This is a genomic window from Halolamina pelagica (assembly GCF_900115675.1).
Classification (GTDB): domain Archaea; phylum Halobacteriota; class Halobacteria; order Halobacteriales; family Haloferacaceae; genus Halolamina; species Halolamina pelagica.
Genome location: NZ_FOXI01000015.1, coordinates 1 through 47,852, shown reverse-complemented (window position 1 = coordinate 47,852; position 47,852 = coordinate 1). Strand labels below are relative to the sequence as shown.

At 59.6% G+C, this 47,852-nt stretch carries 53 protein-coding genes and 1 pseudogene; 24 read left to right on the top strand and 30 right to left on the bottom strand.

The window, feature by feature from the left end:
* A pseudogene (locus tag BMZ83_RS17125) lies at positions 1 to 261 on the bottom strand (IS5/IS1182 family transposase); the annotation flags it as partial.
* A gap of 84 nt (positions 262 to 345) precedes the next feature.
* On the opposite strand from BMZ83_RS17125, the gene BMZ83_RS13930 reads away from it, so the two are divergent.
* Together BMZ83_RS13930 and BMZ83_RS13925 are read left to right on the top strand one after the other, a co-directional pair.
* A complete protein-coding gene (locus tag BMZ83_RS13930) occupies positions 346 to 1,179 on the top strand; it encodes a hypothetical protein (RefSeq protein ID WP_074879907.1) in 834 nt (277 codons plus the stop codon).
* Between the two features lie 197 nt (positions 1,180 to 1,376).
* A complete protein-coding gene (locus BMZ83_RS13925) occupies positions 1,377 to 2,360 on the top strand; it encodes a glycosyltransferase (RefSeq protein ID WP_074879891.1) in 984 nt (327 codons plus the stop codon).
* A gap of 10 nt (positions 2,361 to 2,370) precedes the next feature.
* Here the strand turns inward: BMZ83_RS13925 and BMZ83_RS13920 are convergent, their stop codons facing one another.
* Together BMZ83_RS13920 and BMZ83_RS13915 are read right to left on the bottom strand one after the other, a co-directional pair.
* A complete protein-coding gene (locus BMZ83_RS13920; protein WP_074879888.1) occupies positions 2,371 to 3,138 on the bottom strand; it encodes a class I SAM-dependent methyltransferase in 768 nt (255 codons plus the stop codon).
* 114 nt (positions 3,139 to 3,252) lie between these two features.
* Positions 3,253 to 4,359 carry a glycosyltransferase family 4 protein gene (locus tag BMZ83_RS13915; RefSeq protein WP_074879885.1) on the bottom strand — a complete coding sequence of 369 codons (1,107 nt, stop codon included), beginning with the start codon at positions 4,357 to 4,359 and terminating at the stop codon, positions 3,253 to 3,255.
* 400 nt (positions 4,360 to 4,759) lie between these two features.
* Here BMZ83_RS13915 and BMZ83_RS13910 point away from each other — a divergent pair, with 400 nt between their 5' ends.
* Both BMZ83_RS13910 and BMZ83_RS13905 read left to right on the top strand, forming a co-directional pair.
* Positions 4,760 to 6,538, top strand: a complete 1,779-nt coding sequence (locus BMZ83_RS13910) for an ABC transporter ATP-binding protein (RefSeq protein WP_174955788.1) — start codon at positions 4,760 to 4,762, stop codon at positions 6,536 to 6,538.
* Positions 6,539 to 6,589: 51 nt separating this feature from the next.
* Positions 6,590 to 7,804, top strand: coding sequence for a glycosyltransferase family 4 protein (locus tag BMZ83_RS13905; RefSeq protein ID WP_074879879.1), 1,215 nt, complete (start codon positions 6,590 to 6,592; stop codon positions 7,802 to 7,804).
* Here BMZ83_RS13905 and BMZ83_RS16530 read toward each other — a convergent pair.
* Complete coding sequence (locus tag BMZ83_RS16530) at positions 7,769 to 8,623, bottom strand: hypothetical protein (protein WP_143076983.1); 855 nt, start codon at positions 8,621 to 8,623, stop codon at positions 7,769 to 7,771. The two genes, BMZ83_RS13905 and BMZ83_RS16530, sit on opposite strands and share 36 nt — an antisense overlap.
* Positions 8,624 to 9,188: 565 nt before the next feature.
* Between BMZ83_RS16530 and BMZ83_RS16115 the strand changes: the two genes are divergently transcribed.
* On the top strand, positions 9,189 to 10,352 hold the full coding sequence (locus BMZ83_RS16115) for a glycosyltransferase (protein ID WP_166623260.1): 1,164 nt from the start codon (positions 9,189 to 9,191) through the stop codon (positions 10,350 to 10,352).
* Positions 10,353 to 10,387: 35 nt separating this feature from the next.
* Positions 10,388 to 11,578 carry a glycosyltransferase gene (locus BMZ83_RS13895; RefSeq protein ID WP_074879874.1) on the top strand — a complete coding sequence of 397 codons (1,191 nt, stop codon included), beginning with the start codon at positions 10,388 to 10,390 and terminating at the stop codon, positions 11,576 to 11,578.
* Position 11,579: 1 nt separating this feature from the next.
* On the opposite strand, the gene BMZ83_RS17390 is transcribed toward BMZ83_RS13895, so the two are convergent.
* The 9 genes from BMZ83_RS17390 to BMZ83_RS13850 all read right to left on the bottom strand — a co-directional run bounded on the left by BMZ83_RS17390 (position 11,580) and on the right by BMZ83_RS13850 (position 19,305).
* Positions 11,580 to 11,963, bottom strand: coding sequence for a UDP-N-acetylglucosamine 2-epimerase (locus BMZ83_RS17390; RefSeq protein WP_074879871.1), 384 nt, complete (start codon positions 11,961 to 11,963; stop codon positions 11,580 to 11,582).
* The gene (wecB, locus tag BMZ83_RS13885; protein WP_074879904.1) at positions 11,872 to 12,939 is read right to left on the bottom strand and encodes a non-hydrolyzing UDP-N-acetylglucosamine 2-epimerase; all 1,068 of its coding nucleotides are present in this window, start codon (positions 12,937 to 12,939) and stop codon (positions 11,872 to 11,874) included. The genes BMZ83_RS17390 and wecB overlap by 92 nt, the downstream gene beginning before the upstream one ends.
* A gap of 41 nt (positions 12,940 to 12,980) precedes the next feature.
* A complete protein-coding gene (locus BMZ83_RS13880; RefSeq protein ID WP_079990204.1) occupies positions 12,981 to 13,985 on the bottom strand; it encodes a methionyl-tRNA formyltransferase in 1,005 nt (334 codons plus the stop codon).
* Positions 13,986 to 14,031: 46 nt separating this feature from the next.
* The gene (locus tag BMZ83_RS16525) at positions 14,032 to 14,778 is read right to left on the bottom strand and encodes a polysaccharide deacetylase family protein (RefSeq protein ID WP_074879863.1); all 747 of its coding nucleotides are present in this window, start codon (positions 14,776 to 14,778) and stop codon (positions 14,032 to 14,034) included.
* Complete coding sequence (locus BMZ83_RS13870; protein ID WP_074879859.1) at positions 14,775 to 16,142, bottom strand: nucleotide sugar dehydrogenase; 1,368 nt, start codon at positions 16,140 to 16,142, stop codon at positions 14,775 to 14,777. Before BMZ83_RS13870 ends, BMZ83_RS16525 begins: the two co-directional genes overlap by 4 nt.
* Entirely contained in the window at positions 16,139 to 17,101 is a 963-nt protein-coding gene (locus BMZ83_RS13865; protein ID WP_074879856.1) for a Gfo/Idh/MocA family protein, read from the bottom strand. The genes BMZ83_RS13870 and BMZ83_RS13865 overlap by 4 nt, the downstream gene beginning before the upstream one ends.
* A 1-nt stretch (position 17,102) precedes the next feature.
* Positions 17,103 to 18,176, bottom strand: coding sequence for a DegT/DnrJ/EryC1/StrS family aminotransferase (locus BMZ83_RS13860; protein WP_074879853.1), 1,074 nt, complete (start codon positions 18,174 to 18,176; stop codon positions 17,103 to 17,105).
* Positions 18,173 to 18,751, bottom strand: coding sequence for an acyltransferase (locus BMZ83_RS13855; protein ID WP_074879851.1), 579 nt, complete (start codon positions 18,749 to 18,751; stop codon positions 18,173 to 18,175). Before BMZ83_RS13855 ends, BMZ83_RS13860 begins: the two co-directional genes overlap by 4 nt.
* 230 nt (positions 18,752 to 18,981) lie before the next feature.
* Entirely contained in the window at positions 18,982 to 19,305 is a 324-nt protein-coding gene (locus tag BMZ83_RS13850) for a hypothetical protein (protein WP_074879849.1), read from the bottom strand.
* A gap of 125 nt (positions 19,306 to 19,430) precedes the next feature.
* On the opposite strand from BMZ83_RS13850, the gene BMZ83_RS13845 reads away from it, so the two are divergent.
* The 4 genes from BMZ83_RS13845 (at position 19,431) to BMZ83_RS13830 (ending at position 22,575) form a co-directional block, all read left to right on the top strand.
* Positions 19,431 to 20,363 (top strand): SDR family oxidoreductase, encoded by a 933-nt coding sequence (locus BMZ83_RS13845; RefSeq protein ID WP_074879846.1) that lies wholly within the window; start codon positions 19,431 to 19,433, stop codon positions 20,361 to 20,363.
* Positions 20,364 to 20,435: 72 nt separating this feature from the next.
* Positions 20,436 to 21,842, top strand: a complete 1,407-nt coding sequence (locus BMZ83_RS13840) for a DUF4330 domain-containing protein (protein WP_074879844.1) — start codon at positions 20,436 to 20,438, stop codon at positions 21,840 to 21,842.
* Between the two features lie 57 nt (positions 21,843 to 21,899).
* On the top strand, positions 21,900 to 22,337 hold the full coding sequence (locus BMZ83_RS13835; protein WP_074879841.1) for a hypothetical protein: 438 nt from the start codon (positions 21,900 to 21,902) through the stop codon (positions 22,335 to 22,337).
* A 40-nt stretch (positions 22,338 to 22,377) separates the two neighbouring features.
* The gene (locus BMZ83_RS13830) at positions 22,378 to 22,575 is read left to right on the top strand and encodes a DUF7557 family protein (protein WP_074879838.1); all 198 of its coding nucleotides are present in this window, start codon (positions 22,378 to 22,380) and stop codon (positions 22,573 to 22,575) included.
* Between the two features lie 25 nt (positions 22,576 to 22,600).
* On the opposite strand, the gene glmS is transcribed toward BMZ83_RS13830, so the two are convergent.
* Both glmS and BMZ83_RS13820 read right to left on the bottom strand, forming a co-directional pair.
* A complete protein-coding gene (glmS, locus tag BMZ83_RS13825; RefSeq protein ID WP_074879835.1) occupies positions 22,601 to 24,400 on the bottom strand; it encodes a glutamine--fructose-6-phosphate transaminase (isomerizing) in 1,800 nt (599 codons plus the stop codon).
* A complete protein-coding gene (locus tag BMZ83_RS13820) occupies positions 24,401 to 25,594 on the bottom strand; it encodes a sugar phosphate nucleotidyltransferase (protein WP_074879831.1) in 1,194 nt (397 codons plus the stop codon).
* A gap of 102 nt (positions 25,595 to 25,696) precedes the next feature.
* Here BMZ83_RS13820 and BMZ83_RS13815 point away from each other — a divergent pair, with 102 nt between their 5' ends.
* The 4 genes from BMZ83_RS13815 to BMZ83_RS13800 all read left to right on the top strand — a co-directional run bounded on the left by BMZ83_RS13815 (position 25,697) and on the right by BMZ83_RS13800 (position 29,046).
* Complete coding sequence (locus BMZ83_RS13815; RefSeq protein WP_074879825.1) at positions 25,697 to 26,503, top strand: undecaprenyl-diphosphate phosphatase; 807 nt, start codon at positions 25,697 to 25,699, stop codon at positions 26,501 to 26,503.
* A gap of 188 nt (positions 26,504 to 26,691) precedes the next feature.
* Positions 26,692 to 27,141: an HVO_A0114 family putative DNA-binding protein gene (locus tag BMZ83_RS13810; RefSeq protein WP_174955790.1), complete on the top strand. Its 450-nt coding sequence runs from the start codon at positions 26,692 to 26,694 to the stop codon at positions 27,139 to 27,141.
* Positions 27,142 to 27,424: 283 nt separating this feature from the next.
* Entirely contained in the window at positions 27,425 to 27,814 is a 390-nt protein-coding gene (gene tnpA / locus BMZ83_RS13805; protein ID WP_074879822.1) for an IS200/IS605 family transposase, read from the top strand.
* Positions 27,811 to 29,046 (top strand): RNA-guided endonuclease InsQ/TnpB family protein, encoded by a 1,236-nt coding sequence (locus BMZ83_RS13800; protein ID WP_074879819.1) that lies wholly within the window; start codon positions 27,811 to 27,813, stop codon positions 29,044 to 29,046. The genes tnpA and BMZ83_RS13800 overlap by 4 nt, the downstream gene beginning before the upstream one ends.
* Here the strand turns inward: BMZ83_RS13800 and BMZ83_RS13795 are convergent.
* Both BMZ83_RS13795 and BMZ83_RS13790 read right to left on the bottom strand, forming a co-directional pair.
* Entirely contained in the window at positions 29,009 to 29,494 is a 486-nt protein-coding gene (locus tag BMZ83_RS13795; RefSeq protein ID WP_074879816.1) for a hypothetical protein, read from the bottom strand. The genes BMZ83_RS13800 and BMZ83_RS13795 overlap by 38 nt on opposite strands.
* The gene (locus tag BMZ83_RS13790) at positions 29,487 to 30,167 is read right to left on the bottom strand and encodes a nucleotidyltransferase domain-containing protein (protein ID WP_074879813.1); all 681 of its coding nucleotides are present in this window, start codon (positions 30,165 to 30,167) and stop codon (positions 29,487 to 29,489) included. Before BMZ83_RS13790 ends, BMZ83_RS13795 begins: the two co-directional genes overlap by 8 nt.
* 189 nt (positions 30,168 to 30,356) lie before the next feature.
* On the opposite strand from BMZ83_RS13790, the gene BMZ83_RS13785 reads away from it, so the two are divergent.
* Positions 30,357 to 30,728, top strand: coding sequence for a MarR family transcriptional regulator (locus BMZ83_RS13785; protein ID WP_074879810.1), 372 nt, complete (start codon positions 30,357 to 30,359; stop codon positions 30,726 to 30,728).
* Between the two features lie 158 nt (positions 30,729 to 30,886).
* Here BMZ83_RS13785 and glmU read toward each other — a convergent pair whose 3' ends face one another.
* Entirely contained in the window at positions 30,887 to 32,089 is a 1,203-nt protein-coding gene (gene glmU, locus BMZ83_RS13780) for a bifunctional sugar-1-phosphate nucleotidylyltransferase/acetyltransferase (protein WP_074879807.1), read from the bottom strand.
* Between the two features lie 163 nt (positions 32,090 to 32,252).
* On the opposite strand from glmU, the gene BMZ83_RS13775 reads away from it, so the two are divergent.
* A complete protein-coding gene (locus tag BMZ83_RS13775) occupies positions 32,253 to 32,507 on the top strand; it encodes a ribbon-helix-helix domain-containing protein (RefSeq protein WP_074879804.1) in 255 nt (84 codons plus the stop codon).
* Between the two features lie 7 nt (positions 32,508 to 32,514).
* Here the strand turns inward: BMZ83_RS13775 and BMZ83_RS16520 are convergent, their stop codons facing one another.
* The 4 genes from BMZ83_RS16520 to BMZ83_RS13755 form a co-directional block, all read right to left on the bottom strand.
* Positions 32,515 to 33,768 carry an RNA-guided endonuclease InsQ/TnpB family protein gene (locus BMZ83_RS16520; RefSeq protein ID WP_143076982.1) on the bottom strand — a complete coding sequence of 418 codons (1,254 nt, stop codon included), beginning with the start codon at positions 33,766 to 33,768 and terminating at the stop codon, positions 32,515 to 32,517.
* Between the two features lie 270 nt (positions 33,769 to 34,038).
* Positions 34,039 to 35,421, bottom strand: coding sequence for an ATP-binding protein (locus BMZ83_RS13765; RefSeq protein ID WP_074879898.1), 1,383 nt, complete (start codon positions 35,419 to 35,421; stop codon positions 34,039 to 34,041).
* Positions 35,422 to 35,668: 247 nt separating this feature from the next.
* Complete coding sequence (locus BMZ83_RS13760; RefSeq protein WP_074879801.1) at positions 35,669 to 35,935, bottom strand: elongation factor 1-beta; 267 nt, start codon at positions 35,933 to 35,935, stop codon at positions 35,669 to 35,671.
* Positions 35,936 to 35,937: 2 nt separating this feature from the next.
* Positions 35,938 to 36,117 (bottom strand): HVO_2753 family zinc finger protein, encoded by a 180-nt coding sequence (locus BMZ83_RS13755; protein WP_074879798.1) that lies wholly within the window; start codon positions 36,115 to 36,117, stop codon positions 35,938 to 35,940.
* 185 nt (positions 36,118 to 36,302) lie between these two features.
* On the opposite strand from BMZ83_RS13755, the gene BMZ83_RS13750 reads away from it, so the two are divergent.
* The 4 genes from BMZ83_RS13750 to BMZ83_RS13735 all read left to right on the top strand — a co-directional run bounded on the left by BMZ83_RS13750 (position 36,303) and on the right by BMZ83_RS13735 (position 38,823).
* Entirely contained in the window at positions 36,303 to 37,145 is an 843-nt protein-coding gene (locus tag BMZ83_RS13750) for a hypothetical protein (RefSeq protein WP_074879796.1), read from the top strand.
* 42 nt (positions 37,146 to 37,187) lie between these two features.
* Positions 37,188 to 37,832: a hypothetical protein gene (locus BMZ83_RS13745; protein ID WP_074879793.1), complete on the top strand. Its 645-nt coding sequence runs from the start codon at positions 37,188 to 37,190 to the stop codon at positions 37,830 to 37,832.
* Positions 37,829 to 38,494 carry a hypothetical protein gene (locus BMZ83_RS13740; RefSeq protein ID WP_074879790.1) on the top strand — a complete coding sequence of 222 codons (666 nt, stop codon included), beginning with the start codon at positions 37,829 to 37,831 and terminating at the stop codon, positions 38,492 to 38,494. Before BMZ83_RS13745 ends, BMZ83_RS13740 begins: the two co-directional genes overlap by 4 nt.
* 68 nt (positions 38,495 to 38,562) lie before the next feature.
* Entirely contained in the window at positions 38,563 to 38,823 is a 261-nt protein-coding gene (locus tag BMZ83_RS13735) for a hypothetical protein (protein WP_074879787.1), read from the top strand.
* 44 nt (positions 38,824 to 38,867) lie between these two features.
* Here BMZ83_RS13735 and BMZ83_RS13730 read toward each other — a convergent pair whose 3' ends face one another.
* Positions 38,868 to 39,347, bottom strand: coding sequence for a 50S ribosomal protein L11 (locus BMZ83_RS13730; RefSeq protein WP_074879784.1), 480 nt, complete (start codon positions 39,345 to 39,347; stop codon positions 38,868 to 38,870).
* A 95-nt stretch (positions 39,348 to 39,442) separates the two neighbouring features.
* Here BMZ83_RS13730 and BMZ83_RS13725 point away from each other — a divergent pair, with 95 nt between their 5' ends.
* Positions 39,443 to 39,841: a fluoride efflux transporter FluC gene (locus BMZ83_RS13725; protein ID WP_074879780.1), complete on the top strand. Its 399-nt coding sequence runs from the start codon at positions 39,443 to 39,445 to the stop codon at positions 39,839 to 39,841.
* Positions 39,838 to 40,194 carry a fluoride efflux transporter CrcB gene (gene crcB, locus BMZ83_RS13720; RefSeq protein WP_074879777.1) on the top strand — a complete coding sequence of 119 codons (357 nt, stop codon included), beginning with the start codon at positions 39,838 to 39,840 and terminating at the stop codon, positions 40,192 to 40,194. Before BMZ83_RS13725 ends, crcB begins: the two co-directional genes overlap by 4 nt.
* A gap of 40 nt (positions 40,195 to 40,234) precedes the next feature.
* Here the strand turns inward: crcB and BMZ83_RS13715 are convergent, their stop codons facing one another.
* The 5 genes from BMZ83_RS13715 to BMZ83_RS13695 form a co-directional block, all read right to left on the bottom strand.
* Entirely contained in the window at positions 40,235 to 41,020 is a 786-nt protein-coding gene (locus tag BMZ83_RS13715) for an ABC transporter permease subunit (RefSeq protein WP_074879774.1), read from the bottom strand.
* Entirely contained in the window at positions 41,013 to 41,936 is a 924-nt protein-coding gene (locus BMZ83_RS13710; protein ID WP_074879771.1) for an ABC transporter ATP-binding protein, read from the bottom strand. The genes BMZ83_RS13715 and BMZ83_RS13710 overlap by 8 nt, the downstream gene beginning before the upstream one ends.
* Before the next feature lie 176 nt (positions 41,937 to 42,112).
* Complete coding sequence (locus BMZ83_RS13705) at positions 42,113 to 43,177, bottom strand: M20/M25/M40 family metallo-hydrolase (protein WP_074879766.1); 1,065 nt, start codon at positions 43,175 to 43,177, stop codon at positions 42,113 to 42,115.
* Between the two features lie 76 nt (positions 43,178 to 43,253).
* Positions 43,254 to 43,661, bottom strand: a complete 408-nt coding sequence (locus BMZ83_RS13700; protein WP_074879763.1) for a hypothetical protein — start codon at positions 43,659 to 43,661, stop codon at positions 43,254 to 43,256.
* A gap of 1 nt (position 43,662) precedes the next feature.
* Positions 43,663 to 43,923 (bottom strand): AbrB/MazE/SpoVT family DNA-binding domain-containing protein, encoded by a 261-nt coding sequence (locus BMZ83_RS13695; RefSeq protein ID WP_074879760.1) that lies wholly within the window; start codon positions 43,921 to 43,923, stop codon positions 43,663 to 43,665.
* A 284-nt stretch (positions 43,924 to 44,207) separates the two neighbouring features.
* On the opposite strand from BMZ83_RS13695, the gene BMZ83_RS13685 reads away from it, so the two are divergent.
* Positions 44,208 to 44,693 carry a hypothetical protein gene (locus BMZ83_RS13685; protein WP_074879752.1) on the top strand — a complete coding sequence of 162 codons (486 nt, stop codon included), beginning with the start codon at positions 44,208 to 44,210 and terminating at the stop codon, positions 44,691 to 44,693.
* A gap of 17 nt (positions 44,694 to 44,710) precedes the next feature.
* Here BMZ83_RS13685 and BMZ83_RS13680 read toward each other — a convergent pair whose 3' ends face one another.
* Entirely contained in the window at positions 44,711 to 46,060 is a 1,350-nt protein-coding gene (locus BMZ83_RS13680) for an MFS transporter (protein WP_079990203.1), read from the bottom strand.
* Positions 46,061 to 46,439: 379 nt separating this feature from the next.
* On the opposite strand from BMZ83_RS13680, the gene BMZ83_RS13675 reads away from it, so the two are divergent.
* Positions 46,440 to 47,402, top strand: coding sequence for a zinc-dependent metalloprotease (locus BMZ83_RS13675; RefSeq protein WP_074879749.1), 963 nt, complete (start codon positions 46,440 to 46,442; stop codon positions 47,400 to 47,402).
* Between the two features lie 25 nt (positions 47,403 to 47,427).
* Here BMZ83_RS13675 and BMZ83_RS13670 read toward each other — a convergent pair whose 3' ends face one another.
* Positions 47,428 to 47,652 (bottom strand): hypothetical protein, encoded by a 225-nt coding sequence (locus BMZ83_RS13670; RefSeq protein ID WP_074879746.1) that lies wholly within the window; start codon positions 47,650 to 47,652, stop codon positions 47,428 to 47,430.
* Between the last annotated feature and the right edge of the window lie 200 nt (positions 47,653 to 47,852).

Below are 47,852 nucleotides of genomic sequence, written 5' to 3'. Positions count from 1 at the left end.
CGACCGATACAGCGTTGAGGGTGCGGGAAATGCCGTCCGCGCCAGCTGTAACAGACCACGAACGCGATCCATCTCACTCGCCCAATCCACAATCTCGCGGTACGTCGCATCCATGTGAACCCGCAAAAAGTGGAGCGTCACATGCTTCCAGCCGGGAAATCCGTGGCCAGTCGGATCACTCACCGCCGTTGGACTGGCGGCACAGCGCTTTTGAGCCAGCGACGCGGCTTGCTTAACGAAGCGGAAGAGGAGTTTGGACACATTCGGCTCTTCCGCTTCGCTTCCGCCTTCAGAGCGACGCAATCACGCCGCCATCTGCGGATTCAACAGAGCAGGCCGTTCGAAATGCAACAACTCCTCACCGAGACCGCTGCCGTCCAGACGCTACTCAACACCTTCCTGGGCGGGATTATCCTGCTGGTCTCGATCGTCGTCTCGATCAACTCGATCGTCCTCTCGTACGATATCATCTCTATCGGTGCACAGGAAGATCGTCTTCGGGGCACCCTCGAGTTCCGCACCGAATTAAGTCATCTGACAGACACCGAGTATACCACCATCGACCCGGCTACATTCCTCTCGATGATGGTCGGAGAGATCAACCAGCGAGCACACGAGTTGGAGACGGTTACAGAGGAACTTGAAGGGGACGATGCCGAGGAACTCAGAAACCACATCGAGACCATACTCCAGACCATCGAATACGTTGAGAAATCCGTCGAGGAAACGGGCGGGGGCGAGTTCAGTTCCCTGTGGCTTGGGCTCGATTTGAATCTTGGCCCATTGATGCAACGCTCGCGTGTATTACAGAGGGCGTATGCCGATGCCCTCTCTGAGAGTGGTGATGAACGGTTCGAGAGGCTTATCCGCGCGTTCGAACTGATCATAACCGGACGCCATTTTTTCAAGACGTTGTATTATAAACGAGAGTTCTCGATGTTATCACGAACACTCTTAATCGTCTCACTCCCGGCCATCTTGGCAACCGCAACCATGATTCTGGCTATAAACGCGAACATCCTCCCACAGATATTGATATTTGGCCTCTCACCGCTCCTGACGTTTGTGGCCGCCGCATTCACGATTGCTCTGACACCGTTCATCATCCTCACCGCCTATATGCTCAGGGTAGCGACCGTCACTCTGCATGGCACCGATACCGAGCCGTTTGTCCTCTAGTCCTGACCGATGCCATCGAGCAGTACGCAAAGTCATTCTAACGGCTAATTCACCCACTTTCAGGTGCAAATAACCCCTTGTGAATCGTTCTATGACACCCTCCACATAGAGTAGATGCTTACCCATCCGCATACCCGGGGGGCGGCGACACAAACGAGGATAAGAACCATCATATATGCCATAACGAAATAACGTGTATGACCAGTGTGGATTCCAGTGGTTTCTCTGTCGTTTTACCAGTTTTAAATGAGGCAGAGAACATTGAAGGGTGTCTTGATTCTCTTCTCCGTGCCTCGTTATCTGACGTGGATCTTGAAATTCTCGTAGTTGACGGGATGAGTGATGACGGTACGCGTGAAATCATCGACCAGTATTCCCGAAAGGATTCATCTATTCAGCTCGTCGATAACGAGCAACAGACGACACCAACTGGATTCAACAAAGGATTTGAGACTGCTTCAAATGGTGTTATCATCCTGATGAGTGGGCATGCTCAGGTAACTCCTAATTTCTTCGATCACATCCGGGAGCTGTTTGAGGAACGAGCACCAGACGCGGACATTGTCGGGTCCAGGGTTGATCCAGTCGCTGACGGATACGTTCAAACATCCATTGCAGGTGCGTTGATGTCTCGATTTGGTGCCGGCAGTAAACGGTTCCAAGCGTACGAGGGATATGTGGATACTGTGAGCTATGGGGCGTACAAACGGTATGTGATCGAGTCAGTCGGCAAGATGGATCCTGATCTTCCGCGTGGCCAAGATTACGAGTACAACAAGCGAGCACGTGAACATGGGTTCACAATTTACCAATCTGCGCAGAGTACTGTTCAATACGAACCCCGTTCGACATTTATCGGACTCTTCAAGCAAAAATTTGGGAATGGGCGAGGAAAAACTCGAATTCACCAACAGAGTAAGTCACAGTCATATCGTGGATTAGGATTGCATACTGCTGCACTTGTGTTGTTTTCACTCATTTTTATTCTTCCAGGAGCCACTTTGGCTCTTTCAATTCTTCCTCCTCTCTACGTTCTTGGAATAGTATTCACCGCCACAAAAGTCATTCAAAGAAATAATGAGTTTTCAAGAAAACATATATTCGGTATTGTGATTGCACTTACTATAATACATTCAGGATTCGTATCCGGATTCGTTACTGGACTATTAACCCCCCGCTAATTCACTGACATTAGACTTCCGCATAGCCAGTAAAGATCCAGGCTAATCGGGAGTCAATTCGGTCAAATAGAATTCGTTCAGCGCTATAGATTCGTTTCGTAACCCTATAGGGAATACTAAAAGGTGTGTAATTATCGATAACCGGGAGTGTATGGGAGATTAAACAGTGCCCCTCCATTTCGACGGTCGAAAATTTCTGTTCCAGTACGCTCAATAATTCCTTTGGATTAAACGGTTTTTCTCCCGGCGTATGAATCTCGGAAGGGATATACCGCCGACGGAAAACCGCTGGCGGATTAAATCGGCCCGGCTCATAGAACACAAATCTCCCCCCTTCAGCGAGTACCCGTTCAATTTCATCTAATCCGTCCGTATTCCAGTTCGGCAGGTGGTGTAAGACTGCGTGTGCAACAACAATATCGAACGAATCAGCATCAAATGGGAGATCCTCTCCATCAGCTCGTGCTAAAGTTAGTGCTCTCCCATACTTTTCCTTCGTATTTTTTAGCCTATTATGAGATAATTCTATTCCAGTAATATCTGAGCTTGGATGCAAATCTGAAAATTCCCCTGCGTGTTTCCCCTCCCCGACACCGATAAATAGAACTCGTTTATTCCCAGGTGCCGACTCAAGATTCTGCTTGAAGGCGGCTTCTGGTCCATCTTCGATTAATTGCTTATAGTGATCCGTATCCCAGAGCGAACCATATGACGGTCTAGTAGACTCAGTTTCATCATATGTCTCAATCTCTTCCTTTTTTGTTTCAGTATTACTCATATATTTAGCAATCCCCTGTAATTACCCGGCCCTGATTTATCACTATTCTGTTTCCTATCATGGTATTGGCAAATCCAATATTTCGATCGTGAACTAACGGGGATAGCAGTGCCATCAGATTAGATCATCGTATATTTGAACAAGCTTCTTGGCTTCGGATTCCCAACTGTACTTGGTTTCGACAAGTGACTGCATCTCGGTGGTGTCGCAGTCGCGTTCAAGCGCATTTTCGACAGCATTGGCCGTCGCTTCAGTATCTCCCTGTTGGACTACGTGACAATATTCATCTGGCATGAAAGCACTAACTGCGTCGACTGGAGTCGTAACAATCGGGAGTCCAGCATAGAGGTACTCAAAGAACTTTGTCGGAACACCTCCCTCGTAGTGTTCCACGTCTAGCAATGCGAGTCCGACATCTGCAGAGTGGAGATACTGGAACATATCTTCGTAGGCGAGGTAGCCCGGAAACTGAACATACTGACCCAGTTCATGCCGCTGAATATATTGGGCTACTTGTTGGTGGTTTTCATCTGGCCCCCATGCTCCGAGTACCCATAGCTCGACATCCACTCCACGTTCCAACAAAGTGTTGAGAAGATCGAGCATTCGATAAATCCCGCGAATCTCATGTATTCCGCCAACGTAACAGAGAACGTGCGTCTGCTCCCGTTCAACCGAATCAGCGGTGCGTTGTAATATCTCCGTTCGCGGGAAGTTATGTGCGACGACGACAGGGGTTTCTTGGTTTTGGAACGGAGCGGCAACCCAGTCAGAAACCGTTACAATCGCATCAAATCGGCTCACTGCACGACTTTCGATCTCCGGAACTAAGTACGAGAGAGGAGGAGAGATTGGATCTGGTATCCATCCCCGTGTTGTAACAACATGCCCGTAATCCTCGTGGACATCATACACTACTGCTCCATCGGTCGACTCGGCAAGGTAGAGCCCGACCGGTATTAATTCCGGGTCGTGGAAATGGTATACCTCTGCATCCAGACGTTTCGCTATGCGAGCAGCTTTCGGAATGTGTCGCCAGCGATCAACTCGTGTCGAAGCAGACCCGAGATTAAAGAAGTCAATACCGTTTTGGCTTTCTGTCGGTGTATCATGAGCAAGGATACCAACGTCGAAGCCTGCCTCTGATAGACTGGTCGCTTCCTTGTCGAAGATTCTTGTATCGGTTGGGCGGTGAGCAGTCGTCAAATGTAGGCCATCCATTGTTATGGATTATGTACAGAAAGTAAATAACTGGTGTGATATAGGCGCTTTGCAATGTCGTATATAATTGAATTTTTCATAAAATGTTTGGCGAACTCACATCGTTCTATTCGGCGTGAAGTAGTGTTGTTATGCCGAAGTTCTTGAACAGCACCGGGAAGTTTGTTTCATACCCTCCCTTGATCGGCAATGACCGGCTTTTGGGATCGCTAATTTCCGGTAAACCGATGAGGGGCGTACTGTTAAGAATAATATGCTTGATCTGGGAGCGCAATTATTGTGTCGTCGTCTGCGTCGAGAAAGCGGGGTCTATTTTCCATTTTATCCATGAGGTTGGATTCCGGGACTCATATCGAACGACTTAATCCACCTGTAATCCATACGCATTATAACTCTCTGGATGTCCGATCAACTATCCCTAATCGAAAAGCTTGGTGCCGCTAAACGCGTAGCACTTTTCCGTCCGATATTCTCTCTCGGAATTATTCTTTTGAGCGTCATTGCTGCTTTATTCGAAGGGATCGGATTAGGATTCCTTCTGCCCATCATCCAGCAAGCACGGGGAAACGGTGAGGTGAGTGGGCTTGCGGAGGGGTTCGTTTGGGCTTACGAGCTTGTCGGCGTTCCGTTCACGCTAGAATACATTATCGCCGGCGTAGCACTTGTCATGACTTTGCGGTACACTGCATCATTCCTCGTCGCTTGGCTTCGCGCAATGATCCGCGTTCAGTACGTGCGAGATATTCAAACACGAGCCTTCGATAGTGCATTGGACGCCCGTATTGGGTACTTCGACGAGCAGGGATCGGATGAGATTCTGAACGCGATTGTAACACAGTCCCGAGAGGCAGGAAACGCCATAATGCGCCTTGTCCGCATCGTCGAACAAAGCATTCTGAGTCTGATGTACGTCTCCGTTGCACTGTACCTCGCCCCGGTGTTGACCCTCGCTGCCGGCGCTATTCTGGCTGTGTTGACGTACCTCGTCCGTTATCGATTCGAGTCCGGGTATTCGGTCGGTGACCGGGTAGCGGAAGCGAACGAGCGCGTTCAGGAGGTCGTACAGGCTGGGACACAGGGTATCCGGGACGTGAAACTGTTTGGCCTGTCCGAGAAGTTCTTCAACCGTTTCGAGGATCAGGTCGGAACGTTCGCACGCTCAAAAGTCACCCTTCGCCGGAATCAGGCAGCGATCCAGAACCTCTATCAGTTGACCACCGCAGTCACCGTCTTTGTGCTCATCTACTTCGCACTCGAGTTCTCGTCCCTGTCTCTCGCCGGACTCGGTGTCTTCCTGTTCGCCATGTTCCGTCTCTCCCCGCGCATCAGCAATTTGAACACCTGGATCTACCGGCTCGAGGGGGACCTCCCGCACCTCCTTCGAACCGAGCAGCTAATCGCCGAGATGCAGGCCAGTCAGGAACCGATTGGTGGCGATACAGCGGTGCCGTCACAGGTCGAGCGAATCGAAGCTGACTCGCTGGATTTCTCGTACGACGGCGACGAACAAGTCCTTGACGACGTCTCTTACTCGGTCGAGCGCGGTGAGTTCATCGCGTTCGTCGGTCCCTCTGGTGCTGGGAAGTCTACGATAGTGTCACTGCTGGCGCGGATGTACGAACCGGACTCTGGGGAGATTCGCGCGGACGGAACCCCAATTGAGGAGTTCGACTTGACGGAGTGGCGGGAACACCTCTCGGTGGTTCGCCAGAACCCGCACATCTTCAACGACACGTTGGAGTACAACGTCCGGATCGGCAACCGTGATGCTTCCCGTTCGGAGATCGAGCGTGCGTGTGAACTCGCGTGCGTGACTGAATTCCTTGATGATCTCCCGGAGGGGTACCAATCAACTCTCGGCGACGACGGCGTTCGCTTGTCGGGCGGCCAAAAACAGCGTGTGGCACTAGCTCGTGCACTCGTACGAGATGTGGATTTCCTCCTACTTGATGAGGCAACGAGTGACCTGGACACGAATATTGAGGAAGATGTTCACGATGGCATCGAGTCACTGGACGCCGACCACGGGCTTGTCGTCGTTGCTCACCGACTTTCGACTGTTCGGAACGCTGACCGTATCTACACGATGGTGGACGGGCGCGTAGAGGAAGTCGGGACACACGAAGAACTACTTGAAGCGGAGGAAATGTATGCGGAGCTGTATTCAACAGATAGATAACCACACGGGGGAGAACTCGAATCTATATTCCACAAAACTATGAAAATTCTAATGATTACTAATCAAAAGTACGAGCCAGATATTCGAATCAGGCGGGAGGCCGAGGGACTGGTAGAGGCAGGCCACGAGGTTCACGTTGCCTGCAAGGGCCAGTACAATAGCGAGCCAAGTGGAGAGCTCAATGGCGTGGAAATCACGCGAATCTGTGCTAATTCGAAGATTCTCCACAACATCGCTGAGCGTGTCTACGCTGCGACATTGTTTCAGCCAGTCTGGTTACTAAAGCTTCGGGAAATCTTAGAGAACGATGCATACGACTTGGTCTATTATCACGACATCGAACACGCCAAACTTGCCACAACGCTTGCAAATTGGTACAATTTACCAGTAGTGGCTGACCTTCACGAGATGTACCCTCAATCAGCAGAGCTATGGCGGGAGTCGCTATCACTCACTTCCCGCTTGGATCCAAAGGTTCTTTTCACTCCTAAATCGAGACTAAAAAGACTTGAACGGTTTGCGGTCACTCACGCAGATGGGCTAATAACCGTTAGCGGTGAATTGCTTGATTATTTCATCGAACGATATGATTTTGAGGGTATCTCTGGAGTCGTTCGAAACGTTCCTGACTTGGACCGATTGGATCGGATGGAGGTCGAAGACTTAGATTACGAGGACGACTTTATCATCTCCTACATCGGGGGATTCACGCCCCAGCGCGGAATTGGGATAGCAATCGAATCAATGCCTCAGATCCTTCGTTCTGTACCCGATGCGAGACTTTTGCTTGTCGGCGACGGGGAGAAGAATTTTGTTTCTTCGCTTCAAAGACAATGTGAAGAGTTGGGAATCTCTGATAGGGTGGAATTTACTGGTTGGGTTGATTTCGAATCTGTAAGGACGTATTACGATGCTTCAGACGTTACTCTTGTACCGGACTCATCAGACTACGCACTCCCGAACAAATTTTTCCAATCGATGGCATTTCGAACTCCAGTCGTTGTGAACAATCATCCCTCTATGCGACGAATCGTAAATGAGTATGAGGTTGGATTGACTTTTAATGAAGAAAAGCAGTTGGCTGAAGTTTTGATTGATCTTGCTCAATCTCCGGAGACCGTCTCGGAAATGGGGGTTCAAGGGCGAGATCTCGTCGAGCGGCGCTACAACTTTGAACAGGAGAGCAAAACAATTGACCAGATAGTTCGTACTGTTGCACAGTCGAGGGGCTCATCCAGTAATACTTCCCAGCATATACACAATTAGTATTGCTACGATAAACTCTCCGAAGGTAAATAGAGACAATAGTGGCCAATTGCCAAATATCACCAGAACAGGGGCGATGACCGGCCCATAGTCCAATATATTGGTAATTGAAGTATTAACAAATAAGAGCATCGGGCCAACTAGGATGAGGTGCCCGAACATCCCGGACTTCAACGCCAGCGAATCGTATACGTATAGGGCAATTGCGACTAGTACCCCTGAGAAGATTATACCCAAGAATCCGAATGCACCGAACCCACTTGCAATGAAGCTGCCATTAGCGTGGGTACTTGAGTGAAAATATGTATCTCCTATAATATTTGCCATACTTGTCGGGTAGCTTTGTTCAAAGAAATAGTAGGCGTACGGTAGGATTTGCTCGTTTGCCTTTGGATGACTAAGGAAGAATTCAAAGTAGAGGCCACTGATCATTCCTGGGGTAATAACAAGGCGTTCAAAGAAGATTGATTCAAACAAAGTGGTTCCAAAAATACGCGATACTGGTGGGATAAGTGCGACAAATATAAACACACCAGCTAAACACTCCGCATAAAGGTTCCTAAAACGAGAAAGAACTACATAAAGACCGACGATGCCTAGAATTAATGCAATGGCTGAGCGGTGTCCTCCAACCGAGTATACTGTAATCTCACCAAGTATCCCGAAGCCGATATAGAACGGATTGCGCCAAATTAGACCCATCGCTACTACAGACGGAAAAATAATATACATTGCTACTGAAATTAGTTCCAGTACTCGACCTGTCGCTTGTTGTTTGTACATCTCTCTGGCTGCGTATACCTCGGTGAGGGCTGGCACATCAAGCACTCGCTCTATTCCGAAGGTGTGTAGTATAAGGAGAATACAGAACAAGGAGGCAATAAGCAATATCAATGAGGGGGTACGCTTTCTAAGCCGAAACTGCTTCACATCTGGATATATTGGGGTAATTCTGAACGACAGAGATATAATCGAAAATGTAGATAAAATAACTAAATTGAAAGTAATTAAGGTAGAAAAATGTACATTTGTCAGGTAAAACGGAATTGAAACAGATGGAACATAAAGTGCGTAGTAGAGAAAGGAGTACAAGCCTTTGGACGGGCGATCGATTTTGGTTGGCAGCAATAGGACGGGAACGACTGCAAAGAGTACAACTACAGCTATATACTCGATTGGTACAAACCTAGGACTATACTCAAGTGTTCCGACGGAAAGGTAAGTCTCCACCGAATAAATGTAAGAAATCACATATAATGTTGATAGGGAACTCACAGTCCAGCTGCTCTCCCACGACTCCATGCGCTCCTTTGCGGCGGTTAAAGTAGGAAATTTAGATTGGGACATCATCATCATCATTTCAATCGGCACGTATTTATACGTAATGTCCTTCGATCCATTTGTGCCGAAGCGAGTATTACTAATCGGATACCATTACCCTCCGGAAGCCGGGGTTGGTGCGATACGCATTGCGAAATTCGCTAAATACTTGCCAGATAGATGGGATATTCACGTGATTACTAGCCAACCAAACCACAATGACTATTCTTCTGGAATTTTTGATAGGGATGGAGCGACGATTCATAGAGTGCAAGAACCTTTTGATGGATTTGAGAACAACTTTGACAATATTCGATGGTCGGCGCCAGTCACCTGGGAAGTTTATAATCTTCATAAAAATCTTAACTTTGACTGTATCTGGCAAACTGGAAACCCATTTCTCCCGCTACTCACAGTCTTTATTTGCAATAAATTAATTGATACTAATTTTATCGTCGATCTACGGGATTCGTGGACTCTCCATCCATATATCGATTTAACTACTATTTTCGGGGATTTTTATGGGAAAACATCACGGATCCTCGAGCCACGTGTACTTCGAGCTGCGGACGCCATAACAGTGGCAACAGATGGAATAAACGAAGCGTATGCTAACTCGTATCCTGAAATGAAAAGCAAGCTGTATACGGTCGAGAATGGGTATGACCGTAATGATTTTCCTAAAGTCGAGACTGAACCGAGGGAGGGATTCGATGTTGTCTATGTGGGAAAATTCAGTGATTTTCGGGATCCAGAGCCCTTCCTGAAGGCGCTTTCTGATATTCAATCCCAGCGCAACGTATCGTTCGTCCACGTCGGTAATCCGGAGAAGCATGTCGAAGATACTGTAAGACGGTATGACTTGGAACAGAGCTACGAGTGCACGGGATACGTTGGGCGAAACGAAGTAGCACGGTGGATTCAGAGATCCGACCTCGGGCTAGCCGTTTCTGGTGGATCCCCACAGGAGATGACCACGAAAATATTCGACTATATAGCGTGCAAGACGGCGATTTTGGGATGTGGTCCTGAAGGGTCAATGACGGAGGTAATTGAGCGGTTTGAATTTGGATACGTAGCCTCCAACGAGACAAACCAAATTAAGAATACACTTTTAGAAATCATTGAACAACAACCTGCTTCTTTAGGTGATGGGCCTTATGACGAGTACACTCGTGGAAACTCTGCTCAAGAGCTCGAAAAAATAATTGAGAATATTGATGGATGAGAGTTCTATTGTGGTGATTGTAGGATGAACGTGTCATGAATATCCTCATTGTTTCGCACCTGTATCCTACCCCGGCTGATTCTGTATCTGGAATATTCGTCCACCAGCAAGCCCAGGCACTACAGGAAAGAGGCCACACTGTCAGGGTTATTTCACCGACCCCGTACATTCCGAGTGTACCACAGCTACCGGAGCGCTGGGCGCGATTTCGAGATACCCCCGACCACAGTCGGATCGACGGAATCGACATATCCTACCCGAAGTACCTCTCGCTCCCATCTCGCCACGCGCTCCCTTTCGTCGCGAAAAGCGTTCGTCGAACCGTCGACAGCACCATCTCGAAACTCAAGTCCAGTACTACCTTCTCTCCCGACGTGATCAACGCCCACGTACCACTTCCAGACGGCTACGCGTGCCTTCCGGCGGCTCGACGATTGGAGACCCCTCTAGTGACGACTGTTCACGGAGCCAGTATTCAGGTAAACAGTGAGAACCGGTTCTGTCGTCGCCAAATTCAGGCTGTATTCCAGTCATCAGCAGAAATCGTATTCAACAGCGAGGTTCTACTTGGGAAGGCGAAAAAACACTTCGATGGATTGAATCATGCCAAGGTCGTTCCAAACGGCGTTCCGTTAACGAAGCTAAAGTCAGCTTCTGCAGCCAAACTACCGGATAGCTTCTCCGAGAATCGCATGGTTATGACCTCGGTGGGCTCTCTACAACTAACGAAAGGGCAAGGGGATGTCTTTGAGGCTCTACAGGATCTTCCGGGAGATTCACGGCCGAACTATCTCCTCATCGGGGACGGACCCCAGCGAGAGGACTTAGAACAGAAAGCTACAGATCTCGACTCACCAGTTAACTTCGCAGGCAACGTCTCGCACGAAGAGGTATTTTCGTATCTCAAATCCACGGATATCATGGCACTTCCGAGTACCGAAGAGGCGTTCGGAATCGCGTATATCGAGGCGATGGCCTGTGAATCTACTGTTATCGGCTGTGAGGGTGAGGGACCATCTGAATTCGTCGAGAATGGAGAAACCGGCTATCTCGTGCCACCGAATGACCCGATGGCCATCACGGACATTCTGACCGACCTCCTTGACAACCCATCGAAAGTACGGCAGATTGGAAAGAACGCCAGCGAGTACGTCCGGAACAACCTCACGTGGGCGGAAAACGCACGGAAGAACGAGGAAATCTACCACTCGGCGACTAATCAATAACCTACGACGCTGAATTATTCACCGTAACGTTCGAGAACTCATTGAATCTCCTGACTGGGCTCCCGTCACCATACTGCTCTGCGTCGAACGTTGATTGCGGTGGATTCGCCAGTGCTGCTCGAATCGGGTCTTGGGCAGCGTCGACGAGGACCTTCTCCCCGGCGTTGACCGTTTCCGGCCACTCGGTTTCCTCCCAGAGCGTAACACATGGCACGTTGAGGAAGAACGCTTCCTTCGGGATGTCGTCGGGAGCCGCGATGATGATGCGACGGTCGATTGGAGAGTTATGGATGTTATAAGTGGGTTTCCAGAGCCATTCGGACCTCTCTTGCAGCGTTCCCGTCCCCGTACGGCTCTGGTTTCTGGGCGGGCTGCTCCCAGTCACGTTCTAATGCATCACTGATTTCGTCGTAGTCTGCTCCCACAATCGTGTTCCATCCGGCATCTACTGTTTCGACCCACTCCGTTTCGTCACGCATCGTTACGCAGAACGTATCGAGGAAGAATGCCTCTTTCTGGATTCCACCGGAGTCGGTGGCGACGCGCTCAGCGGTGTCGATTAGTCTGATAAAGTCGACGTAGTCGAGTGGATCCACGATTTCGACGCACTCGTTTGCGAACTCCCACATCTCGTATTCTCGTAGACGTGATTCCGTCCGTGGGTGAATCGGAAGTACGACAGGAAGCTCGGCGTCACGCAGCGCCTCAAGAATTGATCGGAGGCGATCTCGTTCATCGGTATTCTTCGCTCGATGGACTGTACTCAGAATGAATTCATCTGGGTCCAGCGACAGCCTATCAAGCACGTCTGACGTTCCTGCAGCCCGTTCACGGACCTCAAGAACGGCGTCATACATGACATCTCCCGTCGTAACAGTCCTTTCTGACTGTCCCTCGTCTTCGAGACAGTTGACGGCATCAGGGCTAGGCGCGAGGAGCAGGTCGGAACCGTGATCTGTGAGGATTCTATTGATTTCTTCGGGCATCTCGCGGTTGTGGCTACGGAGCCCGGCCTCAACGTGTACAACTGCAGGATCAAGTTTTGACCCAGCGATTGCTCCAGCTAGTGTCGAGTTTGTGTCCCCATACAGCAAGATTGCGTCGGGATCTTCTTTTTGGATCAGGCGCTCTATTTCGATAATCATCTCCGCAGTCTGTTCTCCGTGTGGCCCGGAACCTACGCCGAGATTATAGTCCGGCTCTGGAATACCGAGTTTGTCGAAGAATACGTCGGAGAGTTCTTCATCGTAGTGTTGACCGGTATGAACGAGTACCTCTTCGTGCTCTGTGCGGACTTCTTCAGAGACGACGAACGCCTTGACGAACTGAGGACGGGCACCGACGACTGACAGGATTTTCACTGGATCCACCACCAGGACCGCGGCTGATTGAACATCATCTATCAGGAATCACTAAGTTGGTCTTCTTTATCGTGTCGGTCTACTCTATTCGGGCTCCCAATCGACTCGTTCTCCAAGGAATCGAACGTCATTCCCTCTTCTGGGTGCCAGTTATCAGCTTCCCAGTCAGTAACGAGTAAGGTACCATCACACGTTTGGACGACGAAATCCCGTTCGGGAGTGAATACCTGAACGATCGTTCCCGGTGGTTTATCGAATACGAAGTCAGTTGAGAAAGGCTGAGCTTCCCAGAAGAACACTCGCTTTCCTTCGTACTCGGTGAATGCACCTGGATATGGCTCAGCCACAGCTCTGATGAGCCTATCAATTACCTTCGTTGGATCCTTCCAGTTTATTGCTCCATCCTCTGGCCGACGCTTCGGGTAGAAGGTTGCCTTCCCTTTCTGAGGGGTCACGTCGAAACCCTCCTCTAAGCCACTTCTTAGCTCGTTCTCAAACATCTCTTGGGCAGCCACAATCAACTTGTAGTACATTGTCTTGATTGTGTCCCGATCGGTGATATCGAACTTTTTCGTGGTAACAAGCCCACCAGAATCAGCACCTTCGTCAAGGTGTAGAACGGACAAAAGGAACCGATCAAGATCCTCAATCAAGGACCAGTTCATCGGAGAGCGCCCGCGACCCGCCGGAAGGCCAAATGCGCTTCCATGGAGTCCCAGCGCACCACGTCTGAAACTACTCAGAACTTCCCCTGGAATCAACCGCTGCCAACCATGAACAATCATCACATCCCCTGGATTGTTCTTGTAGTGCGCAACGTCGGCAGTGCTTAAGGAATACTTGTCCGGGGTGTATACCTTGATTCCCTCTTTTGCACAATAGTCCGACCAATCAAAGTAGCCGGCAACGCCGTATTGTTCACCTTGCTCTGGAGTGAGCGTCAGTACCTCATCAACGGGTACCAGCTCCTCATGAATATACTGCATCAAATCAAATCCGGATTCAGTACACCCCGCGTATACAACTCTATTATTCTGTATGCTCATGATATACAACCTTGTACTGGGGCCTGATTAGCATTTTCTCCTCGTCCTAATCGGACAATTCATCGTCTAAGTACTGCCGAGATACAAATTGATCAACAGATTCTATCATATCATCAACTGTTTCATGGATGCATTCCTCAAACTGTCTATCGTCTTCTCCCCAAAGCCCCGGGTGAACAAGAACTTGCCCCTTCTCCGGATATCCTGATTCAAATGGGGGATCTTCGCGCCACCGTTGATTTGAGTCTCCCCTATAAGGGATGTCGGAAAAGAACCGTTCTTCGTATGTGCTAACGAATCCATCGAAAGATCGGCGTAAAATCCATTCGGGTGGAATGTGGAACGAGACAGCCTTGATCGGGGAGCCCGTGACAATATTCAAAACCCTTCTTTCATCCTTAATCTGCTCAACCAACTGTTCCTCTCCTGGATCGCGGTCGTAGTACTGGTGTGTGCTAAAATGCAGGCCGATATTATGTCCAAGTGACTGAATATGCGAAATCCGTTCCCGTGATTTAGTGTGGAGAACGTTGTATAGCTGGCTGGTTAGTAATATGAAGTAGGTAGATTGAACTCCTTCTGACGCTTCAATTTCGGCCATTGTAACAGCTTTTTCCAGCGATAAGTCGACATCGTGGCGAAGTAAAATCTCACCATCTTCAACATCATCTCCATATGTACTAAATTCAAACCCTTTTTCCATTAACTCCCTAAGGAATTGGCGGTAGCGACTATAGGTGAATTCATACTGTGTTTGGCCACCTTTGATCTGATTACTTGGATCCTCAGTCATAGGTTACCCTCAGATTCAAGACCACTTCCGATCGTATAGATGCGATGCTTATCGTTATCTACGGACATCGATTGGCGTCCGTTGATAATAACCATCGGGTCAAATGCAGTCCAATCAATTTCAGTGAATTCCTCGTGAGCAGTAACTATCACCACTGCATCGAGATCCATCCTCAAAATATCGGACGTCGGAAGAACCTCTCCTCCAAAGTCGCCCATTTTTTCATCATCTAATACTGGATCGCTAACAAAAACCTCCGAGCCAGCCTTTACAAGTTGATTGATAATCGGCCCTGCTGGTGTCGCACGTGTCTCTGCCACCCCTGGTTTGTAGGCGACACCTAATACAAGAACGCGTGATCCTTCTAAGGACTCCCCGACACTAGCAAGTTGGTCCTGAAGACAATCAATAGTAAATTCTGGCATTCTATCGTTTCGCTCTCGAGCCAATCGGAGGAGGGGAAAGTCCCCCTCAAGCCAGTTCATAACAAAATATGGATAATACGGGATACAGTGTCCACCGACCCCGACACCCGGCTCATGTACGTTAATGAATGGGATGGTACTGGCCGCACTCGTCACTTCCCTGAAATTGACCGGTAGGTCATCTGCCACAGAAGCTAATTCATTTACTAATGCAATATTCACATCTCGGTACAGTCCTTCCGTAATCTTCACCATCTCCGCTGTTGTTGCATTTTCAACTCTAATTACACCAGCATCATTAATAGACTCATATACGGCTTGAGCAACCCGTGCACTAGCTTCATCAATTCCACCGACGACCTTCGGGTATGCCCCGGTGATGTCCTTGATTGCTCGTCCGCTCGAAGTCCGCTCTGGACAGAACGCTAGCCCAAACTCTCCCCGGTTTAATCTGCTAGCTTCTTCTAATAATGGAAGAATTTCGTCCCGACAAGCCCCTGGCGGGACAGTAGATTCGATAAAAACGACATCACCAGCATCAATTTGCGCTCCAACCTTTTTGAGTAAAGACTTTAGGATAGACAGATCCGGATTCTGATCATCATCAAGTAATGTTGGAACGATAGCGACATGAATTTCTGATTCAGTCGCAGCCGCTTTGATATTAGTAGTCGCACTCAGTGAACCTTCCCTGACAGTCTCCTCAACAAGTGCTGAAAGTCCTGGCTCTCCGGAAATCGGGCAATCTCCTGCCTCAACTGCGTTGACGACCTCTGGATCAATGTCTACCCCAATTACATTCGAGCAATTCTCCGCATAGACTGCTGCGAGTGGTAGTCCCATCTTCCCGAGTCCATACACCGCAACAGGAATCTCACCCGATTCGAATACTTTCGTTCTGTCTTTGGTAGTGGCGTCTAAATCGTATAACGTGCTCATTCTTGTACCTTCACGCCTGCTTTTTTGTCAATCTCAGTCACAAGCTCAAACGCACGGAGCCCGTCAGATCCGCTTACTGGCGGTCTTGTACCGTTTTGAACTGCCTCAAGGAACTCACTCAGTTCCACTTTAAGTGGCTCGTTGTTATCTACCTGCGGACGTTCAATAACGCTTTCATGACGATACTGTACTCCTGAATCATGCTTCACGAACTCCGGTACCGAACGACGGTAAATGTCGATCGTCTTGTCGAGATAATCTACCTCAATGAAGTTCTCCTCGGTCGTAATCTGTAGCTTCCGAACCTTCCGCTGGGTGAGCCGACTTGCAGTCAAGGTTGCCACGATGCCGGATTCAAACTGGAGTGTCGCCGTCGCATATCTGTTGTCGCGTGTCCCTGCACTCTGGACGGTAGTCGGCTCATCGCCAGCCAGAGAGAGGACAATATCTGCATCGTGGATCATCAGATCGATGACCGCATTGTCGTGTATCTCACGCTCTGGCGGCGGCCCTAAGCGTTCGGCATGAATAGCGACAATGTCCTCCTTGTCTACGACCTTGTCCAGTGCTGTTACGGCCGGATTGAATCGCTCAATATGCCCAACCTGAATGAGCACATCGTTTGATCTTGCTTCCTCAATTAACTTCTCACCCTCTGATTTAGACGCAGCGATTGGTTTTTCGATGAGAACGTTGACGCCGTGTTCGATACAGGTCATCGCCGTTTCGTAGTGGTACGGCGTCGGCACCGCGATCGATACCGCATCAATGTGCTCTACAAGCGTCTGGATCTCTATCGCACGAGTACCGTATTCTTCTGCGATCTCAGATGCCCTTTCAGCATCAGCGTCTGCAACACCAACTAACTCTACCTCGTCCAACTCTTCGTACACTCGAACGTGGTGTTGGCCCATACTCCCAACGCCGATAACGCCTACTCGAATCTGATTTTCAGTCATCTTAGAACTCGTTTACTGCCGCAACAATCTGTGAAACCTCTTCCTGCGAAAGTGCTGGGTGCACTGGAATTGAAACGACTTCATCAGCAACCCGTTCAGCTACCGGGGCAATAGCATCAAACTCCTCGTACGCGGGCTGCTGATGTATACATGTCGGATAGTACACTTTCGCCCCAACCTCATTCTCGTGGAGATGGTTGAGGAACTCATCTCTCTCCTCCGTTAGGAGCGTATACTGATGGTACGCATGTGTCCGGTCGGGCGGCACAATCGGGGTACGTACCGAATCTGTCTCAATTTCCTCCATAAATCGTTTCGCATTCGCCTGTCGCTTCGACAAGTATCCCGGTAACGATTGGAGTTGTTCACTCCCCATTGCGGCCGCGATACTCGTCATTCGGAAGTTGTGGCCGACGCGGACATGTTCGTATCCGCCTTCTGGGGGTCGACCATGGTTCACGAAGCTTTCCGCCCGGTTAGCGACTGCCTCATCGTCAGTTGTAAGCATTCCGCCCTCGCCAGTTGTCATGTTCTTCGTCGGATAAAACGAAAAACACGCTACGTCGCCAACCGATCCCACTCGTTGCCCGTCATACGTTGCACCGTGAGCCTGCGCACAATCCTCAATTAATTCGAGGTTGTGCTCCGCAGCGATATCAGATAACGCATCCATCTCGCAGGGCAGCCCATACAGGTGTACCGCGAGAATCGCATCTACGTCTTCACTTTCGACGATCTCCCGAACCGAGTCTGGATCAAGGTTAAACGTCTCACGAGAGATATCTGCAAAAACTGGCTCTGCTCCCGCGAGCCGAATCGCATTACTGCTCGCGATGAACGAGAATGGCGTCGTTACAACCCGGTCCCCTTCACCGATCTCTAAGGCTTCAAGCGCAGTATGAAGTGCGGTCGTCCCGTTATTGGTCGCGACTGCGTGTGACGTACCACAGTAATCTGCGAACGCTTCCTCGAACTCGCGGACCCGCGGTCCATCAGCGATCATACCGCTCTCAATCACGTCGCCAACGTTCTCGATTTCTGACGGACCCAGATCGGGATTTGCTATGGGTATCAAATTTCGTTTTCCCCTTGGAGAGATTCCGGTAATTCTTCGTGTTCGGCCGGTGTTCCGACTGCGAGAGTCTTGGGTGGTACATCCCTAGTGACTGTCGCTCCCGCTGCCACGAACGCTCCCTCCCCAATCGTTAGACCCGGTAGGATCGTCGCATTCGCGCCAATCGACACCCCGTCTTTCACTGTCGGTCCTTCAAGCGGGACGTCATTCCGGACAGGATATCGATCGTTCGTAAGGACTGCGTTCGGACCAAGGAATACGTTGTCCCGGATAGTCGTGTTACTCGGTATGTAGACATCTGTCTGCATACTAACTGACGAACCGATTTTACTTTCCCCGTCAATAACCGTATTCGTTCCGACCACAACGTTATCGCCAATTACTGTATGTTCTCGAACTAACGCGTTGTGGCCTGTGGTAAACCTGTCTCCGATATGTACGTCGTTGTATATTATCGTCCCCGCCCGAATCGTTGCCCCAGATCCAACCTCTGGCTCAGTGGACTCCTCGTCGTATTCGAATCCGAGTGACGCATCTGGATGCACCTCGATTCCGTCTTCACTGGTGTCACTCATTAATACGATGTCCGCAGCCAACCCTTTTGGCTGTTTCTTTATTCGACTCAGCCACTCGAACCCGGACCGCGACCATCAACCACCAAGCCCATCACCTCCCCCAGACTCGACATTGAGACGACCACATACGAATCTATCTCGTTGGCGGACGATCGTCTCATTGCCGGCCGCTCCTGGTCGGCCAACCGTTACAAGGCGACGATCACACCCATGTCTGCGACGACCTGCATCTACGAGTCCGCGAGTTCCTCGGCCGCTTCGTCGACGAACCCCTCGTCGAGCTGCTCTTTGAGCACGCGGAAGTTCGCCGCCTCCTCGTGGCCGACAACGGATTTGAGCTCGTCGAAGCTGATGGTGTCGTCGTAGTACGCGTCCGCGAGTTCCTGTTTGAGCTCGTCGTCGTGACTGGCGTCACGCAGGTACTCCCGGAGCGCCGAGAGGATGATCGACGTCCGGTCCGTCCCGAGCACTGTCGCCAGCGTGTCCGCCTGCTGGACGACGCTCTCGGGCGCCCGAAACTGGACGCGCTGTTTCTCCCCCGTTTCCGAACTCATGTGTGTACATTGTGAGCCACACGGGCAAAGACCTATCGCCACAACGCGAAGCCTGCAGCACGGGATCCGGATACGTCCCGGTTCGAAGTCGACAGACCCATCCCGACCCGCGGAAACGCTGAGGTATGCCCACTGCACTCGTCACCGGCGTCTCGGGGTTCATCGGATCGAATCTCGCCGAGACGCTGCTCAACCGCGGCTACGACGTCCGTGGCGTCGACAATTTCGCGACCGGGCGCGAGCAGAACCTCGATCCACTCCAGAACGAGGGAGCGTTCACGTTCCACGAGGCGGACATCCGTGACGCGGACGCGATGGCCGACGCCACCGACGGCGTCGACTACGTGTTCCACCAGGCTGCGGTCCCCTCGGTCCCGCGGAGCGTCGACGACCCCGTCACGACCACCGACGCCAACTGCACCGGCACCGCGGCAGTCCTGAACGCGGCCCGCGAAGCCGATGTCGATACGGCCGTCGTCGCCTCCTCCTCGTCGGTGTACGGCTCGACCGACCGACTCCCCAAAGTCGAGTCGATGGAGCCCCAACCAGAATCGCCCTACGCGCTCTCGAAGTACTACACCGAGAAGCTCGCGCTCCAGTTCAGCGACCTCTACGACATCGACACGGCCGCGCTCCGGTACTTCAACGTCTTCGGCCCGCGCCAGGACCCCAACGGCGACTACGCTGCGGTCATCCCGAAGTTCATCGACCTCATGCTCGACGGCGAGCGTCCCGTCATCTACGGCGACGGCGAGCAGTCCCGCGACTTCACCTTCGTCGATAACGCCGTCCAGGCGAACATCCTCGCCGCCGAGGGCGACGTCACCGGCGAAGCGTTCAACGTCGGCTGTGGCGGCCGCGTCACCGTCAACGAACTCGTCGACGCCCTCAACGACCTGCTCGGCACCGACATCGACCCCGTCTACGACGACCCGCGTCCGGGCGACGTGCACCACTCCCACGCCGACATCTCGAAGGCCGAGAAACTCCTCGACTACGACCCCGAGGTCGACTTCCGGGAAGGCCTCGAACGCACGATCCCCTACTATCGCGACTAACCCACGTCCCTTCCGGAACCGTTTTGCCACTCTGCCCAGCAGACAAACCCAACATGAACGGTGATCGCCTCTATGGAACTCCTTGACGACGAGGGCAACCTCTTCGGCGTCGTCAACGTCGTGGATGCACTCGTCGTGCTGTTCGTCCTCGCGGTCGTCGCCGCGGGCGCAGCGTTCGTCCTTCAGCCTGAGCCCGAACCCGCACCGGAACCCGACGTGGGAACCACCCACGTCACCCTCGACCTCGGCACGCAGCCGGACTACCTCGTCTCGGCTATCAACGAGGGCGACACCCACGACGCAGGCGGGGAAAGCCAGCTCACGATCACCGACGTCTACCTCACCCCGCAGGGCGACCAGACCCGAGTCATCGTCCGCGCGGAACTCCGCGGCATCGCAAGCGGCGACAGTATCGACTACGCGGACGCGCCCCCGCGTCTCGGCCGCGCGCTCGACATCGCCACGAGCACCTACCAGATTAGCGGCCGCATCCGCGCCGTCGGCGGGAACGACTCCCTCTCGACCGAACAGACGACCGTGGTCCTCAGCGACACCATGTCGGCCGCCAACGCTGCCGAGGTGACCCAGGGCGACCAGATCCGTCTCGCCGGCCGCACCGTCGCCACCGTCGAGGACGTCGCCGTCTACGCGACGAACGACCCGACCCTGCGCCGCGTCGTCGCCGAAGCCACCCTAGAGACGTACACGCAGTTCGGCGAGCGCCGCTTCGGCAACACGCCCGTCATGCCCGGCCAGACGGTCACGCTCCCGGCGAGCGACTACACTCTCGATGGGCAGATCGACCGCGTCGGTGCCGGCCTCGAACGCGGGAGCGCCGACGTGCTGATTAAGGACATCGTCGACGTCGAGACCGCCGACCGCATCACCGAGGGCGACGTGGCGACGGTCGCGGGCCACGAGACGGCGACCGTCGAGTCGGTCACGAGCTACGCCACCCGGAACCCCGACCGGAAGCGCGTCGTCGTCGGGCTCTCGCTGGAGACGCTCACCCAGGGCGAGCGCGAGCGTTTCGGGGCGACGGCGGTCCAGCGCGGGAACGCCATCACCGCCGACTTCGGGAGCTACGAGCTCGGCGGGACGATCGAGCGCGTCGGCGCGCTGGAGCCACGCGGCGCCGTCACCACACGGACGGTCACGCTCCAGATGTACGAGGTGCGCAACGTGATGGCCGACGCCATCCAGCCGGGCATGACCGAGCGCTCGGGCGGGGAGACCATCGCCCGCGTCACCGATGTCCAGACCGACCCCTCGCTCATCATCACTACCGGGGAGAACGGGAGCGTCAACGTTGTCGATCATCCGTACAACCGGCAGGTGACGATCACCGCCGACCTCCGCGTCCGCGAAACGACGTCCGGGCTCACGTTCAAGGGCGAGTCGATCCGGCAAGGCTCGCGGATCGTCATCGACCTCGGGACGATCACCGTCGAGGCGACGGTCGTCGGCATCGGCAGCTGATCGCCTTGACTTCCAGTACCGAAACCGACATCGGCCCCCAGCGAATCGTTCAACACGATGACTGCCCAAGACTCGCGATTACCCGACTCGCTCGCAACACGACTGGAGCGTGTCAGCCGCGTCCTGGACAACTCCCACCTTATCGGGGCTGCTGAATCCGTCGCCGACCGGACCTCCACGTTCGTCAAGAACTCTTGGCTCTACGAGTGGCTGACAGCCGAACCGGAACCTGAAGTCGTCGTGATCGACCTCCACAAGACCTGGACGGTCGGCCCATTCATCAAGATCCTCGACTGGGCGATCGAGACGGCGGCACCGTGGTACCGCGAGTCGACGCTCAAACGTGGCGTCGACGCCGTCGTCGCGCTCGGCGAACGCGCTGCCGAGACCCGTATCGGCGAACTCCTGATCGCGCTGCTCGAACCGCCTGAGCCCCCCGCAGAAGACGAACGGGAGCAGAAACGCGAGCGCGATGGCGATAGGCGGACGAAGTAGGGAAAACTGCTTCACCACGAATTCATAACGAATTCACAGGATGGGGAGAACCGCAATCCCGGTCGACGACGACACGAAGGAGACCCTCGAGAAGCTGAAGCGAGAGGGCGAAACGTGGGACGAATTTTTGCTGCGAGTCACGCGGGAGGAGGAACCCATAGTGTTCAGTTCGTGGTCGGAAGACGAGGCCGGCGAGGCGATGAAGCGGCTCCGTGAAGGTCGAAAGCGATTCGATTGACGCCGACAGAAAGCGGAACTACCGACTACTCTACGGTCACGCTCTTCGCCAGGTTCCGCGGCTTGTCGATACTGCGACCCAGCTTCTTCGCGACGTGGTAGCTCACAAGCTGTAACTGCACGTTCGCCAGCACGGGCGCCAGCCGCGGATCCGTCTCGGGCACCTCCAACACCTCATCGGCGTACCGCTCGACGTCGGTCCGCCCGTCAGTCACAGCCACGACGGGCGCATTCCGCGCCTCGACCTCCTTCACGTTCCCGACGGTCTTCTCCGATCCCGTCTCCCCAGTCACCACCGCGAACACCGGCGTGTTCCCAGTTACCAGCGCCAGTGGCCCGTGCTTCAACTCACCGGCCGGGAACCCCTCGGCGTGCTTGTAGCTGATCTCCTTCATCTTCAGCGCCCCCTCCATCGCGACCGGGTAGTCGTACCCGCGGCCGATGAAGAAGTACGCGTCCGAGTCGACGAATCGCTCGGCAACCTCACGCGCGTTCGTCTCGTCGAGCACCGTCTGCACCTGCCCGGGCAAATCCCGCAACGCGCTCACGAACTCGTGACTCGTGTCGCCGTTGCCCATCACAGCCGCGACCATATTCACCGCGAGCACCTGCGCGGAGAACGTCTTGGTGGCGGCGACGCCGATCTCTGGACCGGACCGGATGTAGAGCACGCCGTCACACTCCCGGGAAGCCGTACTCCCAACCACATTGGTCACCGCGAGCGTGTCGACGCCGCGGCGCTGGGCGTCCCGAAGCGCACTCAGCGTATCGGCGGTCTCCCCGCTTTGGGTGACGCCAATGACGAGCGTGTCGTCGTCGTGCGGCGGCGGCGAGGTGACGTACTCACTGGCGACGAACGCCTGGGCGGGCACCCCCTGCGAGCGGAACAGCTCCGCGGCGTACAGCGCCGCGTGGTAGGAGGTCCCGCAGGCGACCAACTGAATCGACTCAGCGTTCTGAACAGCCGTCGCGATGTCGTCGCCGAGGTCCACCGTGCCCGAGAGTTCGTCGACGCGCTCCTGCAGACACTGCCGGAGCGCCCGGGGCTGCTCGTGGATCTCCTTGAGCATGTAGTGGTCGTAGCCGCTCTTGCCCGTCTCCTCGGACTCCCAGTCGACCGTCCGCACGTCCTTCTCGACCGACTCCCCCGCGAGCGTCGAGACGGCCCACCCGTCGGAGGTGAGTTCGGCCACCTCGCCGTCCTCGAGGTAGACGACGCGATCCGTGAACTCGAGGAACGCGGGCACGTCGCTCCCGAGGTACGTCGCGTCGTCGGCGACGCCGAGCACCAGCGGCGAGTCGTTCCGGGCCGCGTAGACGGTGTCCGACCCCTCGAGCACGGCCGCGATGGCGTAACTCCCCTCGAGTCGCCCGACTGCCTTCCGGAACGCCGTCTCGAACGACGCCCCCTCGGCGCGCTGAGCCTCGATCAGGTGCGGGACGACCTCCGTGTCCGTCTCGCTCTTGAACTCGTGGCCCGCGTCCATGAGCTCCGTCTTGATCGACTCGTAGTTCTCGATGATCCCGTTATGGACGACAGCGACTGTGCCCGTGCAGTCCATATGGGGATGGGCGTTCTCGTCCGTCGGCGCCCCGTGGGTCGACCAGCGCGTGTGCCCGATGCCGACAGTTCCGGGAAGGGACTTGCCAGCAAGCGCCTTCTCGAGCACGTCGAGTTCGCCCGAGCGCTTCGCGACCGACAACTCGCCACCTGACACGGCGACGCCCGCGGAGTCGTAGCCGCGGTACTCGAGGTTCGAGAGCCCCTCCAGAAGCACATCGAGCGTCGCGTCCCCGCGACCGACGGCGCCGATGATGCCGCACATTCAGCGCACCACCTCCGTGTCCCGATCCACGCGACCCGTAATGTGCGTCCCGACGCCGAGCGTCGCCCCTGTCCCGACGATCGCACCGGGGTCGAAGCTCCCAGCCCCTTCAACCGTGACGCGATCAGCGAGCACGGCGCCGACGGACTGCCCCTCGACGACGTGCCCGGCGACGGGGATGTCCGCGGCGCCGCTCGGTGCGACCGTCCCCGCACCGATATCGACGGCGCGGCCGGCGACGACCTCGTGTAGCGACGCGTTGGCGCCGACCCGGGTGTCCACGTCGAGGACGGACCGGGAGACGGTCGCGTTCGCCCCCACGGTCGCGTTCCGGCCGAGCGACGTTGCGGGCCCGACGACCGCGTTCGGCCCGACGACGGCGTCCGCGCTGATCGCGACGGGCGGCCGGAGCACTGCCGAGTCGTGGACCCGTGCGGAGTCGGCGACCCAGACATCGTCCTCCTGGGCGACGCCCTCGATCCAGCCCGCGTCGAGCAGGCGCTCGGCGACGGTGAGCAGGTCCCACGCGTACGTGGCGTCGACCCAGAGCCCCTCCGTCCGGACGGCCTGAATCGACTCGGTGTCCCCGTCGCCGACGACCCGTTCGAGCGTCGTCGGCAGTGACAGCTCGCCATCGGTTCGCGGCGTCGCGTCGAGCGCCTCGAACAGCCGTTCGTCGAACGCGTAGACGCCGGCGTTCAGCGGGTAGTGCTCGTCGGTAGCCGGATCCTCGAAGAGAGCCGACACCGTCCCGTCGGCGATCGAAACGGTGCCGTACTGGGCGGCATCCGCGTGTTCGATCGCGCCGAGGGCGCCGAAGGCACGCGCTGGCTCGTAGGCGTCCCGCACGTCGACGACCATCTCGGGCGCGACGATCTGGTCGCCGTTCAGCACGAGGAACGGGCCGTCAACCGCACCTTTGGCCTGCCGGAGCGCGTGACCGCTCCCGAGCTGTTTCTCCTGGGTGACGTACTCGATCGGCGTGTCCCGATACGAGTTGCCGAACTGGTCGCGGATGTGGTCACGCTCGTAGCCGATGACGACGACGATCGAGTCCACGTCGGCGGCGACGACGGCGTCGAAGACGTACGAGAGGATCGGACGGTTCGCGGCGGGAAGCATCGGCTTGGGCCGTGACTCGGTCAGCGGCGCCAGCCGCTCGCCCTCCCCGGCCGCGAGAACGACAGCATCCATGATGGACGCATCTCTCTCACCCCGATAGGTTACTGTTTCGATACGCGCAGTTTTGGCGCGAAAAACAGAACCATCATACGCCTCGCCGTCCCGCCGTGCTGTATGGCTCGCGACCTCGTCGTCGCCCTCGTCGTCGGGATCCTCCAGGGGATCTTCGAGTGGCTGCCGATCTCCAGCGAGGGCAACATCACGATCGTCCTCTCCGCGCTCGGCCGATCGCCGGAGGCGGGCGTCGCGTTCGCACTCTTCCTCCACCTCGGGACTGCCCTCGCCGCGACGGTGTACTACCGCCGGGACCTCTGGAACGTGCTGCAGCTCCTCCCGACGTGGCGGCCGGCCAACGCCACCGAGGACGAGCACGCGACGGTGACGTTCCTCGCGATCGGCACGCTCGTCTCGGGCGTTGTCGGCATCGCCGCGTACCTGACGCTGGTCGACGCCGTCTCGGAGCTGGGCGGCGGCGTGTTCATCGCCCTAATCGGCGTCCTGCTGGTGCTCACCGGCGCGTTCCAGTACCTCTCGCAGGACCACCTCGGGACGCGACGGACGCCGACGATCCGCGACGCCGTACTCGTCGGGATCGCACAGGGAGTCGCCATCCTCCCCGGGATTTCCCGGTCGGGGATGACCACCGGGACGCTCCTGCTGCGGGGCCACGAGGGACCGCAGGCGTTCCGCTTCTCGTTCCTGCTCGCGATCCCGGCCTCGATCGGCGGCGGCCTGCTCGGCTACCTCGACACGGGACTGAACACGTCACTCCTCGCTGCGGGGGTCGCCCTCGGCGCCGCGGCCGTCGCGGGGTACGCGTCGATCGACGCGCTGCTGCGGATCGTCGACGAACTCCCGTTCTGGGCGGTCTGTGTGGGGCTGGGAGCGCTCGCGATCGCTGGCGGCGTGCTGGTGATTTGACGTCGAGAGACAAGTGCGCGACCAACGACAGCTACCAGTAACGCCGAAGCAGGCATAGGGGTCACTCAATCAATAGGGATATTGCGTTGGTCTACGTACCAATAGGGAGGAGTAGTCAAACTCTGCGAATAGTTCTGGAGAAACCATCCAGTACGTGGTTGAGTGAGGCCCCACATACGCTGAGACACATGAACGATACCACGCCGCCGCTGCACCCGATGGAGCGCGAACAACTCCGGGCCGAATCAACCCTGGTCGTAACCGTGAAGTCGTCCAGTGAGTTTCACGAGGCCGTCACAGACGGGATCGAGATGCTCGAACAGAGCGACGCGGTGGATGCCACGCCGACGCTCTCGTTCACCAGCTACGACGACCTTATGGAGACACTCACGCCGCGCGTCCTCGACCTTATCGAAGCCATCCGTCGAGAGGAGCCACCAAGCATCAACGAAACCGCCCGGGTCGTTGACCGCGACGTGAAGAACGTCCACGAGGAACTCAGTCGACTCGCTCAGCTGGGCATCATCTTCTTCGAGGAAGAGGGTCAGAGCAAACGGCCAATCGTCTGGTTCGACGAGCTAGTCATCAATCTCTCGTTCGATACAGAAGGCGGCGACACGGCAGCTGCGGCACCGTAAGCGTCCGGTCCTCTGGTTCGACGGACTTGTCAATCGTCGCAGCGACACTCGTGGCCCTGCCGTGACTGGCCGACGATGTAGGCATGTATTTCGCTAGCGAGCGTATACATCGCTTCGGCACGGGCTGCTGCGGCAAGTCCATCCAGATATGAGCGTATACCCTCGTCTTTAGGCGGGGGTCGAGCGGACAATAGCCTACACTCCAACCGACGACGCCACGGCGGGGTTTCCAACACCCACTCGGTAGTATTAAGGTGGCGGCGGGCAATAGTATGCAGCACGGATGAAGACCACACGGCACGCGACCTACAACCTCAACTACCACATAGTGTGGTTGCCGAAGTACCGTCAATCGGTACTCGTCAACGAGGTCGCCAGCCGTGTCCGGTCCATCCTCCACGAAATAGCCGACGACAAAGGCGTCGAGATTCTCGACCTCACCGTACAGCCCGATCACGTTCACCTGTTTGTCAGTAGTCCGCCCAAGAACGAACCGGCGCTCCTCGCCAACTGGTTCAAGGGTATCTCCTCGCGCAAGTACAACCACCGACACGCCGACCACGACAGCGAGAAAATCAGGTGGGCGCGAGGGTACTACGCAGGGACCGCCGGGCACGTTTCGAATGAGACTGTCGAGAACTACATTCAAGAACACAAGGAGGGCGATTCGTGACCGAACTCACGAAGACGCTGGAACTCAAACTTGTGGACCCGAACGCCCACAAGCGGCAGAAACTCCGAGAGACCCGAGAAGCGTACCAGCACGCCCTCCAAAACGCCTTCGACGCCCGATGTACCACCCAGCCCGAAGCGAACGACGTGGTGGTCAACTACGACCTGAGCGGGTACGCGAAGAACGCACTCAAGAAGTACGTTCCGCAACTCACGACGACGTACAACGCGGGCGAACTTCACGACGACCACCCTGTCCGCTTCACCAACGAGGGGCTACGGCTCGACCACAAGCCCGAGAACGCTATCGAGTGGTACGTCAAAATCCCGCACCACGAGGACTACCACCTCTGGATGCCAGCACAACCGAACCCCGAACAGCGGGACTGGCTGGAAGCGTTGCACGCGGGAGACGCCACGATGGGTGAGAGTCGGCTGTTCGAGCGGGACGGAACGTGGTATCTCCACGTCACCGCCACCCGCGACGTGGAGGAACGCTCCGAAGTGTCCGCCGAAGAATGGACACCGATCGGAGTGGACATCGGGGAAGCGTCGCTCGTCACGGTGTGTCACCGCGACGACCACGGTTCGCCGACCGCGCCCGAACTGTGGGCCGGTGAGGGAAAGACCGTTCGTCGGCTCCGCAAGACCTACTTCACCGCCAAGCGCCGACTCCAGACGCGCGGAAGCGAGCGTATCGCGGAGTCCTTCGGGGATGGCGTGTGGAACCAGATCGACGACGTGTTCCACCGCGTCACCCGCGAAGTCGTGGAGTACGCTGAGTCCGTCGAGAACCCAGTCCTCGTTCTGGAAGACCTGACGTACATACGGGAGTCGATGGACTACGGCGACTTCATGAACCGGCGTCTCCACGGATGGGGGTTCGCCAAACTCCACGCGCAGATACGCTACAAAGCCATCGAGAAAGGCATTCCTGTCGAGACGGTAAACCCACGAAACACTTCGAAGGAGTGTCACACTTGCGGTGAGGTAGGATACCGCCCGCGACAGGCGACGTTCAAGTGTACGAACGACGCTTGCTGGATGGGCGAGTACCAGGCGGACGTGAACGGCGCGATAAATATCGCAGACCGCTACCTCAGCGGAGAGAGCCATACAAGAGAACACACGGATGGCAATGACTCGGCTGAGGATGGGGGGCGTTTGACCGCCCCACAAGACAGCCAAGCCGATGCTACCCAGCAAGAGACGCTTGGGACGTATGCGTCTTGAAACCAGAGGGTCGGTTCGACCGGCCTGAGATCCCGTGGTGAGATTCCCGCGTCTTTAGGCGCGGGAGGAGGTCAAAGTATGTTTTCGCTCGGTGGTCGCGCCAGAGATCTTCGAGATCCGCCGCGATCGCCTCACTGAAGATCCCGGCAGCCGCTGCCTCCCGATACACGCCTGGGTGGGTCCCCGGAAGATCGTCCGGTTGCATCGCTCCCTGTTCGAACAGTCGGAATTCGACTGTGCGCTCGATGGCGACGAACGACGCTTCGATCACGAGCGTGTCGTAGCGAGCATCGCGAAGCGAATCAGCGCCGGCAAGGAGCCGACAGGCCTTCCGCAGTTGGAGGAGCGCACCGTCCGTCACGTCGAGTCCAGGCTCGATATCAGTCGGTCGACGGTCGAACGCCGCTTGGACCTCGTCAATGAGGTGTTCGATTCGGGTACTACTCATCGGCGATCACCGCCTTGCGAAGTGACTGGAGCGCCGCTGTTCCGTACACCGTCACCCCTTCGTCGAAGATTTCGTCGAGCTTCGACCCGGCTCGACGTGCACTCTCGACGGATTCGACGTACGGTTCGAACGCGAAGCGGTCGCCGTCGAAGCGCTGCGACTGAAGATCAGTAACGACGTCCGTGACGACACGCCGAGCCGCCGTTCGGTCACCCTCGACGACCACGAACAGGTCGATATCGCTCTGTCGATCAGCTTCGCCGCGAGCCACGCTCCCAAAGACGATGATCCCGACGACTGTCTCGACGGCGTCTGCGTCGGCAATAGCCGTCTGAATGCGGTCCACGAACGTCCGGGTCGGCTCGTGAAACTCCGACTGATCGATGGCGAGGACCGGATCGTCTTTCTTGAGTCGATCCGGATTGATAGCGGCGTAGTTCCGTTGAGGCGTCTCCCGAACGCGAATCGCGCCGATGGTGTCGAGGAGGTCGATCGCCCGCCACACTGTCGACCGAGTGGCGCCGGTCACCTCGACGAGTTCCGGGATCGTGAACTCCGTCTCATGAGCGTCAGCGAGGAGGCGAAGGATCTCGTCTGCCGCGCTGATGCGGAAGATCCCGGTATCCGAGTTCGGATACGCATTGATACAGACCGTTATCTCTTGTCCCGCCATTTCGGACACTGTCTGATTTTGTGCAACAGCATATAAATAACTGATGGCGAGTATCGAGGGCTCGTATCAAGGCGACCAAGGCAGGCAGTTCTCGGCCCCTTTTGCAGACCTAGACATACTTTCCTCCAGCGTTTTCATCGCTTTCACGCCGAACGGTTTTCACATCGAGAGTCGTACACCCATTCAACGATGTCCATCGACCGAGACACCTTCGAGAACACGAGCGAGGACGAACTCGAAGGACTCTCCGTCCCCGTCCAAGTTCTTGGGTTTCTCGCTACCAACGAGGATCGGGCGTTCAAGGCCCGCGAAATCGCCTCGCAGGTCGGCGTCGATGAAGGCGCCGTCAGCACCGCACTCTCGCGGTTGAAGGATCGAGACCTCGTCGAACACAAGGCGACATACTGGGCGGTGACCGACGACACTGAGCGACTCGAAGGATACAGCAGTTACGAGCGAGCGACAGCACTGTTCAACGAGGAACTCGGAACAGAGGACAAGGAATCGTGGCGTGAAAAGGCACCCAGTGAGTCGCATCCGAGCATCGAGGACGAACAGTGACCGACGACGAGGATCCGATTTTCGAACGTGGCGATGTCGTCTACGGTAAGTGCACTCGTTGAGGAACTAGAGCAGTAGGCCGCGTCGGACTTTTCGTCCTGCCGATCCCCCAACTCCGACATAGTTTCGTCACCCAACGGATATCCTGCAGTTCGGGGCTACTCGTCCATCCGGTCGCGCGTCACCGTCTCGTTCGGTTTCGTCCGTGCCTCAGCACCGAGTTTCACACCCGCGTTCAGACTCGTGTCGATCCCCGTTTTCGTCCCGTCGCCGACGACGACGCCGAACTTACGGCGACCCGTATCGACCGACTCACCCTTCACTCGCACTCGGACGCACTCGTCGTCGTGGCGCAGGTTCGCGACAGTCGTCCCGGCGCCGAAGTTCACGTCCCGACCGAGCACCGAGTCGCCGACGTAGGAGAGGTGGCCGCAGGCGGTGTCGGCCATCAGGATCGAGTTCTTCACTTCGACGGCGTTGCCCACCCGGACATCGGGCCCGATCACGCTCGCCCCGCGGACGTACGCGTTCGGCCCCACGTCGGCGCCCGACTGGACGACGACCGGCCCCTCGATGTACGCACCGTTGCGGACCCGGGCACCCTCTTCGACGACGACTGCACCGTCGAGGGTCGCCCGCGGTTCGACCGTCCCGCGGACGTCTCCTTCCAGCCCGTCGAGGAGGTACTCGTTCGCCTCCAGCAGTTCCCAGGGCCGGCCCACGTCGAGCCACTTCCCCTCGTACTCGACGGCGGTCACGTCGCCGCCGGCGTCGATGTAGCGCTGGATCGACTCGGTGATCTCGTACTCCCCGCGATCGCTCAGTTCGGTCGCCTCGACGTGGGCGAAGGCGTCGGGCTCGAACGCGTAGATGCCGAGGTTGGCGAGGTCGGTCGGCGGGTCGGCGGGCTTCTCGACGACGTTGGTCACGCGCCGGCCGTCGAGTGCGACGACGCCGTAGTTCCGCGGGTCGGCGACGGGTTTGACCGCCATCGCGCTCCCTTCAGTCCCAGCGAGGTCGGCGACCAGTTCGGGGTCGATCACGACGTCGCCGTTCAGGACGAGGAAGCGCTCGTCGACGTACTCCCGAGCCTGCTCGACGGCGTGGGCCGTCCCGAGTTGTTCGGCCTGCGTGACGTACTCGACAGGGTTGTCGGCGTACTCGTCGCCGATGGTCTCGCGAACTTGGTCGCCCTCGTAGCCCACGACGACGACGTAGCGGTCGACGTGGTCGGCACAGGTGTCGAGGACGTGTTCGAGCAGCGATTGCCCCGCGGCCGGGAGCAGCGGCTTCGGCCGACGCTCGGTGAGCGGGCGCATCCGGGTTCCCTGGCCGGCGGCGACGACGACGGCGACAGTCATTGTCGGGCCGACGAAGAGGAGCGCCTTTGGCGTTCCGTTCGAGTGGCGGCGGACGAGTCTCGACAGCCCTGCTGTCTCCGCAGAGGCGAAGCTCCGGAGGAACCTGTTCGACAGCCGTATTGCTAGCCGTAATCCTTATTCATACACAATTTCAACACAAAGTATGGCAGAAGCTGAGTCTCCCCCTGACAAGACCACGGTGAACATCCGGATCACGGAGACGTTCCTCGAGGACGTCGATACGACGTGGGAGCAACAGGGATTCAACAGCCGGAGCGAATTCATCCGGTTCGTGCTTCGCGATGCGCTCAAGCATCCCGAATTCACCCGTGCTGACCTGAAGGCGATGCTCACAAGCGAAGCAGAGATTCGTGAGGGGCGAACCCACAGTAGCGACGACGTCAACTACCCCGCCTGACGCTCGCTTACGCTCGCGTCTGAGGACGGGGCTTGTCCGTGGACTCCCGGTCTGCCGACCCGGATGGGTCGTCGGGGGTGTAGTCCCCGGTCCCGTTCAGCGTCCCGGACTTCAGGGCGAGTTGACTGTCGCCCAACCCCGAGGGACGTTTGCCCTCGAGTACAGTTATCAGTCGCTTGCCGATGTTTTTCGCCGCGTTGTAGTCGCCGTCGAGTTCGTACCCGCACTCGTTGCACTCGAACCAGCCGTCCGAATCGCGGTTCGTACTCAACTGGTGGCCGCACTTTGAGCAGGTTTGCGACGAGAACGCCGGGTTCACGTCTTCGACCCGGATGCCGTACTCGGCGGCCTTGTACGCGACCATCTCCTGCAACTCGCGGAACGCCCAGTTGTGCATCTGGCGCTTGGTTCGGTCGTCCCCGTTGTCCATCCGGTCGCGGATGTGCGTCAAGCGTTCGACGGCGATGTACGAGCAGTCGTGGGACCGCGCTTCTTCGACGAGTCGCCGAGAAATGGTGTGCAGACGGTCCAAGACGAAGCGGGTTTCTCGCCCCGACACTTGCCTGAGTGTCTGCTTGGCGGAACGAGTGCCTTTGTCTTGGAGGCTCCGGCGGACTCGGAAGTAGTGGTTCTGGCCCCACAACAGTTCGCCACCATCGAAGAACGCGCCCGTGCTGGTCACGGCGACGTTCTTGAGGTTCAAATCGACGCCCATCACGCGGTCGCCGTCGCGTTCTTCGACCTCCTTCATCACGACGATGTGGAGGTAGAAGGCGTCTTCGTCCTCGTGGTAGTGCAACGTCCCCATCCGACGCTCGTACTCGTCGTCGTCCAAGTACGACCGTTGGTAGTCGCCGAGGACGTACTCGGCTTCGACCCGCCCGTTGACCGTCGAGAGTGTCGCACTCCGGTCGCGGATGGTCAACGTCCGCTTGTCGTACACCGCCGAAAGTTCGCTGAACCGCGGAAGCGGGCGGCTGTTACCCTTCTTCCAGTCTGCGACGGTGGACTTCATCGCCTCAACGGCCTTCGAGTAGGCGCGGATGCAGAGATTCGACGGCAGGTCCGTCCGGTCCCGAAGGTCGTAGTACACCTTGTCGTGGATGGTGGACTTGTTCAGGATGAGGTAGCCGTCGCCGTTGCGTCCGTTCTCGACCGTGTAGTTGGCGGCGTCGTTGAACTGTTCAATGGTGGTGTGGAGGTCGTCGCACCGCTCGTCGGGGACGTCGAGTTTGACGGGGACGGTGCGCTTGACCTCCATCTGCGTGTTCACATACAGACGGGGTTCTTATATACGTTCGGAGAGTCGGCCTGCCGGCTTCGTGCGGTTCCGTAGCAGTTGTCGGCTCCTCCCCTCCCTACTCGCTTGTGCTTCCGGAGCGGACGCCGGAAGCCCGGCACTCGTTGAGGAAGGGGCATCCGCCTTGACCGCTTCAGGTGAAAAGCTCCGAATCGGTCAGTTCCGGCTCGGATGTCGTACAGACCGGACCGAGCAGATTCGCACGGAAGGTACGACGGAGAAGGCCCACGGTCAGAGCAAGGTACTCAGTTCCTCCGGGCCGAACAACGACCAGTCTTCGTCAACGTCGTCCGCGAGGCCATCGACGAACCCGCTGCGGGAGAACAGCGCGAACGATTCCGTCCGATCGGCCGGACCCCAGCGAACGTCGTCTGCTTTCTCAGCTAAGGAATCAACGAGTCCGTGGCCGACCGGCTCCGTGGTCCACTTACATTCGCCGAAGAGGATTCGGTCGTCACTCGGCGCGAGACCGACAATATCGATTTCCTGTTCGCCGTACCACCAGCGACCAAGATCGGCGTAGGGAGCGAGCTCACCCTGCCTGATCGCTTCCCAGATGGCTTCCTGGCAAATATCCTCGAACGTCGACGAGACGTGATCCGCCAATCGAGGTGCAATCGTTCCCTCATACACCATCTCCGGTGCCTCCTCGATACTCGAGCGATTCGGCTCGACAAACCGAAACCAAAACCGGAGAAACTCGTCGGCGACGACGTATTGCGAACGTTTTGACTGCTTCATCGACGCCGTAACCGGCGTTTCCCGCGAGATCAGCCGGAGGCGCCGGAGTGTCTGCAGGTACTTTGAGAGAGGCCCCGACCCGATCCCAGTCGCCCCAGCGATCTCGTTCGGCGTTGTATGGCCGGTCGCAATCGCCTCGAGGATGCTCAGATACCGTGCCGGGCTCCGGAGTTCAGTCCGCAACAAAAACTCCGGTTCGTTGTACAGCATCGCTGTCGGCGACAGGACCTCCTGTTTGATGTTCTCCGCGAGCGAGCGGTCGTAGTCGAACTGGGTGAGGTACATTGCCGTCCCGCCGGTGACACTGTACGACTGTACGGCGTCCTCGAACTCGTAGGAGATGACGGCCCGTGCATCACGGAAGGAGAACGGCTGGAGGTCGATCTGTCCAGTCCGGCGGCCGTGCAACGGGCTTTCCTGACCCAGAATCTCCGACTCCATCGTACTGACACTTGACCCACACAGCACGAGCATCGAGTCGGTACCAGAAAGCTGCTCGTCGATGAATGACTGAAAGTACGAGGGAAGCGACTCGTTCTCTGCCACGAGATATGGGAACTCGTCGATAGCGACGATCAATCGCTCCTCCTGCAGCTTCTCGGCGAGGTACGTGAGTGCATCTTCCCAGTCCGAAACCCGTGGCGGGCGTTCGTCGGCGTATGCGGCGATCTGTTCGACGAACTTCTCCCGCTGGCGCTGCTCGGATTCCTGTGCAGCGAGGTAGTAGATATGCGGCCGATCCATACAGAACTGCTTCAGCAGCGCCGTTTTCCCGATTCGTCGACGCCCGTAGACGACGAAGTACTCTCCCTCCCCCGATTCGTAGGCGGTCTCAAGCGCTTCGAGCTCCGCCTCCCTGTCGTAGAAGGTCATTATCCAGATAATCATTACTGCGATAATGACTTATGTGTTTCGCCCAGAAGAACTGGTGTCCCGGAGAGGATTGAACAATCAGATGGCCGATATCGATTGCGGACATCCCCGAGGGGGTGGTGGAGCGACTACCGTGCCAAACTCCCGCACCGAGAACACGAACGCCGGTTGGCTACTCCGACCGAAGCACAAGAGATCGACAGCTAGCGCTCCACGGCGTAGCGAACCGCAGAAATCGTCGACGGCCCTACAGGCGGCCGACGGAGTCGACGTCGATGCTCTCGACGCCCTCCACGTCGCTGAACGCCTCCTCGACGGCCTCGGTGCCACCGGCGTCGTCCGGGACGATCACCGTCGGCAGCAGCGCGACGAGGCCGAAGGCCACGTCCTCGCGCTGGTAGCCACGGATCTCGGCGCCCTCGGGGAGGGCGGCCTCGAGTCGGTCCTCGAGCGCGTCGAGGTCGACGTCCGGGCTCTCCGGCATGACCTTGATCTTGGCAGCAACGTCACCCATCGTCAGGGCCCCCTGAACCCGCAGTCCGGGCACTCGTAGAGGTTGCTCTGCTTTCGACACTTGGCACACCGGAAGATGACGTTCCCGCACTCCGGGCACTTGAACCGGGCCGCGTTGGTCCCCGTGACGGAGATGCCACAGGAGACGCAGGCGCGATCTCCCGTCGTATCTGCTTCGCTCATGTTCAGGAAGGCGGGCGCGTGACGTTTAACCGTTACCTTCCCCGGCCGAGCGGGCGGAATCGCTCGCCGCGGCGCCGTCGACGCTCCAGTGAACCCACGAGACACGGAGGGCGTGGCCACGCCGGAGGGCGCCGACAGCAGGCCATCGACAAAACTATCTCTCGACAGGCGAACATAATTCGGGTATGCGACGCCCTCCACGCAGTGCCAACAACTCGCGACGACAGTTCCTCCGACGTGCCGCGGGCGCCCTCGGCGTCGCCGGCCTCACCGGCACCGCCGGCTGCCTCGGCGACGTGCGCGACACCGTCTCCCCGCCCGCGACGGCGATCGGCGGCACCAGCGCGATGGCCGAGACCGGGCTCTCGAACGATGAGTTCGACGCCTACACCACCCGCCAGCGTGAGCGCTACGGCGACCACGGCGTCTGGGGCGCCGCCGACGCCGAGCCCGAACACGATCTCCAGTTCGTCGGCGCGTGGACGCGCACGATCGGGCTGACCACGGCGGGCGACCCGGACCCACAGCCCGACGGGACGGGCGCCCTCCGCGCCGTCGCCGACGGCGTCGTGGCCGCCTACGAGATCCCTGACCGCTCGGAGGACGGCAAACAGCACTACCAACTCTGGCTCTGGGCGGCCGGCCGCCTCCCGGGCGAAAGCGACGATGGCCCCGCAGCGGCGACAGCCGCGCTCCGTCGCCTCGAAGTCGGCGTCGAACTCACCGGCGACGGCGCCGAGATGGGCCCGTACACACCCGGCAGCGACCGGTCGAAAGGGCCGATCACGATCGGCCCATCCTCGCCGGATGTCGACGGCCTGGCAGCGTCGATCCCGCTCGAGACCGGGGAGGTCCGGGTCGTCCCCGAGCGAACCGGGTTCGACGACAACGCCTACGCGTTCGCGTGGCGCGGCGACCACGACGGCCAGCAAGCGGTCGCAGCCACCTGCGAGGCGGCGTGGGGCGGCGACGACGCCCCGCAGTTCGACCTCTCGATTCGACTGGCGGCGGATCGACGACGGTTCTGACGCGGCCGAAGGGTTTTGCCCGCACCGGCGATAGGCAGGTACATGGACAGCGCAGGGCTGGGGCTCGTCGAGGGCGAGCGCGGGAACGCGCTGGTTGCGTGGGCCGTGCTCGGCTTCCTGCTCGCGACGGGCGGGGTCGAACTCCTGACCGGCGAACTCGTCTGGGCGGGATTCGTGCTCGTCGTCGTCGCGCTGGGGGCGCTGCCGGCGGTACTGCACCGCAACTGGCAGACGATGCTGCCGTGGGAACTGCTCGTGCTGGCGGCACTCCCTGTCGGGGGGCGCGTCTTCGTCACCGGCCGGACCGTCGGTCAGATCGCCCTCACCGGGCGCGTGACGACCTACGTCGCCGTCGCCGCGGTCGCGCTGATCGTCGCCGTCCTGCTCGATCGCTTCACGTCGACGCGGATGAACGACGCGTTCGCGGTGGTGTTCGTCGTCATCACCACCATGGCGGCCGCGGGTATCTGGGCGGTCGCCCAGTGGCTCTCGGACATCTACCTCGGCACGGGGTTCCTCAACCGCCCCCACGCCGAGGAGGCGCTGATGTGGGACTTCACCGCCGCGACGATGGCGGGGGTGCTCTCGGCGCTGCTGTTCACCTACTACTTCCGGCGGCGCGCAAACGACCGCACCGGCGGTCCGAGCGCCGACGGCCCGCTCACGGACGGGGGTGAGCCGCAGTGAGGATCCGCGACCGGCTCGGGCTGAGCGACCGCCAGCAGCGTATCGCCGCCCAGGCGATGCAGTACGGCCTGTTCGGCATGATCGCCGTCGGCTTCTACGAGGGCAGCGTCGGCGTGATGGTCAACGCCGGCGTCGGGTTCGCGGTGACGTACATCCCGGCGCTGCTCAAGCGGGACTACGACATCCAACTCGACCCGGCGCTGGTGCTGTGGATCACGCTCGCGGTGTTCCTCCACGGGTTCGGCACCGTCGGCCTCCCGGGCGCCGAGGCCCACCCTTACCGGGCGGTGCCCTGGTGGGACCACATGACCCACACGTTCTCAGCCAGCATCGTCGCCGGCGCGGGCTACGTAACGGTCCGCGCACTCGACGAGCACACCGACGCCGTGCGCTTCCCGCCGCGGTTCGTCTTCGTGTTCATCCTGCTGTTCACGATGGCGTTCGGCGTGCTCTGGGAGGTGCTCGAGTTCGCCATCACGCTGGTCGCCCAGGCGATCGGCGCGCCCGCAGTGCTCACCCAGTACGGGCTCGAGGACACGATGAAGGACCTGCTGTTCGACACGCTGGGCGGCATCGTCGTCGGCCTCTGGGGGACGGCCTACCTGACCGGGCTCACCGAGTCGCTCACCGATCGGCTCCGGGCACGCAGCGGGGCCGAGTAGCCGATCGGAACGGTTCCGGCCGGAGGCGGGACCGGAACGGTGATTCGGCGGGCGACCGACCCCCGCGTATGGTCGACACCGCCCTCCTCTGGATCGGTCTCGCCGGCGTCGCCGTCGTCGCCGCCATCGGCGTCGCAATCTGGCAGTTCGCGGTGACCGGCGAGCGCCCGCTGAAACCGCTGGCGCTCGCGGCCGTCGCGTTCGCCGGCGTGTTCCAACTCGGGCAAGCGAACGGCTACTTCTGGCCGACTGCGGCGACCGTACTGACGGCCGCGTGTCTGCTGATCGCGGCCGGGCTCGTGGCGGTCGAGTTCCGGGGCGCCGACTGACCCCGTCGCTACTCGAGTCGGAGAACGGAGAGAGAAGCGCCGCGTTAGGCTTCGGCGAACGTGTCGTCGTAGTCGCCGGCGTCGATGCGCTGTTTGAACGTCCGGCCGTCCTCGCCCTCGATAGTCACGCCGAGGGTGACACACGTGCCGGCGACCTCCTTGGCCGCGTTCTTGGTGTCGTAGGAGAGCAGGTCCGAGGACTTCTGTTCCGCGATCTTCTTGAGCTGATCAACGGTCAGGTCGGCGACGAAGTTCTCCTGGGGCTCGCCCGAGCCGGTGTCGAAGCCGGCCTCGTCCTTGATCAGCTCCGCGGTCGGCGGGACGCCGACCTCGATGCCGAAGGAGCCGTCGTCGTCGTAGTCGATGGTGACGGGGACCTCCATCCCGTCGAAGGCGTCGGTCTCCTCGTTGATCTCCTGCACGACCGCCTGCACGTCGACGGGTGTCGGACCCAGCTCGGGGCCGAGCGGCGGGCCAGGGTCGGCCTCACCGCCCGCGACGAGCACTTCGATGGTTCCAGCCATACCCGAAAGGTGCCCGGCGCGCCGTTTAACGGTTTCTTTCCGGATCCGACCGGGAACGACAGCGGTTTGGCCCCACCGGGCCCAGCAGGCGCCGTATGCTCTCCAGCGCCCGAACGCTCGCACTCGTCGCCGGCGGCGGGTTCGCGGGCGCGAACGCGCGCTGGCTGCTCGCCGTTGCCCTCCCCGAACTGGGCGGCACGCTCGCGGCTAACGTCCTCGGCGCGTTCGCGCTGGGCGTCGTCGTCGCCACCGTCGCCGCGGGCCGGCTCTCACGCGCGGTCCGACTCGCGATCGCGACCGGCTTCCTCTCCTCCTTCACGACCTACTCCACCTTCGCCGTCGAGTCGGCGCTGGCTGGCTCGCCCGCCCTTCTCGTCGGGAACGTGCTCGCGAACTACGCGCTGGGGTTCGCCGCGGCCGCAGCGGGGATGTGGCTCGCTCGCCGCGTCGTCGACGCCGACGACGAACACCACACAGGGGGTGAGTCGACGTGATCGCTCCCGCGCCCGTCCTCGTCGGCCTCGGCGGCGCGCTCGGCGCCACGCTTCGCTACGCCGTCGGCGAGGCGCTCGCGGACGCCGACGCGCCGTTCCCGACCGCGACGCTCGCGGTCAACACGCTCGGCACGTTCGCGCTCGGCCTGCTCACGTTCGCCGGCGCCGGCGACGACGCGCTGCTCCTGCTCGGGACGGGGACCTGTGGCGCGTTCACGACGTTCTCGTCGTTCTCGGTCGAGACCGTGCGGGCCTGGGAAGACGGCGATCGGCTGCTGGCGGTCGGCTACGCACTCGGGACGCTCGCGCTGGCGGGCGTGGCGCTCGGACTCGCGTGGCTGCTCGTCGGGTGAGTGCCGTCGCCGGAACGCGCTCGCCGGTGCGTTCCCGGGGTCAGATGTCCCGGCGGACGAAGATCACTTGGCTGACGACGAGGAGGACCGCCGTCATCCCGAGCAGGACGGCCGCGCCAACCAGATCGTACGTGCCGTCGAGCAGGACTTCGTTCGGGTCGAAATACCGCATCGGCGCGATGACGCCCAGCGCCTCGTACTCCGTCCCCCGCAGCAGCGACTCGACCAGATAGATCCCGAACGTGACCCCCAGCGCGACGCGCTGGGCGATACTCGCGCGGTCGAACAGGACCGACGCGAGCAGCCCGATCCCCGCACAGGCGAACAGGTACGGGATCGACAGCAGGTGGAGCGCGATCACGTCGACGGCGGACAGCGACTCGCCGATCAGGTCGGCACTGACGAGCACGACGACGGGAGTGACGACGTTCACCATCAGGATCGGGACGCCGAGCGCGGCGAACCGTTCGATCGCCAGCCGCGGCCGCGAGACCGGCATCGACAGCAGGGTGTCCATCCGGCCGCGGTCGACGTCGTCGGCGACGATGCTCGCGGCGCTGTAGGCCATGTACAGCCCCAGGAGGATGATCCAGCCGAACATGTACAGTTCGACCGCCAGGAACCCCTCGAGCGAGGCCATCGTCTGGATGTTGAACGCCTGGATCATCGGCTCGGGGAACGCCTCGCGGAGCTGTTCCATGTCCATCGCCTCGCTATATGACGGGTACGCCCACACGGCGAACGCGGCGAGGAGCGAGATCCCGACGGAGAGATACACGCTCCCCCGTACTCGCTTGGCGGCGTCGTAGCGGGCGAACTCAAACATCCCCCTCACCCCCGTAGAACCGCAGGAACACGTCTTCGAGCGGCGCTTCCTCGATCGAGACGTCGACCATCTCGTGGTCGGGGAGCCGGTCCAGGAGCTCGTTGATGTCGCCGGTGAAGGTGAACGTACACTCCGTGAACGCCGCCTCGGGGTCGACACCCCGACCGTCCGAAACGGTCGTTTCGAGGTCGTGGACGCCGTCGAGATCGACGAACTCGACGGGGATCGGTTCGGCGCTGTGGAGCCGGACGACTTTGCCGGTCCGACGCAGGAGCGAGTCGACCGGATCGACGGTGACGAGCCGGCCCTCCCGGATGATCCCGACGCGGTCACAGAGCCGCCGGACCTCACTCAGGATGTGCGAGGAGAGGAACACGGTCACCCCCCGGTCCCGTTCGGCCCGGAGGAACTCGGCGAACTGATGTTTCACGAGCGGGTCGAGCCCGTTCGTCGGCTCGTCGAGGATGACGAGGTCGGGGTCGTGCATGAACGTCGTCACCAGCCCCAGCTTCTGGACGTTCCCGCTGGAGTAGTCCCGGACTCGCCGGTCGAGCGGCGGCTCGAACAGGTCGAGCAGCTCCGCCCGCCGCTCGTCGCCCTTCACGGCGGCGTGGAGATCGAGGATCTCGGCTCCGGTGGCCTGCTCGTCGAAGGCCTGATCGTCCGAGAGGTGGCCGATCCGGCGTTTCGCCTCCACGAGCGCCTTCCGGTCCCGGATATCGGTCCCGAGTACCCGGGCCGTGCCTGCAGTCGGATTGAGGAACCCGAGCAGCATCCGGATCGTCGTCGTCTTGCCGGCGCCGTTCGGGCCGAGGTAGCCGAAGACCTCGCCGGATTCGACGGTGAACGAGACGTCGTCGTTGGCGAGGACCGGCCCGTAATCCTTCGTCAGCCCCTCGAGTTCGATCGCGCCCATACCTCAGTCTTCGCACTACGCCCATTTCGTTGTATCGCCGAACCGAGGGGTTCACTCGCCACCCGACACGAGCCGTTCGCGCTCGGCGAGTGGGACCGCCATCACCGCCGTTCGGTCGAACGGGCGAGTCGCCGACGCCGTCGAAAAAGCGGTCGGGCCACGTGAGAAAGCGCGAGTCAGATCTCCACGTCGAACGACCCGTGCTCGCCGGCCCGCTCGGCCATCCCGGCGCAGAGATCCGCGACGGCGTCCAGATCCTCCGTGTCCACTACTTCGACCGGCGTGTGCATGTACCGGTTCGGGATCCCGACGTTCAGCGACGGCACCCCGCCCTTCTGCGTGAACACGCCGTCGGCGTCGGTGCCGGTCCGGCTCCCGGCGGCCTGGAGCTGGTAGTCCACGTCGTCCTCCTCGCCCGACTCCCGGGCCAACTCGACCAGCTTCGGGTGGTTCGCACTGCCGCGGCCCACGACCGGTCCCGCACTCAGTTCGACCGGCCCGCGGTTGCTGCCGGCCACGTCCGGGTTGTCGGTCGCGTGGGTCACGTCGACGGCGACGTAGGCATCCGGATCGATGCCGAACCCGACCATCTGGGCGCCCTTCAGGCCGACCTCCTCCTGCACCGTCGAGACGGCGTACACCGTCGCGTCGGCGCCCGCCTCGGCCGCGCGGCGCAGCGCCTCGGCGGCGACCCACGTCCCCACGCGGTTGTCCATCCCGCGGGCGGCGACGCGGCTGTTCGCGAGCTCCTGAATCCCGGAGGAGAACGTCACCGGGTCGCCGATGGAGACGAGGTCCTCGGCGTCGTCGTCGTCCTCGGCGCCCACGTCGACGAACTGCTCGGCGATATCCTCGTACTCCTCGTCGCCCTCGCGCAGGTGGATCGCGGTCTGGCCGATGACGCCCTGGACCGGCCCGTCGTCGGTGTGGACCGTCACGTGCTGGCCCTTCGAGACGGTGCGGTCCGAGCCGCCGACGCGGGCGATGCGGAGGAACCCGTCGTCGACGATGTCCCGGACGATGAACCCGATCTCGTCGGCATGGCCGCCGACGGCGAACTCGGTGTCGACCTCCGGATCCCCCTCGTGGACCGCGATCGCGTTGCCGTACGCGTCGGTCTCGACGCGGTCGGCGAACTCGGAGACGTAGTCGACCCAGACGCGCTGGCCGCGCGTCTCGAAGCCGGAGGGACTGGGAGTAGTGAGCAGTTCGTCGAGGAATTCCCGCTGACTGTCGTCCATGGCGGCGTCTCGGCGGGGAGGCCCATCAGTCCGACGATGGTGGCCAACGTGGCCGTTTTGGGCGCCGGCCGAACGATCACTCCCAGACGGTGTCGTAGCCGGCGTCGCGGATAGCCCCGTCGGTCGTGAGAATCGCGTCCGTGTCCTGCGCGCGGTGACTGGCGACGATCAGGCCGTCGTGGATGCTGAACTCGTCAACGACCTGCGCGTACTCGACCAGCTCCGCCTCATCGACCGGCGCGACCGAGACGGGGCCGTTCCCGACCAGCGCCTGGCGGGCGTCCTCTGGCGTCCCCCTGAGGGGGACCCCCCGAACGTCCTTGTCGCGCGAGACCGAGTACAGCACCTCAGCGAGCGCCGTGCTCGGTGCCTGCATGACCGTTTCCCCGGCTTCGGCTTCGGCGAACGCCTGGTCAGCCGCTCGCGGGAGCGCATCGACGAGGTAGCCCAGGAGTGAGACGGCGTCGGCGGTGTACGTCGCCATCTCAGGCTTCCTCGTAGTTGCGGTCGCGGCGCTCGCGGACGCGCTGGCCCAACTCCTCGGCGACCTCCTCACGCTTCTCGTCCGGGGTGTCGTCGGGAACGAGCATCCCGCGTCCGCCGGTGCGGGTGCGCTTCTTCACGACGATACCCTCGTCGGTGTCAATCCAGATGACCTCGTCCCCGGGCTCCAGATCGTACTTCTCGCGGAGCTCGTGCGGGATCGTCGCCTGGCCCTTCTCCGTGACACGAGTGGACTTGCTCATACGCGGTAATACACCTCGTAATACCTTAGTCTTGCGGGGGGCTTGAACAGCCGCGTACCCCGTCCTCCGGCGGCTCTTCGACGAAGAAGAGTTCGCACCCGCCGACGATGGCCGCACGCTTCTGCTCCCAGTAAAACGGGTCCCGGGCGAGGCAGGTTTCGTCCCACTCTCGGAGACGCTCGGCCCGAACCAGCGGCCGGCGGTACCAGCGTGCGCTCGTCCCGTTTCTGGCGGCGCCGCCTCGCCCCACAACGGCTTTCCCGACTGCGCCCGAATAAACATGTATGGCCGACAAACAGTTCACGTTCTTCGAGTTGCACTTCCACGACGGGTTCCAGGTCGGGCCGCGTAGCCTCCCGGGCGGCGACGAACCGACCGACGACGACACGACGACGACCGAGACAACCACGGCCGACACCTCCACGACCACCGAGGAGTCGACCGAGGATTCCGGCCCCAGCCTGCTCGCGCCGCTGGTCGGACTCGGCGCCCTCGCGGCGCTCGCCTACGCCGTCCGGAAACTGCTCGCCGGCGTCGAACCCGAGGGGCTCGACGCGCTGGACGACATCGAGGAGCAGGTCGACGAGGCGACCGAAGAGCTCGAAGCCGAGGCCGAGGACTCGGTCCCCATCGAAATCACCAGCCCCGAGGAGCAGACGGGCGGGCGAACCGGCCTCGTCGTCGCCGCCGTCGTCGGTCTGCTGCTGGCGCTGGCAGTGGCCGCGTACAAACTCCTCACCGGGAGCGAGGAGATCGTCGTCGAGGAGTAACGCTCCGACCCGCTTTTCTACCCCTCGTCCGTCGTCGCGGCGACCCCGAACGCCGCCGGATCGGCGTCGGTAACCGCGGGAAGCCGGCGGAGGCGCGGGCGTACGAGGAGATACAGCCCCGTGAAGCCGAAGCCGAACGCCGCCAGCGCCATCGTGGTCGTCACTCCGACCGTCCCGGCGACGACGCCGCCGACGAGCGATCCGAGCGGGAGCGTCGCCCCGGAAGCGGTCCCCTTCACCGACGACACGCGACCGAGGAGGTCGGCCGGGAACACCGTCTGGTTCAGCGTCGCCGTGAGCACGCCGCTGGCGCCGGCGGGCACCCACGCGAGGCCGAACAGGACCACGGTGAGCGTTGCCGAGGGGGCGACCACCGATCCGAGCCAGCAGCAGGCCGCCAGCGAGTTCCCGACGAACAGGAACCGACCGTACCCGACGTCCTCGACGTACGGCGCGAGCAGCGACCCGACGAGTCGACCCACTCCGAGTGCGCCGAGTAGCATCCCGTACACGGCCGGCCCGCCGAGGCCGTCGCCGAACGCCGGCAGGACGGCGAGTGTCGTCCCCGTCGCCAGGTTGGCGACCGCGGTCATGAGGATGAACTCGACGAACACGGTCCCGCGGAGCGCGTCGATGCCGTCCCGCATGTCGTCGAGGTACGAGGCGAGGATCGACTCGTCCGTGGCGGCCTCGTCGGTGCCACGGCGCTCCGCCGACTGGAGGGCGATCCCGGCGAACAGCAGGCCAGCGAGGGCGAACGTCGCGGAGTCGAACAGGAACAGCGTCGTGACGCCGAACAGGGCGATGAACGCGCCGCCGAGCGCGTCGAACACCATGTCCAGTCCGAGCGTGACCGTCGCGAGCGCGGAGTTCGCTTCGGAGAGTCGTGTTTCGGCGACGATTCTGGGGACCAGCGTGGCCTGCATCGGACTCATCACCAGCGACGCGAGCATCAACACGGGCGCGACGGCGAACAGGAGTTCGACCCGCAGGTGGCCCGTCGCCGCGGCGACTGGGAGCACGAGCACCACGACGCCCTGCACGACTTGCGAGCCGACGAGCAGGGGTTTGAGCGGGAGTCGGTCGACGATCGGGCCGGCGAGGATCTGCAGCAGCCACGGGAGCAGCAGGATCGCGTTGATAGCTCCAGTGAGGGCTGTCGAGCCGCTGAGTTCGAACACCAGCCACAGGACGGCGACGGTGTAGAGGCTGTCGCCGGCGTTGGTGACGAACTGGCCGGCGAAGAAGCGCCGGAAGTCGGGGTTGTGCCAGATGGACGACGCCGAACGTCCGGTGTCGTCAGTCGCGTCGGCGGCGTCGGTCGCAGCGGCCTCAGTCGCGTCGGCCGTGGCCGAATCGGCGGTCATCGACGACCACCCGGCGTTCGGAGCAGTTCAGGTTGCGAGCGATGCGGCTGTCGGTCAGCGGGGGCGAGCGAGCGCCGACGGCGGGCCGGCGACTCGGCGGATAGCGGCATGTGCGTGTGTGTTCGATCGATGAACTGCGGCTACAGGACGTAGCGAAGCGAGGCGAACCCGAGTGCTGCAGCTATCGGGCCCCTCGCGCGGCCGGCGGCGAGAGCGGATCGAACACCGGACGACACGAGTGCCGGCGAGTCATAGTGCGCGTCATCTCGGAGTGTGGACACGGCCGATTTAGCTCTGGTGGTCCTGTGGGGGATCGACACACGCCACCGCAGGCACCGAGTGAGCGAGGGTTTTTGCCCGGCCGCCGCCGAGTACGGGTATGGATCTCTTCCGCAGCGTCGACGCCGTCGTCTCCGCCTCCGGGGACGGCGTCGTCGACTGGGGGGCCGTCTCCGAGGCCGCGAAGGCGAGCACCGACCCCGGCTCGCTCGAACTCTCGGCGGCCGAGCGCGAGGGGTACGCGACCGACGTGCGTGACGCCCGCGACCGCATCCGCGAGGTGGGCGACGTCGCCTTCGACGTGCCCGAGAAGATCTCGCTCCAGAACCGTCACCACTGGATCGACGCCAACGTCGACACGTTCCATCGCCTGATCGAGCCGATGACCGCGGAGTTCGACCAGCCGCTCTTCCCCGGCGCCTCCCGCGTCGTCAACACGGGCTCGATGTCGTTCTCGCTCGCGTTCCTCGGTCGGCACGTGCTCGGCCAGTACGACCCCCTCCTGCTCGCAGAAGCCGACGGCGGGCCGACCCACGAGCTCTACTTCGTCCACCCGAACATCGAGCGCACCGCCGCAGAACTGAACGTCGACTTCCCCCGATTCCGCCGCTGGATCGCGTTCCACGAGGTGACCCACGCCGCGGAGTTCGGCGCCGCGGAGTGGCTCCCCGAGTATCTGGAGTCCCGCATGCGCGACACCGTGACCCAACTCGCGTCGGGCGGGCTGAACCGCGAGGCGTTCTCGGAACTCGACGCCGCGATGACCGCCGTCGAGGGGTACGCGGAGCTGCTGATGGATCGCGCCTTCGACGAGGAGTACGACGACCTGCGCCGGAAGATCGACGCCCGACGCGGGGGCGGCGGGCCCGTGGATCAGCTGATCCGCCGCCTGCTCGGGCTCGGTCTCAAGCGCCGGCAGTACGAGCGCGGCGCCGACTTTTTCCACGCCGTCGCCGACGCTGAGGGGCTCGACACGGCCGCAAAAGTCTGGGATCGCCCCGAGAACCTGCCGACCGACGACGAGCTCGACGACCCCGAGCGCTGGCTGGCCCGGATCGCGTAACCGGCTGCTCGCCCGGGTCGCGTCGTTACCACTCGCGGTCGGACATGTCCGGCGTGTCCGGCATCACGTCCCGGAGGTTCCGGACGATGAACCACGTGATCACGACGCCGACGACCAGCCCCGCGACGCCGGCCAGCAGCGCGAAGCGGATCCCGGCGCCGGCCTGGATCGAGACGAACACGCCGGAGAGCGCGATGATGAGCACGAACCCGATCTGGAGCGGCAGCGAGCCGACGTCCCGGCCGCTCATCGCTCACTCTCCCGTTGCATACGCCGACAGAGGAGTCTCGGGTGCTTGAACGCGGCGGTTCCACCCCCACAAGACACCTATCTTTCTTCGAGGAGAGAATCCCGCCGGTCACGGCGGGTGTGAATCCGACAACGCCTCCACAACCCACATTCACCATCAATACGGATATTTAACTGGGAACGTATCGTAGCATGACGTAC

What these genes read in the sequence shown, in the direction of transcription:
- BMZ83_RS13930 (WP_074879907.1), top strand. Translation starts at nt 346, where the DNA reads ATGCAACAACTCCTCACCGAGACCGCTGCCGTCCAGACGCTACTCAAC.
- BMZ83_RS13925 (WP_074879891.1), top strand. Translation starts at nt 1,377, where the DNA reads ATGACCAGTGTGGATTCCAGTGGTTTCTCTGTCGTTTTACCAGTTTTA.
- BMZ83_RS13920 (WP_074879888.1), bottom strand. Translation starts at nt 3,138, where the DNA reads ATGAGTAATACTGAAACAAAAAAGGAAGAGATTGAGACATATGATGAA.
- BMZ83_RS13915 (WP_074879885.1), bottom strand. Translation starts at nt 4,359, where the DNA reads ATGGATGGCCTACATTTGACGACTGCTCACCGCCCAACCGATACAAGA.
- BMZ83_RS13910 (WP_174955788.1), top strand. Translation starts at nt 4,760, where the DNA reads ATGTCCGATCAACTATCCCTAATCGAAAAGCTTGGTGCCGCTAAACGC.
- BMZ83_RS13905 (WP_074879879.1), top strand. Translation starts at nt 6,590, where the DNA reads ATGATTACTAATCAAAAGTACGAGCCAGATATTCGAATCAGGCGGGAG.
- BMZ83_RS16115 (WP_166623260.1), top strand. Translation starts at nt 9,189, where the DNA reads ATGTCCTTCGATCCATTTGTGCCGAAGCGAGTATTACTAATCGGATAC.
- BMZ83_RS13895 (WP_074879874.1), top strand. Translation starts at nt 10,388, where the DNA reads ATGAATATCCTCATTGTTTCGCACCTGTATCCTACCCCGGCTGATTCT.
- BMZ83_RS13880 (WP_079990204.1), bottom strand. Translation starts at nt 13,985, where the DNA reads ATGAGCATACAGAATAATAGAGTTGTATACGCGGGGTGTACTGAATCC.
- BMZ83_RS16525 (WP_074879863.1), bottom strand. Translation starts at nt 14,778, where the DNA reads ATGACTGAGGATCCAAGTAATCAGATCAAAGGTGGCCAAACACAGTAT.
- BMZ83_RS13870 (WP_074879859.1), bottom strand. Translation starts at nt 16,142, where the DNA reads ATGAGCACGTTATACGATTTAGACGCCACTACCAAAGACAGAACGAAA.
- BMZ83_RS13865 (WP_074879856.1), bottom strand. Translation starts at nt 17,101, where the DNA reads ATGACTGAAAATCAGATTCGAGTAGGCGTTATCGGCGTTGGGAGTATG.
- BMZ83_RS13855 (WP_074879851.1), bottom strand. Translation starts at nt 18,751, where the DNA reads ATGAGTGACACCAGTGAAGACGGAATCGAGGTGCATCCAGATGCGTCA.
- BMZ83_RS13850 (WP_074879849.1), bottom strand. Translation starts at nt 19,305, where the DNA reads ATGAGTTCGGAAACGGGGGAGAAACAGCGCGTCCAGTTTCGGGCGCCC.
- BMZ83_RS13845 (WP_074879846.1), top strand. Translation starts at nt 19,431, where the DNA reads ATGCCCACTGCACTCGTCACCGGCGTCTCGGGGTTCATCGGATCGAAT.
- BMZ83_RS13840 (WP_074879844.1), top strand. Translation starts at nt 20,436, where the DNA reads ATGGAACTCCTTGACGACGAGGGCAACCTCTTCGGCGTCGTCAACGTC.
- BMZ83_RS13835 (WP_074879841.1), top strand. Translation starts at nt 21,900, where the DNA reads ATGACTGCCCAAGACTCGCGATTACCCGACTCGCTCGCAACACGACTG.
- BMZ83_RS13830 (WP_074879838.1), top strand. Translation starts at nt 22,378, where the DNA reads ATGGGGAGAACCGCAATCCCGGTCGACGACGACACGAAGGAGACCCTC.
- glmS (WP_074879835.1), bottom strand. Translation starts at nt 24,400, where the DNA reads ATGTGCGGCATCATCGGCGCCGTCGGTCGCGGGGACGCGACGCTCGAT.
- BMZ83_RS13820 (WP_074879831.1), bottom strand. Translation starts at nt 25,594, where the DNA reads ATGGATGCTGTCGTTCTCGCGGCCGGGGAGGGCGAGCGGCTGGCGCCG.
- BMZ83_RS13815 (WP_074879825.1), top strand. Translation starts at nt 25,697, where the DNA reads ATGGCTCGCGACCTCGTCGTCGCCCTCGTCGTCGGGATCCTCCAGGGG.
- BMZ83_RS13810 (WP_174955790.1), top strand. Translation starts at nt 26,692, where the DNA reads ATGAACGATACCACGCCGCCGCTGCACCCGATGGAGCGCGAACAACTC.
- tnpA (WP_074879822.1), top strand. Translation starts at nt 27,425, where the DNA reads ATGAAGACCACACGGCACGCGACCTACAACCTCAACTACCACATAGTG.
- BMZ83_RS13795 (WP_074879816.1), bottom strand. Translation starts at nt 29,494, where the DNA reads ATGAGTAGTACCCGAATCGAACACCTCATTGACGAGGTCCAAGCGGCG.
- BMZ83_RS13790 (WP_074879813.1), bottom strand. Translation starts at nt 30,167, where the DNA reads ATGGCGGGACAAGAGATAACGGTCTGTATCAATGCGTATCCGAACTCG.
- BMZ83_RS13785 (WP_074879810.1), top strand. Translation starts at nt 30,357, where the DNA reads ATGTCCATCGACCGAGACACCTTCGAGAACACGAGCGAGGACGAACTC.
- glmU (WP_074879807.1), bottom strand. Translation starts at nt 32,089, where the DNA reads ATGACTGTCGCCGTCGTCGTCGCCGCCGGCCAGGGAACCCGGATGCGC.
- BMZ83_RS13775 (WP_074879804.1), top strand. Translation starts at nt 32,253, where the DNA reads ATGGCAGAAGCTGAGTCTCCCCCTGACAAGACCACGGTGAACATCCGG.
- BMZ83_RS16520 (WP_143076982.1), bottom strand. Translation starts at nt 33,768, where the DNA reads ATGGAGGTCAAGCGCACCGTCCCCGTCAAACTCGACGTCCCCGACGAG.
- BMZ83_RS13765 (WP_074879898.1), bottom strand. Translation starts at nt 35,421, where the DNA reads ATGACCTTCTACGACAGGGAGGCGGAGCTCGAAGCGCTTGAGACCGCC.
- BMZ83_RS13760 (WP_074879801.1), bottom strand. Translation starts at nt 35,935, where the DNA reads ATGGGTGACGTTGCTGCCAAGATCAAGGTCATGCCGGAGAGCCCGGAC.
- BMZ83_RS13755 (WP_074879798.1), bottom strand. Translation starts at nt 36,117, where the DNA reads ATGAGCGAAGCAGATACGACGGGAGATCGCGCCTGCGTCTCCTGTGGC.
- BMZ83_RS13750 (WP_074879796.1), top strand. Translation starts at nt 36,303, where the DNA reads ATGCGACGCCCTCCACGCAGTGCCAACAACTCGCGACGACAGTTCCTC.
- BMZ83_RS13745 (WP_074879793.1), top strand. Translation starts at nt 37,188, where the DNA reads ATGGACAGCGCAGGGCTGGGGCTCGTCGAGGGCGAGCGCGGGAACGCG.
- BMZ83_RS13735 (WP_074879787.1), top strand. Translation starts at nt 38,563, where the DNA reads ATGGTCGACACCGCCCTCCTCTGGATCGGTCTCGCCGGCGTCGCCGTC.
- BMZ83_RS13730 (WP_074879784.1), bottom strand. Translation starts at nt 39,347, where the DNA reads ATGGCTGGAACCATCGAAGTGCTCGTCGCGGGCGGTGAGGCCGACCCT.
- BMZ83_RS13725 (WP_074879780.1), top strand. Translation starts at nt 39,443, where the DNA reads ATGCTCTCCAGCGCCCGAACGCTCGCACTCGTCGCCGGCGGCGGGTTC.
- BMZ83_RS13715 (WP_074879774.1), bottom strand. Translation starts at nt 41,020, where the DNA reads ATGTTTGAGTTCGCCCGCTACGACGCCGCCAAGCGAGTACGGGGGAGC.
- BMZ83_RS13710 (WP_074879771.1), bottom strand. Translation starts at nt 41,936, where the DNA reads ATGGGCGCGATCGAACTCGAGGGGCTGACGAAGGATTACGGGCCGGTC.
- BMZ83_RS13705 (WP_074879766.1), bottom strand. Translation starts at nt 43,177, where the DNA reads ATGGACGACAGTCAGCGGGAATTCCTCGACGAACTGCTCACTACTCCC.
- BMZ83_RS13700 (WP_074879763.1), bottom strand. Translation starts at nt 43,661, where the DNA reads ATGGCGACGTACACCGCCGACGCCGTCTCACTCCTGGGCTACCTCGTC.
- BMZ83_RS13695 (WP_074879760.1), bottom strand. Translation starts at nt 43,923, where the DNA reads ATGAGCAAGTCCACTCGTGTCACGGAGAAGGGCCAGGCGACGATCCCG.
- BMZ83_RS13685 (WP_074879752.1), top strand. Translation starts at nt 44,208, where the DNA reads ATGGCCGACAAACAGTTCACGTTCTTCGAGTTGCACTTCCACGACGGG.
- BMZ83_RS13680 (WP_079990203.1), bottom strand. Translation starts at nt 46,060, where the DNA reads ATGACCGCCGATTCGGCCACGGCCGACGCGACTGAGGCCGCTGCGACC.
- BMZ83_RS13675 (WP_074879749.1), top strand. Translation starts at nt 46,440, where the DNA reads ATGGATCTCTTCCGCAGCGTCGACGCCGTCGTCTCCGCCTCCGGGGAC.
- BMZ83_RS13670 (WP_074879746.1), bottom strand. Translation starts at nt 47,652, where the DNA reads ATGAGCGGCCGGGACGTCGGCTCGCTGCCGCTCCAGATCGGGTTCGTG.